The following is a 54,558-nucleotide window of genomic DNA, read 5'->3' as shown; positions in this document are numbered from 1 at the left end:
CGAATAATCGAAAGAAATCGCCCCATCTGCCGAAGCCAAGCGGCAAGCCGCATGGTCTTCTCCCGGGGGGAACAATCAAAACGACGGATGTCATGGTGCCAGTCTTCGGTCGTGCTGGCGTACTCGGACACGCTGACAGTCCCAAAGAACGACTCGAGCTTGGAAAGCTCAGGATGAGCGGTCCATTTGATAGGTGGCGTGGGTGGCGAATGGACAAATAAGACCAAGACTGGTAGCAGGCGCTCTCTGATTAATCACGATCACGAAATGAACGAGCCGTCCTCGCCACAGCAGTCGCAGCCGATACCAAGACCGCGATCACGGCTGCCAACGTCAGCAACAGCCCTCCAACGACTGAGAATATGGTGATGCTCCCGCCCGAAAACGAAATGACCCCGAGGCTTGCCAGCAACGTGGCGAGCAACCATGCGAAAGTGGACAGGCGCTGACCCGGGGCGCGAAATCCGTAGACAAGGCATGCAAGGCTCAGCACGCCAAGAGGCGCAAACAGCACGACGATTTCAGATCCCATGCGCCACTTCGGTTTGGGTTGCAACAGGCCTGATCATTGAAGTCGGCGTTGCCGAAATGGAATCCGCACTTCGACCTGCCCTATGTGCTTCACGCTCGCTCATCCAATGAATTCCAAGCATGGTCAGCAAGCACTATGACTACAGCGCCTTCTTCATGTACGCCACGTAGAAACCCTGGATGTAGTCATCGATCCGCCCGAACTCTTCATAGCCCTGCTTGAGATAAAACTCACGCGCCTGCCATTCGAAGGTGTTCAACGTCGCATTGCGGGCACCCAGCTCGCGGGCTTTCTCTTCCGCCGTCGCGAGCAGCCTTCCGCCCAGGCCTCGATCCCGAGCCGCGTCATCCACGAACAGCAGCTCCACGTTCAGCCATTGGAGAAAAACGAATCCGCGCAACCCACCCACGAGCCCACCCGCGTCGTCCTTGGCACTGACCCAGACCGGCTGCACCTGCCCGTACTCACCGACAAAGCGGTAGTTGAACTGGCGCATGCGGCGTCCCAACTCGCCCGAGTGGACTTCTTCGGCCGTGGGGGTGTAGATCTCGAAGTTGCTCATGGGCCGACAACCAGCTTCCGACCGGCGACCCCGATCAAAGCCACCGCGAAGCGGCGTCCGATGCGTCCGTACCGGCCGGCGCACGCGACGCGATGAGCGTCGCGGCGAAGTAGGCCCCGACAACCGCCACCAAGGGCCGGACCACTTCCGCGCCTCCTGGCACTAGATGCCAGGGCAGGTTGAACACAGCGATGGCCCCCAGACCGGTGACCAATCCGAGTCGTGAGCCTTGCCGATACAGCGTCAAGGTTCGGCCGAGGCACGGTATCGTGAATGCGGGTTCTCCGCGCAGGCGTTGCAGCAGTGGCATGGGTGGTCTCCTCGTGTTCATGCTTCCCTGCGCGCATCGTGCCACATGGCCGCCAAGGCGACACCTCGAAACTTCATGCGCCCAAAAGCAACAAGGCGCCCCGTTCGCACGGAGCGCCTTGTTGCCGGCGTAGTCCCAACTACCTCGGTGTCAACCCGCATCCGACCGAACGCATGGCGGGGAGAACACGAGGACGCTGGCCCGCATCAAGCGGCGTTCATCAGCCCTTCATGGCCTTGATGTCGACCTTGGCCTTGTCGTGATCGGCCTTGGCCTGGTTCACGCAAGCGCTCTTGGCATCGCCCGACTGGTCATCGCACTTTTCCTTGGCGACTTCGTAGGTGGCCGTGGCCTTCTCTTCCGCGACCTTCTTGGCGTGGCCGGCGGTGGGCTTGTATTGCTGTTCGAGTTCGGCCTTGGCCACGTTCTCCGTGCCCTTGGCCTGCTTCTCGCAAACGTCCTTGGCGTTGTCCTTCATCGTGTCGCACTGGGCCTTGGCGACCTTGTAGTCGGCCTCGATCTTTTCCTTGGCGACCTTGTACTGGTCCTTGGTCATGCCGTCGGCCGCGTTGGCTGCGCCCATGGCGAAGAAGGACGATGCGATGGCGAGAACGAGAAGATGTTTTTTCATGAGAGGCCCCTGTCTGGTTGAGTGTCTTTGTCACCGAGCCGCCCTGTGCGGCTGCAGTGAATGCACTCTAGGAAAACAGGGGTGGCGAGCAGGTAGGACGACGGCGCTCGGGCGGCTAGGCAGAGGCCACGGCTGCGCGCAAGCGCAGAGAGGGCGCGATCAGTTCTGCACCGTGACCCACACGGCCTGCGGGTCGCATTGCCGCGCGCATGCGAACACGTAGACCTCGTTGCCCAGAAAGAGCACATAGCCTCGGGCCGAAGAACCGTCGGGCTGCTCGGGTGCATCGGGCAGCTTGAGAAACTGGAAGCTGTCGCTGACCTGGCACACGAATTCCATCGGCGAACCGCACGAACAGGTGAAGCGTTCTTCGTCCTGCACCCATTCGGGCTCGCCACCCACCGCGATGCGGTAGTACTCGTCGTCGGGCGCATCGGCCACCACGAGCTCGGCGGTCTGCAGAACGGGGGGACTGGGCACACGATGCATGACCCGCGGCTTCTCGAGCGATGCGAACCAGTGGCCTTCGCCCTGGTCCCAATAGGCCGGCGGCAGCGCCTCGAAGGACTCGAAGCTCGGGATCTCGTTGTGCTCGGGGCACATCAGCACCGACAGCCGGCTTCCCTCGACAAACGGCAGCTCGGCCGCGCGAGGGAGCGTGAACTGGAGGAAGGGAATCATCTGCCGATCGCACTGGGTGCAACACGGCAGCCCCTGGCCCTCGGGCGCCAGATAGGCACCGCCCACGGAGTCCTGAGGAGATTCGCTGTCGAAGCGCAGGTTGAAGAATTTCTTCGGCACGTTTTCTTTCCTTGGGTCGGGTCGTCAGGGCTGCTGCACGATCTGGATCTCGTTGCCCGCCGGGTCGCGCAGCGTCGCGAGAATCCCGCCCCATTGCTGCCGCTCGGGAAGTCCGCTGAACGCGACGCCGAGCGACGAGAGTTCCTTGTACTTCGCGTCGATGTCCGTCACGTCGAAGGACAACCCCGTGAAGCGTCCCACGAGCACCTGGTCTTCCGTCGGGGCGTCCGCGTCGACGCGTTCGACCACCAGGCTCAACGGCCCCGCGCCGAACACGCAGTAGCCATGTTCGCGCCCATCGGCCTTCAGTGGCAGGCCCAGCGTCTGTTCGTAGAAACGGGCGGCATCGCCGAGGTTCTGGACGAAGATTCGCGCGGTGTGAAGTTCCATGGTGCCTCCCCCAGGGCTGTGTGGTGCGGTCGAACGGCATCCTAAACGCGTGCCTCGATCAAGGACAAGCAACATCGTCAGCGGCGACCGCGCACCGCTCCCTTCACGGAATCAACAACACCGACCCCACCGTCCTCCCCTGCTCCACGTCCGCATGCGCCAGCGCCGCATCGGCCAGCGCATAGGTCCGGCTCACCTCGACCTTCAGCGCGCCGCTGCGCACCAGGTCGAACAGCTCTCCGCAGGCCTGGGCCCGAGTCTCCGGCGTGATGGCATGAAAACCGAAGCCCGGCCGGTGCAGCGCGAGGCAGCCCTTCTGCGCCAGCAGCATCAGGTCGAAGGGCGGCACGGGGCCCGAGGCGTTGCCGTAGTTCACGACGGCGCCGAAGGGGCGCATGCAGTCGAAGGAAGGAATGAAAGTGTCCTTGCCGACGCCGTCGAAGACGGCCGCCAGGCCCTGCGGCGCGAGCTGCTTGGTGGCGGCCACGAAATCCTCCTGGCGGTAGAGGATGGTGTGGTCGCAGCCGTGCGCGCGCGCGAACTCGGCCTTGGCCTGCGAGCCGACGGTGCCGATCACGGTGGCGCCCAGGTGATGGCTCCATTGCGCGAGCAGGCTGCCAACGCCGCTCGCGGCGGCATGCACGAGGATGGTGTCGCCGGGCTGCGGCCGGTGGCAGCGGTGGATGACCACCGAGGCGGTCAGCCCCTTGAGCAGCATGGCGGCGGCCTGGCGGTCGTCAATGTCGTCGGGCAGGCGCACCAGGCAGTCGGCCGGCAGGTTGCGCGCCTCGGCGTAGGCGCCCGTGTCCTGGAAGAACAGGCCGCCGGTGCCGGCATAGGCCACGCGGTCGCCCGCGCGCCATTCGGTGACCTCGGCGCCCACGGCCTCCACCACGCCGGCGGCCTCGTTGCCGAGGATGACGGGGAAGCGCGGTCCGCGGCCGAGGTAGAAACCGCCGTTGCGCACGTTGATGTCGGAGAAGTTGAGGCCGATGGCGGTGTGGCGCACGCGCACTTGGCGCGGCGCGGGCGGAGGGAGTTCGAGGTCAAGGGCTTCGAGGACCTCGGGCCCGCCGTGGCGATGGATGGCGATGGATTGCATGCCGCCGAGTGTGCGCACGCGGCGCCCGTCGCGCCCGTCCCCTCCGAGGGGACTGACACCAGGACGAGCGCGCCCGACAGTGGCGCCATGACCAAGGCCACCTTCATCTGCGCCGACGGCGCCCGCCGCGACGTCGACGTTCCCGTCGGCACCAACCTCATGCGCGCCGCCTGCGACCACGGCATCGACGAGATCGTCGGCGACTGCGGCGGCTCGCTCAGTTGCGCCACCTGCCATGTCTTCGTGGAAGACGGCCCCGCGGACGCACTGCCCGCCATGGCCTCGACCGAGGACCAGATGCTCGACTACACGGCCGCGCCGCGCCAGGCCACGAGCCGGCTCTCGTGCCAGCTCGTGATGAGCGCGGCGCTCGACGGCCTGGTGCTGCGCATCGCCAACCCGCAGGTCTGACGCCATGACCGCGAACTGGCTGCAACTGGAAGACAAGGTCTGCGTGGTCACCGGCGCGGCCGGCGGCATCGGCATCGAGATCGCGCGCGAACTCGCGTCGGTGGGCGCCAGGGTGGCGCTGCTCGACCGCGACGAGGCGGGCGCGGCCCGCGCCGCGGCCGACATCGCGGAAAGCGGCGCGCGCGCGATCGCGCTGGGCTGCGACATCACCGACAAGGCCGACGTGGAACGCGCCGCGGCCGCGGTCGAGCGCGAGCTCGGGCGCTGCGACGTGCTGGTGAACAACGCGGCCACGATCTACGCCGCGGCGCTGATGGACATCGACATCGAGCGCTGGCACCGGCTGATGGCGGTGAACCTCGACGGCTTCCTGCTGTGCGCGCAGGCCTTCGGCCGCCAGATGATCGCCGCGGGCGGCGGCAGTATGGTGCACGTGGCCTCGATCTCGGGGCGCGTGCCGCAGCCCTACAGCGGCCCCTACAGCATCAGCAAGGCGGGCGTGAAGATGCTGTCGCAGCTGCTGGCGGTGGAGCTCGGCGAGCACCGCATCCGCAGCAACGTGGTGAGCCCGGCGATGGTGCGCACGCCGCTCACCGAGGGCATCTACACCCAGCCCGAGGTGCTCGCGAAGCGCGAGGCGATCGTGCCGGCCGGACGCATCAGCGGACCGAAGGACATCGCCGAGGTGGTGGCCTTCCTGGCCAGCCCGCGCTCGGGCTACGTGAACGGGCAGGACCTGCTGGTCGACGGCGGCCTCAGCACCGCCTGGCTGTCGCTGATTCCCCGCCCCGGCTTCGAGAAGCAGGACGCGCAGGCCCGATGACCCGCGTGCGGCCCGGTGGCCTGGCGGCGTTGGCCACGGTGCATTGCTGCAGCAGCGCGATGATGCGCGTCTGCGACCCGATGCTGCCCGCGCTGGCGCAGACCTTCGGCGTCACCACCGGCCGCGCGGCGCTCACGGTGTCGGTCTACGCGGTGGCCTATGGGCTGCTGCAGCTGCTGTTCGGCCCGCTCGGCGACCGCTTCGGCAAGCGCCGCACCATCGGCTTCGCGGCGCTGGGCTGCGTGGCCGGCAACCTGCTCGCGCTGGCGGCGATGAGCCTCGAGATGCTCGTGGTGGCGCGCTTCCTCGCCGGTGCCGCTGCGGCCGGCATCATCGCGCTGGTGCTGGCCTGGGTCGGCGACACCGTGCCCTACGCCGAGCGGCAGCCGGTGCTGGCGCGCTTCCTGATGCTGTCGCTGGGCGGGATGATCGCCGGACAGTGGGTGTCGGGCGTGCTCACCGAATGGCTGGGCTGGCGCGCGGTGTTCGCGCTGCTGGCCGTGGTGTTCTGCGTCGGCGGGCTCGCGATCAGCCTGAACCGCGAGGTGCGCGCCGAGCCGGTGCGCGCGCCCTCCGGCCATGGCCATGGGCATCTGCGCGACATCCTGCGCGTGCTGGCCGAGCCCTGGGCGCGCTGGATGCTGCTGGTGGTGATGGCCGAGGGCGCCTTCGCCTTCTCGGGCCTGGCCTTCCTGCCGGCCTTCCTGGTGCGCGAATACGGCCTCGGGCTCTCGAGCGCGGCGGGCGTGGTGGTGCTCTATGGCGTGGGCGGCTTCTTCTATGCCTTCGCGGCGCGCCGGTTGCTGGCGGTGTTCGGCGAAGGCGGGCTGGTGCTGGGCGGCGGCATCGCGCTGGGGCTGGGCTGGCTGGTGCTCGCGCTCGGCCAGCACTGGGCGCTGGCGCTGCCGGCCTGCCTGGTGGCGGGCCTGGGCTTCTACGCGCTGCACGGCACCTTGCAGACCCATGCCACGCAGATGGTGCCCGCGCTGCGCGGCACCGCGGTCAGCCTGTTCGCCTCCACCATGTTCCTCGGCATCGCGCTCGGGGTGGCCGTGGCCTCGGCGGCGGTGGACCGCATCGGCACGCGGCCGGTGTTCCTGGCCTGCGCGGCCGCGTTGCTGGCGATCGGCGTGGGCTTCGCGCTGAGCCTGCGGCAGCGGGCGGCGGCGAATCCGCGCCCGGCCGGCTGAGCACTCACACGCTGTCCCGGCGCACCGTGCGTTGCCCGCCGTCGCGCCCGATCTCCTCGCGCACGCGCAGCCAGCCCGCGCGCCAGTCCTCGAAGTCGACCACGATTGCGCGCGCATCCTCCGACACGTGGTCGCGCCACAGCAGTCGCGCCGCGCCGCCCTCCAGGCGCACGAGGTAGGCTTCCTCGCCATCGAAGAGTTCGGTTGCCTCGGGCAGCGCGGAATAAGGGCGCGAATCGGTGCCGGCGACGGCGAATGCGAGGTGCACTTCTCCACGGTGCCAGGCGGCGAGATCGGCGAACAGGTCTTCGGCCGGCGCTTGCGCCACGCCGGGCAGCAAGGCCTGCCGCGCCGTTCTCTCGAGCATGTCGTCGATCGCCGCCTGGACCAGCCCGACGACCGACCAGACATCGGGGTCGCCGATCTCGCCGGCTCCGGTGTCGAGGCGGACCTGGCAGAAGCGATGCGTGCCGTCGGACGAGGCGCGCACATCGACGTGCCAGGCCAAGGGGACGGTGTTTTTCTCGGTCATCACCCGCAGGGTACTTCCATGTGCGCCGTTCCCGGTGGCGAGCACCGCCACGCGCCGTCTTTCGCGTTCGCCGCGTCCCTATGCAGAATGCGTTCCTCGCCCACGCGCGGCCATCGCGAAGGGCAACGACAAGAACCAGGAGCAGCACGAATGACGAAGCCGGATTCGAAGACGGACCTCCCGATCTCGGAGCAGATCGACCGCAAGATCGCCGAGCTCGGCGACTGGCGCACCCAGACGCTGGGCCGCATGCGGCAGCTGATCAAGGAGGCCGATCCGGAGATCGTCGAGGAACTCAAGTGGATGGGCACGCCGACCTGGTCGCACGACGGCATCGTCTGCACCGGCGAGTCGTACAAGGGGAAGGTGAAGCTGACCTTCGCCAAGGGCGCCTCGCTCGCGGATGCGGCCGGCCTGTTCAACGCGAGCCTCGAGGGCAATGCGCGGCGCGCGATCGACATCGGCGAAGGCGAGACGGTCGATGCGCAGGCCTTCAAGGCGCTGTTCCAGGAAGCGGTGGCGTTCAACGTGACGAAGAAGGCGGCGAAGGCGAAGCGCCCGGCATAGCCCGCCGCGGACGAAAGCTCAGTCGCCGATGCCCACCAGCTGCCGCGGATACCGCCGGGCCTCGAGCTCGTCGACCAGCGCGCAGGCGAAGTCCGCATACGAGATACCGCTGCGGCCGTGCACATCGCTGACCAGCGCCCCGACCGCGCAACGGTAGCGGCCGCTGCGCTCGCCCGGCGCGATGCGCGCGGCGGACGCCAGGCAGGTCCAGTCGAGCCCCGAGGCGGCGAGCAGGGCCACCGCTTCCTCGTGCGCCCTCACCTTCGGCAGCAGTTCGGCCGGGAAGTCCGCCGTGTCGGCCAGCCGCCGGCCCGGCGCCACCGCAAGGCCGCCCGCACCGCCCACGGTGACGATGCGCGCGACGCCCGCGGTGCGCACCGCCTGCAGCATCGAGGCCGTGGCGCGCACCAGCAGCGGCGCCACCTCGGCCGGCGCGCCATAGGCGCTGACCAACACGTCCTGCCCCTGCAAGCCTCGCGCGAGCGCCTCCGCATCGAACACGTCGAACTCGGCGCGCGGCAAGGGCCGCAGCAGGTGGCCGCGGCGCGCGGCCTCGAGCGCCACATGCCGTCCCACGCGCCCGGTGCCGCCCACCAGCGCGATCTTCAGCGGCGCCATCAGGCGATGCGGCCCAGCCCGGCGCGGATGGTCGCGCCCGGCGCGGGCTCGAGCAGGTTGACCTCGGCGCGCTGGAACAGCGCCGTGCCATGGCGCGCGCGCTGCGCTCCGAACTCGGCCTGCAGCGCGGCATCGCGATCCAGCCGCTGGCGGCCCGCATGCCAGGCCGCGGCGTCGGGCCAGGCGTAGAGCAGCACGACCTTCTGCATGCCGGCGCCGGCCGCCATGTCCCACACGGCGAGCACGCGCGCGCCGGCCTCGCGCACGCGCGGCAGCCAGGTCTCGTGCAGGAACACATTGGCGTTGGCGTTCTGCCCGGGCGCGATCTGCTGCTGCACCAGCTCGTGCAGGCCGCCCACCGGCACGGCGGCGTCGGCTCCCGCGAGCGCCGGCCAGGCGACGTTCGGCTTCAGGAAGAACAGGTCGTGGCGTTCCACCATCTCGTGGCCCGCGTTGGTCTCGGCGCGCACGCGCCACCACTCGGCGTCGGCATAGAAGCTGGCCCACACGGCCTCGCGGTGCGCGTAGTCGCGGTAGGCCATCAGGTAGACGAAGCGCGGTGCGTCGGGGCCGGCCACGGCCTGCCAGCGCGCGACGCAGTCGACGCCGTGCTTCTCGAACAGGGCCGGGAAATGGTGGTTGAAGCGGTCGTGCACGTCGGCCATGCGGCCCGGTGCCACCGAGTAAAGACGCAGTTCGTGGATCATGGCCGCCACCATAGCCATGGCACGGCGGCTGTCTGTCCCGCCGCAGGGGGGCATACCGCGCGCGGGGCGCTGCCTATGCTGGCCGGCGGCGGGCACCGCGCCCGCAACTACTACAACAACCCGACCCGCGCACCATGGCCAAGCTCACCATCGTCTACTACAGCAGCACCGGCCACACCTGGCGCATCGCCCAGGCCATCGAGGAAGGCGCGCGCGCCATGGGCGCCGAAACGCGCCTGCGCAAGGTGCGCGAACTCGCGGGCGCCGAGGCCATCGATGCCAAGCCGGCCTGGAAGGAACACCTGGAGGCCACGCGCGAGGTGCCCGAGGCCACGCCCGACGACCTCTCCTGGGCCGACGGCTTCGTGTTCGGCACGCCCACGCGCTTCGGCCTGCCGGCCGCGCAGCTCAAGCAGTTCATCGACACGCTGGGCCCGCTGTGGGCCGCGGGCGGACTGCAGGACAAGGTGGCGGGCGCCTTCACGGGGGCCGGCAACCTGCACGGCGGGCAGGAATCGACGCTGCTCGCGCTGCACAACATCTTCTATCACTGGGGTTCGGTCATCGTGCCGGTGGGCTACACCGACAAGCGGATCCCGGCGGCCGGCGGCAACCCCTACGGCAGCAGCTTCAGCGACGGCCGCGGCCAGGGCCTGCCCGCGGAGAAGCTCGACGCCGCGCGCTACCAGGGCGAGCGGCTCGCGCGCTTCGCGGGCGTGCTGGCGGCGGCCCGCGCACAGGCCGCCGGCTGAGGCAGGCGGTTCCGATGCCCGTGCTAGTCTCGTGCGGATGGTCCCGCCCTCCCCCATGAAAGATGCGAAGTCCGGCCATGGCGCCGACGAGACGAACGGCACGGGCCCTGGCGCCGGCGACGAGGACGCGGGCGGCGTGCAGGCGGTCGACACCGCGGTGCGCGTGCTGTCCGCGCTGATCGACACCGGCGCGCCGCTGATGCTCAAGACCGTGGCCGAGCGCGCCGAGATGCAGCCGCCGAAGGCGCACCGTTACCTCGTGAGCTTCTGCCGCAGCGGGCTGGCCGAGCGCGACGCCGCCAGCGGCGGCTACCGGCTCGGGCCGCTGGCGGTGCGGCTGGGCCTCGCGGCACTGCGCCGGCTCAACGTGGTGCAGGTGGCCTCGCCCACGCTGGGCGAGCTGCGCGACGAACTCGGCTTCACCGTCGGCCTCGCGGTCTGGGGCGCGGCCGGGCCGACCTTCGTGCGCTTCGAGGAGACCAACGACGCGCTGATCATCAGCGGCCGCCCCGGCTCGGTGATGCCGATGCTGACCTCCTCCACCGGCCGCATCTTCGGAGCCTACCTGCCGGCCTCGGTGACGGCGCCGCTGATCGACCGCGAGCTGTCGGGCGTGCCGCATCCGGGCGCGACGCCGAACCCGGCCGCCGGGAAGATGACGCGCGCCGATGTCGAGACGCTGTTCGAGTCGGTGCGCAAGCGCAAGCTCGCGCGCATCCAGGGCGACCTCAATCCGGGGCTGCACGGCGTGTCGGCACCGATCTTCGACCACGCGGGCGCGGTGGCCGGCGTGATGACCGTGATGGGCTCGGCCGGCCTGATCGACACCCGGCTCGACGGCCATGTGGCGACCGTGCTGTCGGCGCGCGCCGAGGACGTTTCGCGCCGCATGGGCTGGGGCTGAAACCGCCTGCCGCAGCGCAGCGGAGGGTTTCTCCTCACACAGTCAGGATTTCGATGAGCGTAATCTGATTACGGAATTTGAAACCTGCCCGGAACACAGAAGTCCGGGCAGTTGGCGCCCCGAAGGCGCCTGGCGGTACCCCAGGAGACAACGATGATGACGGTGATGATCCAGGACCGGCCCGCGGCCGCCTCCTCCTCGGAAGCGCAGCTCGCGCGCCTGGTCGACGGCATGGGCAGCGAGCGTTTCGCGCCCGCGCTCGCGAACTACCTGCATGCGCTGTGCGGCGCCGATCACTTCGCGGCCTTCCGCCTCGGCCAGGACGAGCTGCGCGAAGTGGCGGCCTGCTGCGTGCAGCCCGAGCGCACCGCGCGCGACCGCGTCGAGAGCTACGTCAAGCAGGGCCTGTGGAAGCACGACCCGGCGATGACCGAGGCGCAGCGCCGCGTCGACGGCGCGGCCGCGACCATCATCCACGTCGACTTCAGCGACCACGAGTACGACGATCTGCGCCCGCGCGTCTACCCGCACGTGCGCGACCGCATCCTGCTGTGCGGCCGCGGCACCAACGGCGCCTTCGGCCTCAGCGTGCTGCGCGCCGACCCGCACACGCCGTTCGCGCACGACGGCATCGAGCGCCTCGCGCAGGCGGCCGAGCTGCTGCTGGCGATGCTCTCGAAGCATGCCGACGTCTGCCAGAGCCGGCCCGACGTGGCGCAAGCGCTGACCACGCTCGACGAGATCGAGAACTGCATCGTGGCGACCAGCCCGCTGCCGCGCCGCGAGGCCGAGGTCTGCGCGCGCATCCTCTACGGGCTGTCGTCGGTCGGCATCGCGCTCGACCTCGCGGTGAGCGAGGAGACCGTGAAGACCTACCGCAAGCGCGCCTACCAGCGGCTGGTGATCGGCAGCGAACGCGAGCTGCTGACTTGGTATCTCGCGCGCTGGGGCCGCTGGAGCGCGGAGCGCTTCCAGACCATGGCCTCGCGCGCGCTGCACTAGCCCCGTCGAGCGTCCCCTGCAGCGGGACTGACCCCGGCGCCCGGCTGTGCCCCAATGAGGCCATGCCCGAGTCGCACCGATGCCGCCCCTGCTCCAACCCTCCGCCGTCCAGCTGATCCTCGAGGATCACCAGGCCCTCGCGACGGTGCTGCGGGCACTGGGCGACAGCGTCGAGCAGGCGCGCCGCTCGGCCCGCCGGCCCGATTTCGACGAGCTGCGCGCCATGCTGTTCTACCTCGACGAGATGCCCGCGCGCATGCACCACGCGAGCGAGAGCGAGCTGCTGTTCCCGAAGATCCGCGAACGCTGCCCGGCGCTGCGCCCGGTGCTGGCGCGGCTCGAGGCCGAGCACGAGCGCGGCGAATCCTCGGTGCGCGAGCTCGAGCATGCGCTGACCGCCTGGGAGCTGATGGGCGAGGTGCACCGCGAATCCTTCCAGCTGCTGCTGCACACGCACTCGACCGTCTACCTCGGCCACATGGAGGTCGAGGAAAGCTATGTGCTGCCCGTGGCCGCCGACTACCTCTCGCCCGCCGACTGGCGCGAACTCGCCGAGGCGCTGGCACGCCAGCGCGGCGACACCGATGCCGCGATGACGCAGGGCCACCGCGCGCTGTTCGCGCGCATCACCGCCCGCACCTCCTGCCCCGATCCCACGCTCCAGAAATGACCATGCAAGACATCGACGTTCCCGTTCTCATCGTCGGCGGCGGAGGCTGCGGCCTCGCGGCCTCGCTGTTCCTCTCGCGCCAGGGCATCGCCAGCCTGCTGATCGAACGCCATCCGGCGCCGGGCCGGCTGCCCAAGGCGCGCTACATCAGCCAGCGCACCATGGAGCTGCTGCGCCAGTTCGAGGTGGCCGAGCGCGTCTACGAACGCTCGATGCCGCTGGCCCACATCTCGCACATCCGCTGGTGCACCACGCTGGCCGGCGACGGCGAGCTCGACCGCCGCACCTTCTACCGCATCGAATCCTTCGGCGGCGGCTCGCTCGCGCAGGACTATGCGAAGGACAGCCCCTGCGAATCCACGCTCTACCCGCAGGTGCGCATGGAGCCGCTGCTGCGCGAGCTGGCCTCGGCCGAGGCGAACGCGCAGGTGCGCTATCACCACCAGCTGCAGTCCTTCGAGCAGGACGAGAACGGCGTGACCGCGCGCGTGCTCGACCGCGACAGCGGCGAGGAGTACCGCGTGCGCGCGAAGTACCTGATCGGCGCCGACGGCGGCAAGACCGTGGGCCCGACGCTGGGCGCGGTGATGAGCGGTGCGACCGACCTCGCGCACATGGTCACGGTCTACTTCCGCGCCGACCTCTCGAAGTACTGGGACGACGACCACTCGATGACCACCTGGTTCGTCAACCCCGAGGGCGGCTCCTGGGCCAGCGGCGTGCTGGGCCAGCTCGGGCCCACGCGCTTCGGCCGGCATTCCGAGGAATGGATGTTCCACTTCAGCTTCCGGCCCGACGACCCGTCCCGCTTCGAGGAGTCGTCGCTGCTGCCGCGCATGCGCGAGCTGCTCAAGATCCCGGACCTGCATCCCGACATCATCGGCATCGGCCACTGGACGGTCGAGGGCGTGCTGGTCGACCGCTACCGCTGGGGCCGCGCGCTGCTCGCGGGCGATGCCGCGCACCGCCATCCGCCGACCACCGGCCTGGGCCTGAACTCGGCGATCCAGGACGCGCACAACCTGGCCTGGAAGATCGCGGCGGTGCTCAAGGGCGAGGCGCACGACAGCCTGCTCGACAGCTACGAAGCCGAGCGCCGCCCGGTGGCCGCGTTCAACATCCAGTGGGCGCTGATGACCTTCCAGAACCACCAGCTCACCGATGCCGGCATCGGCCTGGTGCGCGGCAACGCCGAGCTGAGCCAGGCGAACTTTCGCCGCTACTTCGCCGACGACGCCGAGGGCCGCACGCGGCGCGCGCGGCTGGCACAGATCATGGAAGTGCAGCGCATGGAATGGCAGGCGCACGACATCGAACTCGGCTACCACTACGACCTCGGCGCCGTCATGCCCGACGGCACGCCCACGCCCGAGCGCGATCCGCTGGGCCAGACCTACGTGCCCACCACCCGGCCCGGCCACCGGCTGCCGCATGCCTGGCTAGAGCGCGACGGCCAGAAGATCTCCACGCTCGACCTGGTGCGCCCGGGCCGCTTCACGCTGCTGACCGGCCGCCAGGGCTCGGCCTGGGCCGATGCCGCGGCCACGCTGGCGCATGGCGCCGGCCTGCCGGTGGACATCGTCGAGATCCACGACACGGCCGCGGTGCGCGACATCGAGGGCACCTGGCGCTGCCTGCGCGGCGTCTCGTCGGACGGCGCGATCCTGGTGCGGCCCGACCAGCACGTGGCCTGGCGCGCCATGGGCCGCGGCAACAACGCGCACGGCCAGCTCGCAGCGGCCTTCGCGAAGATCCTGCAACGCGATCTCGCGGCCTGATATTCCAACGAACGAGGAGACAGCCACCATGCAACGACGCACCCTGCTTTCGCTCCTGGCCACCGGCGCCCTGGCCCCCGCGGCCTTCGGCGCCGCCGCCCAAGGCAACTGGCCCAGCCAGCCGATCCGCCTGATCGTGCCCTACCCGGCCGGCGGCGGCACCGACTTCTTCGCGCGCCTGGTCGCGCCCGGCATGGGCGAGGTGCTGGGCCAGCCGGTGATCGTGGACAACCGCCCCGGCGCCTCCGGCATCATCGGCGCGACCGCCGTGGCCAAGCAGCTCGCGCCCGACGGCCACACCTTCCTGCTCGGCGACATGACCACCTACGCGGTCAACCCGGCGATGTTCGACAAGCTGTCGTACGACCCGCTCAAGGACCTGCGCACCGTGACCATGACGGCGAAGTTCGACTTCCTGCTGGTCGTCAACCCGAACACCCTGCCGGTGCGCAACCTGCAGGAACTGATCGCGCTGGCCGCGCGCACCCCCGAGGGCCTGAACTACGCCTCGCCGAGCGTGGGCACCACGCACCACCTCGCCACCGAGTTGCTGGCGCGCGAGACCGGCATGAAGCTGGTCGCCATCACCTACAAGGGCGGCGGGCCCGCGGTGCAGGACCTGCTGGGCGGCCAGGTGGGCCTGATGTTCCTCGACCGCGCCACCGCGCGGCCGCATATCGAGTCGGGCCGGTTGCGCCCGATCGCCGCGGCCGGCGCCAAGCGCATCGCGGCTTATCCCGAGGTGCCGACCGTGGCAGAGCAGGGCGTGAAGGGTTTCGAGGTCGAGGGCTGGCAGGGCTTCAGCGTGCGCACCGGCACGCCCGATGCCGTGGTGCAGGCACTGCAGGCGGCCTATCTCAAGGCCATCGCGCCGGCCGAGATCCGGCGCAAGCTCGGCGAGGCGGGCATCGACCCGGTGGGCGGCACGCCCGAGCAGTTCACCCAGTACATCCAGTCGGAGACCGTGAAGTGGGGCCGCGTGGTGCGGGAGCGGGGCATCAAGGCCGAATGACGGCGGCCTGACCGACTACTTGAGGCAGGCCTTGGTGAAGACGCCGTCGTGCGCGGCCGTGGCCTCGCAGGCCGGCGCGGCGGTCTGGATCACCGTCTCGGTGGCGGCATCGTCCTTCTCCACCGCCCACGCCATGGGCGCGAGGATCGCGAGGAAGAACGATCCCAGCAGGGCAGCACCGGCTGCCAGCGATCCTATTTTTTTCGTCATGTGCGGCTCCTGGTGCTTGCCGGGCAACAGGCCCGGCGCATGGGGACCGATGGTAGGGGCCGGCCGTGCGGGCACCCGTCAGTGCCGAAGCCCGGCGCTTGTAGGCGGCCGCTGTATTCAGGACTGCAGGGCCGCGCCCGCCGCCGCGCGAATCCGCTCGGCCGACTGGCGCGCGCGGCGCATGAGGGCCGGGGTGTCGTAGGCCACCAGACGACCTCCGCGCTTGACGATGCGGCCATCGACCATCACGGTCTCGACGTTGGCGGCGCTGCCGCTCTGCACGATCGCGGTCTCGGCGTTGCCCACCGGGCCGATGTTCAGGTCATCGGCGCGCACCAGGATGATGTCGGCGCGCTTGCCCTCGACGATCGAGCCCGTGACATCGCCGAGCCCCAGCGCGATGGCGCCGTTGATCGTCGCCATCTCGATCACCTCGTGCACGCCCACCGGCTTCGCGCCCGCGCTCGGCGTGCCGGCCCAGGGCACGCCGAGGTTCCAGGTGAAGCGCATCGCCTCGAACATGTCTGGCGGCGCGATCGAGGTGGCGTCGCTCGACAGCGAGACCGCGAGGCCCGCCGCGCGCATCGCGAACAGCGCGGCGCGCGCGTCGCCGGTGCCGCTCAGGCGCAGCTCGGAATGGGTGGCGAAGCTCAGCGGCGTCCTGGTGCGCGCGAGCGCCGCGAGGTCGGCCGGGCTCGCGGGCACGTAGTGGGCGATCATGAAATCGGGCCCGAGGTAGCCGCGCCGCTCGTAGTCGAGCGCGTCGACGTTGTTGGGCGCCTCCTGCGGCGCATGGATCGCGACCGGCAGCCCGCTGGCCTTGGCGAACTTCATCTCCTCGTGGAAGACGGCCTCGGTGCTCTGCTGCGGGCCGCGCAGGTTCAGCCCCAGGTGCACCAGGCCGGCCAGCGGCGAACGTTCGCCGAACCAGTCGCGCCGCACGCGCGCCAGGTCCTCGTAGCGGTTGAGTTCGTCGGCCGGCATCTGGTCGACGTGGCCGTAGGAATAGCGCGCACGCAGCAGCGACTGCCGGTGCGCGCGCAACTCGGCGTCGGCATGGGCCGGCGAGCGCGTGTTGTGCGACCAGTTGTGCACGGTCGTGGTCCCGCCATGGGCCAACTCGGCGCAGCCCAGCAGCACGCTGTTGTAGAAGTCCTCGGGCGTGTAGAGCGTGGAGGTCGCGCCCTTGGCCGGGTAGTAGGAGAAGCCCTCGCGCGCCGTGAAGCTGCGGCCGATCGCGCTCCACAGGTGGTAGTGGGAATTGACGAAGCCCGGCATCACGATGCGGTCGGTGGCGTCGATCACCTCGACGCCCGGTGCGCGCAGGCCGCGGCCCACCTTCTCGATGGTGCCGTCGCGCACCAGCACGTCGGCGCGCGGCAGGGTGCCGGTGGCGCGGTCGACCGTGATCACCGCGCCGTTGCGGATCAGGTAGCTGCCGCGGCTGGCCCGGGCCGGAGTGGCGAGCGCTGGCGCGCCGGTGGCGGCCACCGCCAGGGCGCCGGCCAGGTGAATGAAGTCTCTCTTGCTGGTTTGCATGGGCTGTCCCGGTGAGGAAGTGAGGAAAAGGATCGCGCGCCTCAGCGCGCATTGAGAAAGAAGGCCCCCGTCATCGCGAGCCCCGTCAGCACCACGAACCCACGCACCAGCTCCGGCCGCAGCCGCCGCGCGGCCGTGCCGCCCGCATAGCCGCCGGCCGTGGCGCCGAGCGCCATCCACAGCGCATGGGTCCAGACGATCGCGCCGCTGGCCGCGTAGATCGCGACCGCCATCAGCGTGAGGATGGCCGAGACGAAGTTCTTGATGCCGTTCATGCGGCCCATGTCCGCATGCCCGAGCGCGCCGAGCACCGCGAGCAGCAGGATGCCGAGGCCGCCGTTGAAGTAGCCACCGTAGACCGCGACCGCCACGATGCCCAGGTCGGCGAGCCAGGCGCGCCCCGGTGCGGCGACCTCGGCCCGGCGTCGCACCAGCGCGGGCCCGATCGCGAACAGCAGCGTCGCGGCCAGCAGCAGCCAGGGCACGATGCGGCCGAAGGCCTGGTTCGAGGTCGACAGCAGCAATGCCGCACCGGCCGCGCCGCCGAACACCGAGAGCACGCCCAGCCGAAGCAGCGAGGGCGACATCGGCCCCGCGAGCTCGCGCCGCAGCGCCCACGCTCCCGCCAGGTAGCCCGGCAGCAGCGCGGCGGTGCCGGTGGCATTGGCCGACACCAGCGGCACGCCGACCAGCGCCAGTGCCGGCAGGGTGAGGAAGCTGCCGCCGCCCGCCACGGCGTTGAGCGCCCCGGCCAGCGCCGCGGCACCGCCGAGCAGCGCCCATTCGAACGCCGTGCTCACGGCTTGCGCGCCGGCAGCGACATGCGGTCGGTGCGCAGCAGCGCCGTCAGCACCACGCCCAGCGCCGCCAGCAGCGTGATCTGCAGCAGCCCGGCCGAGCCCCAGCCCAGGCGCGCGGCGATGGCGCCGATGATGTAGCCCGCGAAGGCGCCCGCGCCGTACAGCGTGGTCACGAACACGCCGGTGGCGCGGTTGGTGAGCGAGGCGCGCACCGCCTTGATGTGATAGCCGGCCAGGTTCACGTAGAGCACGCCGCTGACCACCAGGCCCCAGGCGAAGGACAGCGCGGACTGCACCCAGATGCCGGCGGGACCCGAGAACAGCAGGAAGCCCAGCAGCCCGGTGCCGACGAAGCTCAGCGACAGCACCAGCTTGGGATGGAAGCGGTCGCCGAGCCAGCCGCCGAAGATGGAGGCGAACACGCCGAAGCCGAAGATGCTCATGACGCGGCCGGTATCGGCCGGCGTGTAGTGCAGGTGCTCGCGCAGGAAGGTCGGGTACATGCCGAGGTAGCCGTAGATGCACAGGCCGCCGATCACGCTCATCGCGGTCAGCAGCACGGTGTTGCGGTTCCACATGCGCTCGGCGCCGCGCTGGTCGGCGCGCGTGTCGGCCGCGGCCACGTTCTCGGTCATGCGACGGCCCACGGTGAGCGCGATCAGCGCCATGGCCGCGAAGCCCGCCACGCCGAACACCACCAGCGGCAGCCGCCAGTCGCGCTCGGCGCCGATCAGGTGGCCGCCGAGCAGCGGCCCCACGATCGCGCCGATGCCGAACGAGAAATTGATCGCGCCCACGGCCGTGGCGCGGTAGCGCGCGAAGTGGCTGGCCGCGATCGCGATCACCACCGTGAGCTGCATCGCCTCGCCGATGCCGGTGGCCGCGCGGTAGGCGATCATGTCGGCGAAGCCGTGCGAGTAGGCCGTGAGCAGCGTGCCCAGCGAGAAGATGGCGATGCCGATCTGCAGCACGGTCTTGCGCGACAGCCGCGCCAGCAGGTAGCCGGTGGGCACGCCGGCCACCGCCATGCCGAGCGTGAAGATGGTCGACAGCAGTCCGGTGTCGGCCAGCCCGAAGCCGAACTCGCGGCGCACGTCGGCCGCGATCAGCGGAAAGATCTGCCGGTCCATCGCATTGAGCGCGTAGGACGCGAGCAGCACCAGGAACATGGCGATCTCGAGGCCGCTGATGGGCGCCTCGCGGCGCGCGTCGCCGGCCAGCGGCAGGGCCGAGGTGGTGGAATGCACGATCTGTCTCCTTCTCGCCGGGGCGAGACTCTTGTTCTGGGGAAAAGGCAGCCCCGGCGGCGCGCGCCGGGGCGGGTCTCAAGCGGCGTCGCGCGTCGCGAGATGCCAGTCGAGGATCTGCTCGCCGGTGAAGAAGCCGACGTCCTCGCGCTCGCGGATGTGCGCCAGCGCCTCGCGGAAATAGCGCAGCCGGTGCGGCGCGCCCATGATGTACGGATGCACCACCAGCGCCATCACGCGCGCCGAGTCCCGGGCGTCGGCGTACAGCTGCTCGAACTGGTCGATGGCGCGGTCGCGGTACTCGCTGGCCTTGTGGTGCTGGATCAGCATCATCGCCACGTCGTTGCATTCCTGCGTGTAGGGCACGTTGACGATGTGGCCGCCGTTGCGCGTCTTCAGCTCCACCGGCTGGTCGTCGAGCACCCAGTCGCAGACGTACTCGTAGCCCTGCTCGGCCAGGATGTCGGGCGTGTGCCAGGTCTCGGTGAGGCCCGGGCCGAGCCAGCCGCGCGGGCGCTTGCCGGTGTAGGCGCGGATCGCCTCGGTGGTCTTGGCGATGTCCTCGGCCTCGTCGGGCACCTTCTGCATGTTGCGCTGGCCGAAGCCGTGGCCGATGAATTCCCAATCGCGCGCCTTCGCCGCCCGGGCGATCGGCTCGTAGGCCCCGATGGCCGAACCGTTGATGGCCAGCGTGGCGGGAATGCCGAGCGCGTCGATCGCCTCGAGCATGCGCCAGAAGCCGACGCGGTTGCCGTACTCGTGCCAGGCCCAGTTCGGGATGTCGGGCATGGGCGAGCCACCGGCCGGCGGCGTGAGCACGGTGCGCGGCATGGTCTCGTCGATGTTCCATTCCTCGACGTTGACGATGACCCAGACGGCGAGCCGCTTGCCGCCGGGCAGCCGGCGGGCGGGACGGTCGGCGATGGCCGAATAGGCGATGCGTTCGAGCGGTTTCATGCGGTGTCTCCTTGGCCTTGTGCGTTCAGACGATCTCGACCTGCAGCGGCTCGAGGCCCTCGATGCGGCCCGTGAGCCGGTCGCCGCGCTGCACCGGGCCCACGCCCTCGGGCGTGCCGGTGAAGATCAGGTCGCCGGGCAGCAGGCGGTACTGCTTCGACAGCTCGCTGACGATCTCGTGCACGTTCCAGATCATCTTCTCGAGCACCGAATCCTGCCGCACGCTGCCGTTGACCGCGAGGTTCAGCGCGCCCGAGCGGATGTGGCCGACGCGCGCCACCGGATGGATCGGGCCGCAGGGCGCCGAATGGTCGAAGGACTTGCCCTGCTCCCACGGCAGGCCGCGCTTGTTGCACTCGCGCTGGCGGTCGCGGCGCGTCATGTCGAGGCCGGCCGCGTAGCCGAATACATGGTCGAGCGCGGTGTCGGGCGAGACATTGGAGGCCTCGCTGCCGATCGCCACCACCAGCTCGAACTCGAACTGGAAGTCCTCGGTCAGCGTCGGATAGGGCACGCGGCCGTCGGTCACCACCGCGTCGGCCGGCTTCTGGAAGAAGAACGGCGGATCGCGCTCGTCGCCCTCCTTCATCTCGCGGATGTGGGCCAGGTAGTTGCGGCCCACGCAGTAGACGCGGCGCACGGGGAACTGCTGGTCGCTACCGACGATGTCGATGGAGATGGGGGCGACCTGGAGGGCGTCGGCGGCGCCGGGCGCGGGGCTGGTGGGCATTGCGTGTTGTCTCTCTGGAAGGGTTGTGAAGGAGTGGCTAGAGTCTAGGAACGAGGCCTCCCCGCCTCAACGCACAGGCTTGCGCAAAGATATGCAATCCTTGCGATTCCTCGTGCCAGGCCCGCCATGCAACCAGCGCCCTCCCTCATCGACCCGCCCCTGCCGCGCTCCGGCGCCGCACGCCCCGCCATCGGCAACTACACCATGGCCACGCGGGCGCAGCGCGCCTACTTCGGCATCCACGACCAGACCAACATCCTGCCGAACCCGGTGCCGCACCGGCACGAGTACTTCCAGATCTACGTCAACACGCGCGGCGAGACCACGCACTACATCGGCGGCGGCCAGCGCCCGATCGGGCCGGGCACGGTGAGCTTCGTGCTGCCCTTCCTGGTCCACTACATCCCGAACGCGGCCGACGGCGTGTTCCACATCATCAACATCAGCAAGGACTACCTGCTGCCCTCGCTCGATCTCGACGTGTTCGAGCTGTCGGAGGTGCCGCTGGCGCGCGCGCCCGAGCTCGCGCCGTTCCGCTTCCAGCACTGCCTGGACTTCCGCTTCGACGCGGCCGAGACCGAACAGCTGCAGGCGCTGTGCGAGCGCATGACGCAGGAGGCGCAGCGGCCCTCGGGCGAGGACACGGCCAGCCACCTGCTGATCCGCGGCCACCTGCTGAACCTGATCGGCATGGTGTGGCGGCGCTACGGCGAGGACTTCCGCCATTGCGAGGCCCAGGGCCTGGTGCTGCAGTCGTACAAGCAGGCGGTGCTGCGCTGCATCCGCTACATCACGCAGAACCTGGCGCAGGAGCTGACCCTGGGCGACGCGGCGCAGGCCAGCCACGTGTCGGCCACCCACCTGGCGCACCTGCTCAAGAGCGAGACCGGCAAGACCTTCCTCGAGATCGTGACCGAGCGGCGCATCGACCGCGCCAAGACGCTGCTGGTCTTCACCTCGGCCTCGGCGGCCGAGATCGGCGAGAGCACGGGCTTCGCCGAGCCGGCCCATTTCGCGCGCCGGTTCCGGCAGGTGGTGGGCACCACGCCCTCGGCCTACCGGCGCCAGTACCAGGGCGTGGGCGCGCGAACCTGGATCGAATAGCGGCGCCACTTCGATGGACTCCCTGATCGCCGCCGCCGCGCGCGCGCTGGCCGCGGGCGACGCGCTCGGCGCGCTCAAGCGGGTCGCGCTGCGCGACGATCCGCCGGCACTGGCGCTGCGCGGCATCGCCATGGCCCAGCTCGGCGACCATGCGCGCGCCCGCGAGCTGCTGCGCCGCGCCGCGCGCGGCTTCGGCGCGCACGAGGCACTGGCACGCGCGCGCTGCGTGGTCGCCGAGGCCGAGGTGGCGCTGGCAATGCGCGACTTCGGCGGCTCGCCGCGCGCGCTGCTGGCGGCAGCCGCCACGCTCGAGGCGCACGGCGATCCCACCAATGCGCTGCAGGCCTGGCTGATCGCGGCGCGGCGATCGCTGCTGCTCGGGCGGCTCGACGAGGCGCGCGACGCGCTGGCCCATCTCGACGGCCAGGGCCTGCCGGCCTCGCTCGCGGCCGTGGCCGAGCTCGCCACCGCCGAACTGGCGCTGCGTTCCCTGCGCACTGCGCCGGCACGCGACGCCCTGGCCCGTGCGCGCATCGCCGCCGAGCATGCGGGCGTGCCGGCCCTGCTGGCCGAAGTGGTCGACACGCGCGCCGCGCTCGACCGCCCCGCGGCGCGGCAATACTTTCCCGGCGGCGAACGGATGCTGCGGCTCGACGAGGTCGAGGCGCTGCTCGATTCGGGCACGCTGGTGGTCGATGCCTGCCGCCGCGCCGTGGGCGCGGGCACGACATGGCGCGCGCTGGCACGCCGCCCGGTGCTGTTCGCGCTCGCCCTCGCGCTGGCCGAGGCTTGGCCCGGCGACGTCGAACGCGAGGCGCTGATCGCGCAGGTGTTCCGCACCCGCGACCCCGACGAGACCCACCGCGCGCGCCTGCGCGTCGAGATCGGCCGGCTGCGCGCGCTGGTCAAGCCGCTGGCGCGCATCGAGGCCAGCGCGCGCGGCTTCGTGCTACGGCCGCACGACGAGCGGCCGGTCTCGGTGCTGGCGCCGCCGATCGCCGGCGACCAGGCCGCGCTGCTGGCGCTGCTGTCCGACGGCGCCGCCTGGTCGACCTCTGCGCTGGCGCTCGCGCTCGACGCCAGCCAGCGCACCGTGCAGCGCGCGCTGGCAGATCTCGAGGCCGAGGGCCGCGTGCGCGCCATCGGCCAGACCCGCGCGCGGCGCTGGCTGGCGCCGCCGCTGGCCGGTTTCACGACGATCTTGTTACTCCCCTCCACGCTCGCGATTGCATAGAGTTGCCTCCAAGGCGCCGACGTTCCGGTGCCTCCCAAGGAGCCAACCATGACAGCCAAGACCATCCACGACAGTTCCAGGGCCCGGGCGGCCGAGATCGTGCGCGAGTACGGGCCCTTCGCGGGCGCCACCCAGGTGCACGGCGTGACCCACGACGGCCAGCGCGTCTGGGCCGCCACCGGCGAGAAGCTGGTGGCCTTCGACCCCGACAGCGGCGAGACCACGAAGGCGCTGGACCGCGCCTGCGATGCCGGCACGGCCTTCGACGGCACCCATCTCTACCAGATCGCCGAGGCCCGCATCGACAAGATCGATCCCGCCACCGGCCGGGTGCTGGCCTCGATACCCGCGCCCGGCCAGGGCAGCGACTCGGGCCTCACCTGGGCCGAGGGCAGCCTGTGGGTGGGCCAGTACCGCGACCGCAAGATCCACGAGATCGATCCCGCGACCGGCGCCGTGCGCCGCACCATCGAGTGCAACCGCTTCGTGACCGGCGTGACCTGGGTCGACGGCGAGCTGTGGCACGGCACCTGGGAGGCCGAGGAGAGCGACATCCGCCGCATCGACCCGCGCAGCGGCGAGGTGCTCGAGCGGCTCGAAATGCCGCGCGGCACGGGCGTCAGCGGGCTCGAGTCCGATGGTGCAGGCCTCTTCTACTGCGGCGGCGGCCCGAGCGGCAAGGTCCGCGCGGTGCGCCGGCCCGCGCACTGACCCACCGAACCTCACGCAAGGAGCATCCGATGAATGCAACGACCACCGAAGCAGGCACGGCGCACCACGCCGTCGTCTCCAGGGCGCAATGGACCGAGGCGCGTCGCGCCCTGCTGGAACGCGAGAAGGAACTCACGCGACTGGGCTACCAGATTGCGGCCGAACGCCGCGCCCTGCCCTGGGTACGTGTCGAGAAAGACTACGTCTTCGACACGCCCGACGGCCCGCGCGCGCTGGCCGATCTGTTCGAGGGCCGCAGCCAGCTGCTGGTGCAGCACTTCATGTTCGCGCCCGGCTGGGAACAGGGCTGCCCGAGCTGCTCGTACATGGCCGACCACCACGACGGCGCCGCCCCGCACCTGGCCGCGCGCGACGTCACGCTGCTCGTGGTCTCGCGCAATGCGCTGCCCGAGATCGAGCGCTTTCGCGAGCGCATGGGCTGGAAGTTCAAGTGGGTTTCGTCGGCGCGCAACGACTTCAACCACGACTTCCACGTCAGCTTCACGCCCGAGGAATTCGCGAGCGGCTCGGTCTACTACAACTTCGCCATGCAACCCTTTCCGCAGGCCGAGGCGCCGGGCATCAGCGTGTTCTTCAAGGACGCGGCGGGCCAGGTGTTCCACACCTACTCGCGCTACGGCCGTGGCGTGGAAGTGATGATGGGCGCCTATCCGCTGATCGACCTCGTGCCCAAGGGGCGCGACGAGGAAGGGCTCGAGCACACGATGGCGTGGGTGCGTCATCACGACCGCTACGAGACGCGGCCCGCGGCGCATGCGTGCTGCTCGTCGCGCGGCTGAGACCTCCCATGACCGCGCTATGGCCCTGGCTGGCGGTCGCGGGACTCGGCGCCTTGCATGGACTGAGTCCGGCCAACGGCTGGATGTTTGCCGCGGCCTGGGGCGTGCAGGCGCGCGACGATGGAAGGGCACGGCGCGCGCTGCTGCCGATCGCCGTCGGGCATTTCGCATCGGTCGCGATCGTGGCCTTGGTCGTCGCGCAGGGGCTGTGGCTGGACCGTGCGCTGGTGCAGGTACTGGCTGGTGCGCTGCTTCTCTTCGCAGCGGCCTACCGGTTGCTGCGCGGTGGCCGCTCCACCATCGGATGGCGCGCGGGCCATGCAGGCCTCGCGGGCTGGTCCTTCGTGATGGCGACCGCGCATGGCGCCGGGCTCATGCTGGTGCCCGCGCTCGTGCCGCTGTGCCTCGGCGGCGATCCCGCGCGGGCCAGCACCGCATCGGGCTCGATGGCGCTGGCGCTCGCCGCGGTCGCGGTGCACACGGCGGCGATGCTGCTGGCCACCGGGCTGATCGCCACCGGCGTGTGCCGCGGCATCGCGCGGCATCCGCGGTGGCTCGAAGGGCAGGCACTGAAGCGCGGCTGGACCGCGGCGCTGGCGGCTACAGGCTTGCTGCTGATCGCGCTGCGCTGACCGGCGAAAACCCCTCGGCCCCACGGGTGCACGATTGCAACCGCGATGCGTCGACGTTCGAATAGCCCGATGACCGCATTGCTCCCCATCGACATCGCACCGCAACTCTCGCTCTCCCGTGTCGTGCTCGAACGCCACCTGTCCGACACCCTCGAATCCCTGCACCTGTTCGGCTCCGCCGTCGATGGCGGCCTCCAGCCCGGGAGCGACATCGACCTGCTGGTCTGCGTGACCGCGCCGCTGGCGCCCGCGACCCGGCAGGCGCTGATGACCGACCTGCTCTCGGTGTCGGCCGCGCCCGGCACCGACGCGGCCCTGCGCCCGTTGGAGGTGACGATCGTCGTGCGCGACGAGGTGCTGCCCTGGCGCTACCCGGCGCGGCGCGAACTGCAGTTCGGCGAATGGCTGCGCGACGAGTTGAAGGCCGGCGTCTTCGACGCGCCCGAGATCGACCGCGACCTCGCGATCCTGCTGACCAAGGCCAGGCAACACAGCGTCCCGCTGATCGGCCCCGCCGCCGAGACCCAGTTCGACCCGGTGCCCGCGAGCGACTTCGCACAGGCGCTGCGCGACACCATCGGCATCTGGAGCGAACCTCCGGACTGGGAGGGCGACGAGCGCAACGTGGTGCTCGCGCTGGCGCGCATCTGGTTCAGTGCCGCGACCGGGGGCATTGCTTCGAAGGATGCGGCGGCGGCTTGGGTGATCGAACGGCTGCCCGGTGAGTTGCGGCCGTTGATGGCGCGGGCGAGGGAGGCTTATCTGGGGCAGGCGGAAGATGATCTGGCGGCGCGGCAGGGCGAGGTGGCGGGGTTCGTGGCGTATGCCAAGCCGGCTGTGGAACGGGCGTTGGCATCGCAAAGGGACGGGCCGAACTGAACATTCGGCCCGTCATCGACTTCCCGTCCATGGGGCCGTCCACGACGCTCCGACCGTGCGGGTTCGGCTGGCCTGCGTAGACATGGCCAGCGGCTGCACCGCCAGTCGCAGCCCCAACGCCCTGAGGATGGCCGACAGGCTGCTGAGCGCAGGATTGCCCTTCGGCGACAGCGTGCGATAGAGCTGGGTCGGATTCAGCTGCGCCTGCTCGGCCACGGACTGCACCCCGCCGAATGCCTGCGTCATCTGGCGCAGCACGATCAGCAGTTCGGCCTGGTCGCCGTCGGCCAGGATGCCATTGATGACGTCCATCGCCAGGGCCGGATCGCTGCGGTACAGCTCGGCCATTGCATCGTCATGCGGCTTGCCTTTCGGCATCTGCTCTCCGCTGCCAGTGGTTGCCATCTTTTATCTTCCTTCGCGCCACGCCTGCGCCGACCAGCCGAAGGCTACCTCGACACGCTGATCCGAATCAACGTCCGCTCGACCTTGCCGCGCCACCTGCGCGCTTTGCTTTCGCCCTCCCTGCCCCGACGCTTCGTTTCTCCTCACCCGCCCGAAGCTCATGCACCAAATCCACCAACGCCCGCAACGCCGCAGGCAGATGCCGATGCCCCGCGTAATAAATGCACAACCCCGGCACCGGCACCGTCCACTCGTCGAGCACGCGCACCAGCCGCCCGCTAGCGAGGTCTTCGGCCACGTACCACTCGGCCAGTTGCGCCACCCCCACCCCTTGCCGCACCGCCTCCAGCATCAGCATCGGCGCATCGAGCACGAGCGGCCCTGGCACATCCACAGTGAACGGCTCGCCGCCCTGCGCGAACTCCCACGGTGAGGGCACGCCGCTCGGCAGTCGCGCGCGGATGCAGGCGTGTTGCATCAGGTCGGCCGGCACCTCGGGCCGGGGGCGGTTCGCGAAGTACTCGGCCGACGCCACCACGGCCATGCGCAGGCTGCCGCCGAGCGGCACGCGCACCATGTCGCGCGGCACCAGCGGCGCGAGGCGCAGGCCGGCATCGAAGCCCTCGGCGACGATGTCGACCATGCGGCCCTCGGTGACGATGTCGACGGTCACGCCCGGATGGCGACGCAGGAACTCTGCCACGAGCGGGCGGAACACCATGAGCGCCGCGCCCAGCGCGCTGTTGATGCGCAGAGTGCCGCCCAGCGTGGCCCGGCGCTCGCCGACGCTGTCCATCGCATCGCGGATGTTCGTGACGGCCGGGCCGATCTGCGCGACGAACTGCCGGCCGGCCTCGGTCAGCGAGACGCTGCGCGTGGTCCGATGGAACAGCCGCGCGCCAAGCCGGGCCTCGAGGCTGGACACCGCATTGCTGACGGCGGTGGTCGACATCTCCAGTTCCACCGCCGCGGCGCGAAAGCCCTGCCGCCGCGCAACGGCCAGCACCACCTCGAGTTCGATCAGGCCGCTCTTGTGCATTGTTCCGATTTTCTGGATGAGTCATCTCATTTTGATCGGATTCTCAAAACGATGCTGGATTCCTAGACTGCCTTCAACCCCGCCAACCGGCGGCAATAAACCAGGAGTCAGCACCATGTGGAACATCGACAAGGCCTACATCGACGGCGCCTTCGTGCCCGTGCAGGGCACCGAGGTCGTGGAGATCGCCAACCCCGCGACCGAACAGCGCATCGGCAGCGCGACGCTCGCCAACCGCGACGACGCGAAGCGCGCCATCGCGGCCGCGCAGCGCGCCCAGCCCGCGCTGGCCGCCACCGGCAAGGCCGAGCGCATCGAAATGCTCGAGCGCTTGCGCACCGCCGTGCTCGCGCGCACCGACGCGATCCGCGACGCGACCATCGAGGAGTACGGCGGCCCGCTCGCGCGCGCCCAGTGGGTCAGCGACTACGCCTCGCAATGCTTCGCCAACGCGGCGCGCACGCTCGAGGCCTTCGAGTTCACGCGCCGCGTGGGCGATTCGACGGTGACGATGGCACCGGTCGGCGTGGCCGGGCTGATCGCGCCCTGGAACAGCGTCGCGGGCTCGGTCTGCAGCAAGCTCGCCTCGGCGATCGCGGCCGGCTGCGCCTCGGTCATCAAGCCCAGCGAACTCGGGCCTATCCAAGCCCGGGTGGTGACCGAGGCATTGCACGAAGCGGGCTTGCCCGCGGGCGCGTTCAATGTGCTGCTCGGCCGCGGCGCCGACGTGGGCGACGAGATCGCCACCCATCCCGGCATCGCGAAGCTCTCGTTCACGGGCTCGACACCCACCGGCAAGCTGATCGCGCGCGCCGCGCTCGACACCATGAAGCGCGTGAGCCTCGCGCTCACCGGCAAGTCGGCCTCGATCGTGCTCGACGACGCCGACTTCGCGAGCGCGCTGCCGCTGGCGCTCAACGCGGCCTTCATGAACAACGGTCAGGCCTGCGTCGCGGGCACGCGGCTCCTGATCCCGCGTGCGCGCATGCCGGAAGCGATCGAGCGCATCGCCGCCATCGCGACAGCGCTGCGCGTGGGCGATCCGCGCGATCCGGCCACGGCGATCGGTCCGCTGTTGAACGCGGCCCAGTTCGAGCGCATCCAGCGCTTCATCCGGCGCGGCAAGGAACAGGGCGCGACGCTCGTGGCCGGTGGTGAGGGCCGGCCCGAGGGACTGTCGCGCGGCTGGTACGTCAGGCCCACAGTGTTCGCCGATGTGCGCAACGACATGAACATCGCGCGCGAGGAGATCTTCGGGCCGGTGCTGTCGGTGCTCGGCTACGAAGGCGAGGACGAGGCCGTCGCGATCGCAAACGACTCGCCCTACGGACTGCAGGCCTACGTGTTCTCGTCCGATGCGCAACGCGCCGGCCGCGTCGCCACGCGCCTCGAGGCCGGCACGGTGCTCGTCAACCGCATCGCGCCCGACCTGCTTGCGCCCTTCGGCGGCGTCAAGCAGTCGGGCCTCGGTCGGGAGTTCGGGGTGTTCGGGCTCGAAGCCTTCCTCGAGCCGAAGACGATCACCACCGCCTGACCCCGAGCGTGCCGATCAGGCGATCAATCCCGCGCGCCCGAAATAGTGGTCCGCAATCACCGGATCGTTCGCCAGGTCACTCGCCATGCCCTCGTGCACGATGCGCCCCTGCTCGAGCACCGCGGCGCGGTGCGCGGTCTGCAGCGCGAGGCGCGCGTTCTGCTCCACCAGCAGGATGGTCATGCCCTCGCGGTTGAGCTGCACCAGCGCGCGGAACACCTCCTTGATGATCACGGGCGCGAGCCCGAGGCTGGGCTCGTCGAGCATCAGCACGCGCGGGCGTGCCATCAGCGCGCGGCCGATCGCGAGCATCTGCTGCTGGCCGCCCGACAGCGAGCCCGAGAGCTGCTGGCGCCGGTCTTTCAGCACAGGGAACAGCGCGTGCACGCGCTCCAGGTCCTTCGCGTCGCTGCCGCGCACGCCGGCAGCCTGGCGGCCGAGCTCGAGGTTCTCGGCCACCGACAGGGGCGCGATCACGCGCCGGCCCTCGGGCACCTGGATGATGCCGGCGCGCGAACGCAGGTGCGCGGGCATGCGGCCCAGCGCCTGGCCTTCGAAGCGGATCTCGCCGCCCGTGGGCACGAGGCCCGAGAGCGCGTTCACCAGACTCGACTTGCCGGCGCCGTTGGGGCCGATCAGCGCGAAGATCTCGCCCTGCTTCACATGGAGGTTCACGCCGCGCAGCGCCTGGATGCCGCGGTAGTGGACGTCGAGGTTTCGAATCTCGAGCATGGTTCAGGCTCCCAGATAGGCTTCGACGACCTTCGGGTCGCGCCCCACCGCCTCGGGCAGACCGTCGGCGATCAGCCGGCCCGAGGCCAGCACGTACAGGTGCGAGCACAGCGACATGACGAAGCGCATGTTGTGCTCGATCAGCAGCACCGCCACGCCGCTGGCGGCGACGTTGCGGAAGATGCCCGCGAGGCTCTCGGCCTCGGCGTCGTTCATGCCGGCCACGGGCTCGTCGAGCAGCAGCAGCTTCGGGCTCGTGGCCAGCGCGCGCATCATCTCGATGCGCCGCTGGTGGCCGTACGAGAGGCTGCCCGCGCGGTGCTCGGCCAGCGCGGCCATGCCGAAGCGCTCGAGCAGTTCCATCGCGCGCGCATCGAGCTCGCGCGCCTCGGCGCGCGCCGACGGCAGGCCCAGCAGGTTGGCCCATAGGCCGGACTTCTCGTGACGATGGAAGCCCGCCACCACGTTCTCGCGCACGCTCGCATCGGGCACCAGCCGGATGTTCTGGAAGGTGCGCGCCACGCCGGCGCGCGCGAGCGCGGGCGCCTCGTCGCGCGATACGTCGCGGCCCTCGAGCAGCACCCGGCCCGCCGTCAGGTGCAGCAGCCCGGTGATCAGGTTGACCACCGTGGTCTTGCCCGCGCCGTTGGGGCCGATCAGGCCGGTGATCTGCCCGGCCGGCACCTGCAGGCTCAGGCCGTCGACCGCCGGCACGCCGCCGAAATGGCGGGCCACGCCTTCGAGAACCAAGGTCGCGGTCATGAGCGCACGCCTCCTTCGATCGATGTCTTGACGATGGGTGCCTTGGGCACCGCCGGTGCCGCGGGCGCGCGCGCCGCGTGGCCCGCCTGGCGCCGCAGCCGGCGGTCGTGCAGCAGCGCGATCGCGGTGTCGGCCACGCCGCGCGGCAGGTAGACGATCACCAGCATCAGCAGGATGCCCTGCACCACGTTGCGGTAGTCGGCGAACACGCGGAACAGCTCGGGCAGCGTGGTGAGGATGGCCGCGCCCACGAGCGCGCCCCACACCGAGGTGCGCCCGCCTAGCACCACCATCGCGAGCACCGCCACCAGCATGCCGAAGCCGAACTCGCCGGGCGTGATGGCGTAGCTGCTCGAGGCCTGCAGCGCGCCGCCCAGGCCCGCGAGCAGGCCCGAGAGGATGAAGGCGATGCGCTGGTGGTAGGGCACCGAGATGCCGAGCGACACGGCCACGGTCTCGTCCTCGCGGATCACGTCCATCGCGCGGCCGATGCTGTGGCGGCCCATCGCGGCCAGCAGCACCACCACCGCGACCACGATCAGCAGCAGCTCGCCGGTGCCGGCCACCTTCGGAATGCCGCTGATGCCGATCGCGCCGTTGGTCACGCTGGTCCAGTTCTGCGTGGCCGACAGCACGATCTGCACCATGGCCAGGGTGGCGACCGCCTGGAACACGCCGCGCAGCCGCGACAGCGGAAAGGCCAGCACGGCGCTCGCCGCGCCGCCGAGCGCGGTGCCCGCGGCGATCGCCGCCAGCGGCGGCCAGCCGGCCTTGACCACGAGCAGCGCGCAGCCATAGGCGCCGATGGCGGCGAAGCCCGCGCTGCCGAGCGAGAACACGCCCGCGCGCAGCACCACGTACTGGCTCATCGCGAGCATCGCGTAGACCAGGATGTGGTCGAACAGCGACTGGTAGGTGTAGAAGAAGTTCATCATGCGCGTTGCACCCGCATGGCGGCGGACGATTGACCGAACAGCCCGGTGGGCCGGACCAGGATGACGACGAACAGCGCGGTGAAGACGATCGCCTCCGCCACGCCCGAGGAGACGTAGGCCACCGCGAGCGTCTGCACGATGCCGATCGCGAGCCCCGCGATCAGCGCGCCCGGAATGCTGCCGAGCCCGCCGAGGATGATGATCACGAAGGCGCGCAGCAGCAGCGGCTCGCCCATCGCGAAGTGCACCGAGTTGAAGACCAGCCCGATCAGCACGCCGGCCATGCCCGCGAGCGCGCCCGAGATCAGGAACACCTGCATGTTCACCGGCCCGGGGTTGATGCCCAGCAGCCGCGAGGTCTGCTCCGAATAGGCCACGCAGCGGATGCGCTGGCCGAATCCGGTGCGGTAGAGGTACCAGACCAGGCCGAACACCATCGCCACCACCAGCGCCACGATCACCAGTTGCAGCAGCTGCACGCGCACGCCGCCGATGGTGTAGATGACCACCGGGAAGGCATCGAAGGGAAAGCGCATCACGGCCGTGTTCGACAGCTTCTGCGCCAGCGCCAGCAGCACCAGGTCGGCGCCGATCGACGAGACGATGGCCGAGAACTCCGGCGCGCCACGGCGGCGCAGCGGCCGGAACGCGAACAGGTCGAGCGCCACCGACACCAGCCCGCCCGCGAGCATGCCGATCAGCAAGGCGACGTAGATCGGCGCGTCGAGCACCGTGACCGCGTACAGGCCCGCGAACGCGCCCCACATGAACACCGAGCCGTGGGCCATGTTCATGATGTGGTTGACCCCGAACAGAAGGGTAAACCCGAGCGCGAACAGCGCGTAGACGCTGCCCACGACCACGCCATTGAGTAGTTGTTGCATCAGCATGGCGGCGATCATCGGAATGCGGCCCTTGGTTGTATGTCCCCTTGCGGTGGTACGGGTGCGCCCGGGGCCGCCGTCCCCCGCATGGGGACAGACGCGCGCGGCGGGCCTGCGGACACTGGGCGAAGCACTGTGCCGACCCTGGAGACCCCATGCGCTTTCCGCAACTGCCCGTCGAGGACGAGCTCGAGATCCGTTCCCTGTTCGCCCGCTACGGCCACCTGGCCGACGCCGGCGATCCCGACTTCGCCCAGCTGTTCACCGAGGACGCGAGCTGGACCCGCGCCAACTCGCCACCCGCCTCGCAGGGCGGCAGCGGCCTGCCGCCCGAAACCATCCACGGCCGCGACCATCTGCTCGCGCTGATGGAAGATGTGATGAAGAAGAAGTTCAGGCAGCGCATGCACCACCAGATGACCGACTTCTACGCCGTGCCCGGCGAAGGCGCCGACGAGGCCCACGGCCATGCGCGCGCGCTCATCACCGACTGGCGCGACGGCCCCGGCAAGATCGCGATGTTCGGCAAGTACGAGCTGCGCTTCCGGCGCACCGGCGAGGGCTGGCGCATCGCCGACATGACCGTGCGCGTGCTGCCGAGCGCGGATTGAGGAGCACCGACCCATGAACGCCACCGCCACCCTGTCCGTTCCCGACGCACCGGTCCTCGACGAGGACCCGTTCTCCGACGCGAACATCGCCGATCCCTATCCGCTGTTCGACCGCATGCGCGAGATGGCGCCCGCGGTCTACGTCGCGCCGCACGGCTACTACGCCGTCACGCGCCATGCCGAGGCCGGCATCGTCGCGAGCGACTTCGAGCGCTTCACGGTCGAGGGCGGCGTGGGCATGAGCGACATCCGCAAGCCCGGCGCCTGGCGCACGCGCAGCCCGATCTCGGAGATCGACCCGCCCGAGCACACGCGCGTGCGCGCCGCGCTGCAGCGCATCCTGTCGCCGCTGGTCGTGAAGAGCTGGAAGGAGAAGTTCGCGCAGCGCGCCGAGGAGATCGCCGAGGCCGCGGTGGCGCGCGGCCGCGTCGACGGCGTGGCCGACATCACCGAAGCCTACGTGCTCGAAGTGTTCCCGGCCGTGCTCGGCATCGCGGTGCCGCCCGAGCGCATCAAGCTCACGGGCGAGCTCAACTTCAACCAGCTCGGGCCGAACAACGAGCGCGTGGCGCAGGCGCTCGAGCGCGCCGCGCCGATCATGGACTGGTACCAGCAGGTGCTGCAGCGCGAGCACACGCTGCCCGGCGGCTTCGCCGAGAAGATCTACGAGGCCGAGGACGCGGGCCATTTCGACAAGGGGACGGCGCCGCTGCATGTGCGCTCCTTCTTCCGCGCCGGCGTCGACACCACCATCGCCGGCATCGGATCGACGCTCAAGCTGCTGGCCGAACACCCCGACCAGTTCGCGCTCGTGAAGGCCAACCCGGCGCTCATCAAGGGCGCGTTCGAGGAGGCGCTGCGCCTGGAATCGCCGGCACAGGTGATGTTCCGCACCACCACGGGCGAGGTCGAGCTCGGCGGCGTGCGGCTGCGCGCCGACACCAAGGTCGGCTACCACATGGGTGCCGCCAACCGCGACCCGCGCCAGTGGCCCGATCCGGCGCGTTTCGACGTCACGCGCCAGACCGCGGGCGTGCACCGCGCCTTCGGCGTGGGCGCGCACGTGTGCATCGGCCAGATGATCTCGCGGCTCGAGGCCGAGAGCATCCTCGGCGCGCTGGTGCGTCGCGTGCAACGCATCGAGCCCGCGGGCGCATCGCGCTGGCGGCCGGTGAACACGCTGCGCACGCTCGACGTGCTGCCGCTGCAGCTGGTGGCCGAATAGCTTCGGCACCGCTTCGGGTCGGTCCGTCCCCTGCGATGGGGACTGACGCAACCCGGATGCATGAAGACACTGCCATGGCCCCCTGAGAAAAACCGCGCACCTTCGCGCGCCCTTGGAGACACACCATGACCATGCATCGCAGAGCCGCCGTCGCCGGCGCGCTGCTTCTCGCCTTCAGCGGCCTCGCCTTCGGGCAGGGCAAGGAGATTCCCGTCGGCGTGTTCAACGCCATGACCGGCACCTACGCCTTCGGCGGCGTGCCGATCCAGAACGCCATGAAGCTGGCGCTGGAGGAAGCCAACGCGCAGGGGCTGCCCGGCGGCAACAAGTTCAGGATCGTCGAGGGCGACACCGCCGGCGACAAGGGCCAGGTCATCAACCTCGTCAACCAGTTCGGCAAGCGCGACAACGTGATGCTGATCCTCGGCCCCACGGTCAGCGCCGAGGCCCTGGCCGGCGCGCCGGTGGCCAACGACCTCAAGCTGCCGATCCTCGCCATCGGCAGCTCGCCCGGCATCCTCGCCACCGGCCCCTGGGCCTTCAAGATCCAGGCCACGCCGACCGACATCATGGGCTTCCTCGGCAAGCTGGCTTCCGAGAAGCTCGGCGTGAAGCGCGTGGTGCTGCTGCACGACCAGAGCAGCGACGGCTACATCGGCCAGAAAAACGCGCTGGCCGACTACTTCACCAAGGCCGGCGTCACCATCGCGGCCGACGAGAAGTTCATCTCCTCCGACTCCAACTTCCTCGCGCTCGCGACCAAGATCGCGACCACGCCCACCGACGCCATCTTCATCGCCGCGCCGGCCGAGGTCTCGGCCAACCTGATCCTGCAGATCCGCCAGGCCGGGCTCGAGTCGAAGGTCAAGTTCATCGGCCCGTCGACGCTGGGCTCGGCCGGCTTCATCAAGGCCGGCGGCAAGGCGGTCGAGGGCACCTACTTCGTGTCGGACTATTCGCCCAGCAATCCCTCGCCGATGAACCAGGCCTTCGTGAAGGCCTACCAGGCCAGGTACAAGGCCGCGCCCGACAACTGGGCCGGCATGGGCTACGCGCTGGGCCAGGTCGCGGTGCAGGCGGTGAAGAACGCCGGCCCGAACCCCGACCGCACGAAGATCCGCGACGAGCTCGCGAAGCTCAACAAGGTGCCGATGGTGCTGGGCAACGGCACCTGGAGCGTGGACGCGGGGCGCAACCCCAGCTATGGCGGCGTGCTGCTGCAGGTGAAGGGCGGGGAGTTCGTGGCGGTGCAGTGATCGCCTGAGCGGGGGTGGCAAGCGCGGACGCCGGGCTTGCCGCACAATGCGCCGTCCTTTCGACGCCCCCGGCCATGCCCCTTCCCAAGACCGGCCTGCTCGCGCAGGTCTCCGCCGCCCACCTCGTCAGCCACCTGCACATCATGGCGCTGCCCGCGCTGCTGCCGGTGTTGCCCGGCGCGTGGGGCCTGAGCTTCGTCGAGCTCGGCCTCGCGCTCAGCGTGTTCAACGTGGTGTCGGCGCTGGTGCAGGCGCCGCTGGGCTTCGCGGTCGACCGCTTCGGCGCGCGGCGCCTGCTGATGGCCGGCCTGCTGCTGGGCAGCGCGGCCTTCGGCTCGCTCGCGTTCTCGGGCCACTACGCCTGGCTGCTCGTCGCGATGGCGCTGGCGGGCATCGCCAACGGCGTCTACCACCCGGCCGACTACGCGATGCTCTCGGCCGGCATCGACGGCGCGCGCATGGGCAAGGCCTTCTCGGTCCACACCTTCGCGGGCTTCGTCGGTGGTGCCATCGCGCCGGCCCTGCTGATGGGCATCGCCAGCACGCTGGGGGTGCGCTGGGCCTTCGCCGCCACCGGCCTCGCGGGGCTGCTGGCCTGGGCCTTCCTGTTCGCGGGCGAGAAGCCGGCGCTCGCCGCGCGACCCGCGAGCAAGCCGAAGACCGCTGGCGGTAATGGGGCTGGCGTGCGCATCCTCACGCCCGCGATCCTCACGCTCACGTTGCTCTACGTGCTGCTGAGCCTCAGCACCAACTCGATCGGCAGCTTCTCGGTGTCGGCGCTGGTCGGCGGCTACGGCGTGAACCTCACCTGGGCCAATGCGGCGGTCACGGCCTTCCTGTTCGCCAGCGCCTTCGGCGTGCTGGCCGGCGGCGCGCTGGCCGACCGCACGCGCCGCCATGGCCTGGTGGCGGCCGTCGCGTTCGCGGGCGCGGCCGTGCTCGCGGCGCTCGCCGCCTGGGGCCGGCTGCCCGATCTCGCGCTCGTGCTGTGCCTGGGTGCCACCGGCTTCCTGACCGGCGTGATCACGCCCTCGCGCGACATGCTGGTGCGCGCCGCCGCACCGCCCGGCGCCGAGGGCCGTGCCTTCGGCATCGTCTCCACGGGCTTCAACATCGGCGGCGCGGTCGGCCCGATGCTGTTCGGCTGGCTGCTCGACCGCGGGCATTTCAGCGGCATCTTCTGGGCCGCGGTGGTCTTCATGGGGCTGACCGTGATGCTGACCCTGCTGCAGGAGCACCGCGCGGCGCGCGCGCCGCGGCCGCTGTCCCGCCCAGCCGCGGGCTGAGGAAGACGGGGCGGCGACCGACACGCCCTTGCCGCGCGGCTGGGCACACTCGGTCATCGACATCACCCGGGCGCACCGCGCGCTCCCACCGCATGCTGAGCTACGCAATCCAGAAGGTCGGCGACGACTTCCAGCAGACCCACCCGCAGGGCGAGACCACCCTCCTCGGTTTCATGGCCGCGATCGATGCCCATCCTTGGGAGCAGCAGCACAGCGAATGGAACGAACAGCAGGATGGCCCGCTGCCCGCGCTGGTGCTGCGTCACGAGGCCGACCAGCGCGAACTGTGGGTCACGCTGCTGGGCGACGGCACCGACCGGCGCGGCGAGTACCAGCTGCAGTCGGTGGCGATGCGCCCGCGCAAGGGTTTCTTCGGCAAGGGCAAGCTCGAGCAGGACGTGGCGGTGTTCGAGACCCGCGACCGCGGCGAGCTCGATCGGCTGTGCGAGCTGTTCTGCGACGGGCAGTACGAGGCCCTCGACCGCGAAGCGGGGCGGATGGCGGCGCGCGAGGACGACAGCGATTGATTCGCCGCGCCCCCGGGCGCTCTATCGGCCGGCGGGATTCGCGAGATTGACGGCCTTGCTGCCGGACAGCAGCTTCTTCGCTTCCGCCTCGTCGGCTCCCCTGACCGCCGCGCAAGTCATGCTGGGGCTGACGACGAAGTAGTTCGACGATGCCTTCGCGGCGTCGAACTTCAGCGAGTCCTCCTTCCACGTCGGCGTGAAGCCGCCGAAGCATTTCACCCCCAGGTAGTGCTCGCCGGGCGACACCTGGAATTCGGCGTGCTCTCCGGAGCCGATGCCGAAGATGTCCTTGCCATCCATCGCCACCGTGTAGCCATTGGCCGCGCCGACGATGCTGCTGATGCGGACCACCACCACCTTGGCGGCGACCGAAGCATCCGGGACCTCGGGCAACGGGCCGAGCCTGCCGGAGGTCGTGCCACAACCGGCGAGCAATGCGGCCGTGGCCGCCAACACGAGCGTCTTCATCATCCTGTCTCCCTCCTGGTGATTGAATGGATCGAGCAACACAGTTGCATCGATGCGCTTGCGAGCGCGCGAGATCATATCGCCGGGATGGCGCACCACGGCCCGCGCGCAGATTCACCGTTTTCCGTTATCCTCCGCCCCGCCCGGACACCAAGATCCGGCCCGTGCAAGAAGGGGCGTTCACCGCCCGGAGACGGAGAGAGACAGATGAATTCGATGGCGTTCTGGCGTCCGCTGCTCGCGGCCGCCACGATGGCGGCTGCGGTGCTGCCGGCTGCGGCGGTGCAGGTGGTGGTCGGGCAGGTGGCCCCGATGTCGGGGCTAGAGGCGCGGCAGGGACGGGCCTTCGGGGTCGGCCTCAAGCTGAGCTTCGACGCGATCAACAAGGCCGGCGGCATCAACGGCCACACGCTGGGCCTGGTGCGCAAGGACGACCTGGGCCAGCCCGAGCAGACCGTGGCGCTGACCAGGGCCCTGGTCGCGGAGAGCCGGCCGATGGTGCTCGCGGGCTACTTCGGCACGCGCAACATCGCGGCGCTCGTGGCCTCGGGCACGCTCGAGAAGGAGAAGCTCGCGCTGGTGGGCTATCGCTCGTCGGAGCTGCGCGCGCCGCCGCCGCTGCTGTTCAACATGCATGCCGACCTGCGCGAGGAGCTGACCAAGATCACGCGCCACCTCGCCACCATCGGCATCAACCGGCTCGGCGTCTTCTACGAGGACGTGCCCGCGTCCGGCGAACTGCTCAAGCTGATGGACGAGCTGGCCGCGGCCTCGTCGTCGCGCATCGTGGTGCGGGCCTCGTACCCGGCGGGCACCACCAAGGTGGGCGACGCCGCCGAGGCCTTCCTCAAGGAGCCGCCGCAGGCCATCGTGATGCTGACCAGCACCGGCGCCGCCGCGGCCTTCATCGAACGCTACCGCATGGCGCCCAAGGGCACGGCGCAATTGGTCGCGCATTCGGGCGTCGACGTGGAGCAGCTCTCGCAGCGGCTGTCGGAACAGCACATGCAGGGCATCGTGATCGCGCAGGTCACGCCGAGCCCGTTCCGCATCTCGAGCAAGCTGACGCGCGAGTTCATCGAGGCCACGGCCGGGCAGACGCTGGAGGTGCCGGTCAGCTACTCGATGTTCGAGGGCTACATCACGGGCCGCGTGATCGCCGAGGCCGTGCGCCGGCAGGGACGCACGCCCACGCGCGAAGGCATGGCGGCGGCGCTGGCCTCGCTGGTGAACTTCGACTTCGGTGGCTACGTGGTCGACCTCGGCCCCAATGCCGGCGGCAACGGCACGCGCTTCGTGGAGCTCACGATCCTCAGCAACGCGGGCAAGATCCGGCAGTAGCGAAACGGCGATGCGTCCGAAGACGGGAGCGGACTTCCGGACGCAGAGGACGCGAAGGTTCCGCGAAGGACGCAAAAGGAATGCAAGAAAAATTCTGAATTTCTCTTTCGCGCTCTTCGCGAAACCTTCGCGTCCTCTGCGTCCGGCTGTTCGTGCTTCATCTCAGGAGCCCGAACGATGGTGGTTCATTTCTTCGGGCCGAACAACGCGCCCAGCGCCCGTGCCGCCTTGACCAGCGGCGACGGCCGCAGCTGCTGATACTCCACGCGCAGCTCGGCGCGCAAGCCCTCGTCGATCTTTCCGGCGGGCAAGGCCAGCAGCAGTTCCAGCGTCTCGACCTGCCGCTCCACCTGCCCCACGTGGCCATAGCTGCGCGCGAGCCCGATGCGCGCCTTCACGACCTGGGCCGCGATGCCCTTGTCGGCCTCTTCGCCGCAGGCCTCCACCAGCGCCTCGCAGCAGGCCACGGCCTCCTCGTAGCGGCCGGCCTTGCGCAGGCGCACGCCGCGGTTGACGCTGGACTTCGCGGCATAGGTGCGCAGCGCGACCTCGGGCGCCTGCAGGCAGGTGTCGATCACATGGCCATAGAGCGCCAGCGCGGCATCCAGGTCGGTGTCGGCGATGGTGATCGCCTTGCAGAAGCGCGCATTGGCCACGCGCTCGCGCAGGTAGGCGACGTCGGAGCGGGCCCAGCGCACGATGATCGCGTCGTAGGTCTGCAGCTCCTCGGCGCGGCGGCCGAGCTTGTCGAGCTGCACCGCTCGGTTCGACATCGCGAGCGCGACGTCCTTCTCGGCCGAGGTCGAGAGTTCGTTGCCATAGCGCGCGATGACCTCGTCGTTGACCGCCAGCGCGGCCTCGCGCTGCGACAGGCAGCCCAGGCTGTAGCCCTTGCGCACCATCGCGTCGAGGCAATGGCGCCGCAGCTCGGGATGCAGCGATTCGACATGGGCCTGCAGCACCTCGTCGTAGCAGGCGATGGCCTCGCGGTGCTTGCCCTCCACGGCCAGCACGCGCCCGCGCTCGATGGTGGCGTCGATCTCGTCGCGCTGCGCCAGCGTCAGGTCCTCGTACTGGTCGCCATAGCTCACCGCCGCGCCCTGGCGCTGCAGCCGGTTGAGGCAGGTCAGCCGACTCGCCGCGGCCTTGGCCAGCGTGTCGCGCATCGATGCGCCGGTGGCATTCGGGAAGCGCGCGAGCAGCGCGTCGTAGACCGGCAGGGCGTCGGCCTCGCGGCCCAGCAGCATCATCAGCGCATAGGCCTGGTTGAGGTAGGCGCTCGCGACCACGCCCTCGACCTCGGCGCAGGTGTCGGCCGCGAAGGCCTGCAGCAGCGCCGCATAGGCGTCGACCGCGCGCTGGAACTGCAGGCGGCCGCGCCAGTGGGCCGCGAGCGCGTACTGCGCCTTCACCGCGATCGTGCGCAGGTCCTCGGCCGAATCCTTCGCGAAGCGCGCGACGAGCGCGGCGACCGCCGCGGCATAGCGCTCCTCGACCTCGATCACGGCGACCTCGATCGCGCGACCCTCCTCGTCCTTGCCGTCCGGGCGCGGATGCGCGGCGGGCGCCTGGGCCTGCAGGATGTCGCAGCGCAGGTCCATGGCGCGCGCGATGGCGCGGCGCAGCGCCGTGTCCTCCGCGCCACGGGCCTCGGTCCAGCCTTCGAGCGCGCGCAGCGCGGCCTCGACATCGCCGCGGGCCCAGAGAATCCTCGCGCGCTCGATGCGGCCGTGCACGCATTGCAGGCGCGTGTAGGCATCGGCGGACTCGGCATGCAGCGCATCGAGTTCCGAGAGCGCCGACAGCGCCTCGTCGCCGCGGTCGAGCGCGCGCAGGGCCCAGGCCTCGAGCAGCCGCGTGCGCGCCAGCTGCGGCTGCAGCAGCGCGCTGCGGTCGTCGCCGAAGCGATCGAGCAGGCGGCGGTAGCCGGCCAGCTCGCGTGCCGGGTCGTCGAGCGGCACCAGCTGGTCGAGCATCGCGAGCAGCAGCTCCTTGCGGACCTGCGCATCGGGATGCCCGGCATAGCGCGACCATTGCCATTCGGCCAGTTCGTCGGCGCGGTCCTCATCGTCGGGCTCGGCATCGCGGTCGCGCAGCAGCTGTGCCTTGACGCGCAGGATGCGGTTCACGCAGCGCAACACGGTGGCATCGTCGCTGTCCGCATGCGGGTCCAGCACGGCATCGCAGGCCGCGAGCAGGCGCTCCTCGAGGTCCTCGTCCTGCGCGCCGCGCAGCAGGTCGCGCTGCAAGGCGAGCGCGAGGTCGGTGCGCGCCAGTGCGAGGGTCTGGCGCCGCTCGGGCTCGGCGGCATCGGCGTGCGCGGCGATCAGGGTGTGCAGCAGCGTACGGGCTTCCTCGTTGCGGCCCAGCGTCTCGAGCAGGCGTGCATGGGCATGCTGCGCGTCGGCGGCTCGTGCCTTCAGCGCGGGTTCCGTGGCGGCTTGCAGGTCCTCATGCAGGGCCGCGTATTTCTTCAGCGCCTCGTCGTGGTAGTCGAGCTCCGCCAGCATCCGGGCCTGCACGGCGCGCACGCGGGCCACGAGCACGCGCGTCGCGGGCCAGTCGTCGCCGCCGAAGCGCCGCGCCAGGTCCTCGCAATGCCGCACCATGTCGACCCGCGCGAAGGTCGCGCCGCCGGCGGCGCGCAGCCTCGCCTCTTCGAGCCCCGCCGCGACGATCCATTCGCGCAGCGCCGGCGACTGCGCCTGCTCGAAGCGGCGCTGCACCTCCCGCAGCAGGCCCAGCGCGGCCTCGGCGTGGCCGGTCGCAGCCAGCGCGCGAGCCTTCTCGCATTGCGCACGCGCGATCCACGGCCAGGCCGCGACCGGCGCGAACACCGGCGCCAGCACATCGCGCGCACCGGGCTCGAAATGCGCGCACAGCGCATCGGCCACCGCCACCACCTCGGCCGTGCGCCCGAGCGCACCCAGTGCCTCGACCTGCCGGAACCAGGCCGAGGCCAGGTGCTCCTGCAGGTCGGGCGAGGCACTGTCGGCGGGCGTGCTCAGCGGCAGCAGCCGCGCGACAAGCGCTTCGGCCTCCGCGAGGGCCGATGCGGCGGTGGCAAGGTTGGCGAAGCGAGGCGAAGGGTCCGGGCGATCGATGTCGTGCAATCTCGTGTCCTGGCTGGGGCTCTGCGCTTCATTCTCGCCGCCGGCCGGCAGGCTTGCAGTTCACCAGAACGAATCGTCCTCGCGTGCCTTCACCACGCGCAGCCGGTGCTCGGCGATGCGGCGGATCAAGTCCTCGGGCAGCGGCTCGTCATAGCGCACCTTGAGCAGTTCCTTGGTGGTCTGGTGCCCCGCCAGCTCCTTGCGGAACGCCTCGAGCGCCGCGGCCGAGGGCGCGAAGCCCAGGTGGGCCTTGTGCGCCGAGAAGGCGAACAGGAAGCGCGGCTCGATGAAAAAGGGCGTGCCCCACTTGATGGCCTCCTGGGCCTCGGGTGCCACGCGCCGCAGCAGCGCGCGCAGGCGCCGCAGGTGCGCATGGGCCTCGGGCGGGGCGGCGGCGATGTAGTCGTCGATCGTGGCGGGCGCCTTGGTGGCCATCTCGTTCATCTCCTTCGCGTTCATCCGCCCCTGCCCTGCACGTCCTTCGGCGAGCGGCCGAACCTCGCCTTGAAGGCACGGCTGAAATGGCTGAGGTCGGTGAAGCCGAACTCGAGCGCGGCCTGCGACACCTGTCGCACGCGCCCTTCGGCGAGCGCGCGGTAGCTGGCCTCGAGCCGCTGCTGCCAGAGCCAACGGCCGGGCGTGGTGCCCTCGGCGGCGAACAGCCGCATCAGCGTGCGCAGCGACAGGTGGCAGTCGCGCGCGATGGTCTCGCCGTCGAGCGTCGGGTCGCCGAGCCGGGCACGGAGGTAGCGCTTCACGGCCGCCAGGCGCCCGTCGCGCGCGCCGGCCTCGACCTGCGAGGGCGCGAGCTCCGCCTCGAGCGCCGTCGACCAGATGTCCATCGCGGCCTGCGCGAGCGCCGGTGGCGCATCGTCGTGCAGCGCCATCAGCTGCTGCAGCACCGACCCCGCGAGCGCGGCCAGCTTGGCGTCGCGGCCGACCGGCCGGGCCACGAACTCGTCGGCCGCGCCGATGCGGCTGGTCAGCAGCGCGCGCGGGATCGCGACCATGACCGCATGCGACCACTCGCCGAACTCGAGACTGAAGGGGCGCGACTGGTCGTGCAGCACCATGTCGCCTGGGCGCATGCTCACGCGCCGCTCGTCCTGGCTGAAGCGCGTGTTGCCGCCGAGCGCGAACCAGAGAAAGAAGTCGTCGCGCGGATCGCGCCGGATGTCGGTGGCGCCGCGCGTGACGCGGATCGTCGCCGCGCCGGGCAGCTTCGATTCGATCTCGTTGAGCGCGAGCGCGCCCAGCCCGCGCTGCGACACCCTGGCGCGAAACGCCGCGCCGCCCGGCGCGTTCGCGCACTGCGTGACCGAGTAGCTGCGGCACGTGACCTGGTGCCACTTCTCGAAGCTGTCGCCGGGTTCGACCAGGGTTTTCATGGAACGGATGGCAGGTGGAGAACAAAGCTTGGCAAGCCGGGGCCAGCGCGGACGGCCGGCGCGACCCAAGATCGCCGCACCCGCCACCATCCGACTCAACCACCGAGGGGCCAATATGCCTTATCAGATCGATCGCATCAATCCGGCGACCACCGCCGTCATCGTCGTCGACATGCAGAACGACTTCGTCGCCGAGGGCGCCCAGCTGCGCTCGGCCCAGGCCGCGGCCATGGTGCCGACCTTGGCGCGCACCCTGGCCACCTGCCGCGAGCGCGGCATCCGCGTGATCTACACCGCGCACGTGCACCGGCGCGACGGCTGCGACATGGGCCTGTACGACGACCTCTACGGCCCGATCGCCGACCGCAGCGCGCTGGTCGACGAGACACCCGGCAGCGAGATCTTCGCGGCGCTCGCGCCGGCCGCGGGCGAGCACGTGGTCAAGAAGCACCGCTACAGCGGCTTCTTCGCGACCGACCTCGACCTGATCCTGCGCGAATGGGGCATCGACACCGTGGCGATCACCGGCACCACCACCGAGAACTGCTGCCATGCGACGGCGCGCGACGCGATGTTCCGCAACTACAAGGTGGCCTTCCTGTCGGATGCGACCGGCACCTTCGACTACCCCGACGTGGGCCAGGGCGCGATGCCGGCCGAGGCGGTGCACGAGGCCACGCTGACCATCCTGGCCTTCTCGACCGCGCATGTGATGACGAGCGAGGAGTTCGTCGCGCGGATCGATCGCTGAGCAGGCGCGACGGACCGAGCCGGACTGGATCTCAGGGCTTGAGCACGACGAGCAGCGCGATGGCGCCGAACGCGGCGATGCACAACGCCGGACCGATCCGGATCCACGCGCGCTCGCGGACGTTCGTGCCTTCGAGCTGCCTTCGGAGGCAGGCCGACAGCACGCCGTGCAGCCCCGACAGCGCGAACACCAGCACCAGCTTCGCGTAAAGCCAGCCCGCGCCGAACCAGCCGCCCAGGCTCGCGAGCGCGATCCCCAGGCCCCACGCCGCCACCATCGCCGGCACGGTGACGCGGCGGTCCCAGCGCAGGAAGGCCTGCCCCATGCGCTTCTCGTGCGGCAGCAGCACGCCGCCCGAACGGCCGAGCGCGGCGATCGCCACGCCGAGCAGCAGCAGGCCGCCGGTCCAGGCGAGCACCGCGGCCAGGTGCAGGGCCTTGAGCCACAGGTAGATCATGGAGAAGCCGGCGCGCGATCGAGCAGCTTCCAGCTGTAGAAGCCACCGCCCGGCAGGCAGGCGAAGAGCACGAGCTTGAAGCCCATGCGCGCGGAGACGTCCTCGAGCGTCGCCGCGTTCGCGACCTTCCAGCAGAAGCCCAGGAAGACGAGGCCATGCAGCGGCCCCATGAGGCTCACGGCCCATGGCAGGCCGGCGAGGTGTTTCATCGGCACCGCGACCAGCAGCAGGACCAGCAGCGTGGCGGCTTCGAGCAGGCAGAAAAGCCGGAGACGGGAAAGGCGCAGGGCTCGGGACGGCAAGAGCAACTCCATGGCGGGAACCTCCATAGTCTCCCGGTGCATGGCCCGAAGCGAAAGTGGCCGGATTGACAAGCTTCGACTGTTTTCCGCCAACCATGGAAGAATCCGCCGCCATGACACCCCGTGCCCCGACCAACACGCCGCACCGGCTCGCGGTGCTCGCCCTGCCCGGCCTCATCGCCTTCGATCTCGCGAGCGCCTGCGAGGTCTTCGGCCATGCGGAGCTCGGGCCCGGCCAGCCCTGCTACCGCATCGCGGTCTGCGGCGAACGGAAGTCCTTCGACAACGGCAGCTTCACGCTCACGGTCCGGCACGGGCTCTCGGTGCTCGATGAGGCGCAGACCATCGTCGTGCCCGGCATCGCCGATCCCGCGGCACCGATCGGCCGCGCCGTGCTGCAGGCACTGCGCGCGGCCTCGGCACGCGGCGCGCGCATCGCCTCCATCTGCTCGGGCGCCTTCGTGCTGGCGCAGGCCGGCCTGCTCGACGGACTGAGCGCCACCACGCACTGGGTCGCGGCGCCGCTGCTCGCCGAGCTCCATCCGCGGGTGGAGGTCGATGCCAAGGTGCTCTACATCGACCACGGCCGGATCCTGACCTCCGCGGGCGCGGCGGCGGGCCTGGACCTGTGCCTGCACATGGTGCGCAAGGACTTCGGCGCGGCCGTCGCGGCGCGGGTGGCGCGGCTGTCGGTGGTGCCGCTGCATCGCGAGGGCGGCCAGGCCCAGTTCATCCAGCCGCTCGACCTGCCCGCCGACCGCGACCTGCAGCCGCTGCTCGCATGGGTGGAGCGCAACCTGCACCGGCCGCTGTCGCTCGACGATCTCGCGCGCCAGGCCTGCAGCAGCCAGCGAACCTTGAACCGGCGCTTCCAGGACCAGTTCGGCGTCTCGCCCGCGCAATGGCTGATCCGCGCGCGCGTGCGCCGCGCGCAGGAGCTGCTGGAACGCACGCGCCTGGGCGTCGAGCAGATCGTCGCCAAGGTCGGGCTGGGATCGGCGGCGAACTTCAGGGCGCAGTTCCAGCGCGTGGCGGGCGTGAGTCCGAGCGCATACCGCCGCAGCTTCGGCGCGAGGTCGAGGGCCTGAACTCCGCGGCGCCGCGCGACTACGAATCCTTGTAGTCGCGTGCTCCCGCGGCAAAAACGGCAGTAGAGTCTTCCCGAAAAGAAAACGTTTGCCCCATCGGCTCGACGCTGCTGCACCGACGAACGCCAAGCTTCATACCTTCGACTGATATTCGTTGTCGAAGGTAGTGGAATGGATGTATCGCCATTGCAATTTGGTTGCAGCTTATTACCGCCGATCGACACGAGCTTCTCTACAGTGCTCGGTTTTTCGCCTTCACGCTTCGTTGCAGGGAGTTTCATGCCCACGCCCGCCTCCAGCCGGGGCCGCAAGATCACCGCGACCTCCGACGCCATGCCCGTGCTCGACGGGATGGCCGCGCTCGAACCCGTCCTGATCGAGGGCGAGGAAGCACTGAGCCGCCCCTATCGCTACACGCTCACGCTGACCACGCCGGAGTCGTCCACCATCGATGCGCGCTCGGCCGCGAACATCAAGCTCAAGCCGCTGATCGGCGAGGAGTTCGGCGTCCACATCCTGCTCGACGGCCGCCCCGGCGGCGCGCAGCAGCAGCGCCATCTCTCGGGGCTCGTGACGCGGGCGCGCTTCCTGCGCCTGGAGGGCCGGCGCGCGCTCCATGAAGTGGTCATCGAATCGTGGCTGAGCCTGGCCCAGCGCACGCAGGACTTCCGCATCTTCCAGAACAGGAACGTGCTCGACATCGTCGGCGAGGTGCTCGGCGCCTACGGCTTCGCGCTCTCGATCCGGGCCACGGGCAGCTACCCGCCGCGCGAGTTCGTGGTGCAGTACGGCGAGACCGACTACGACTTCGCGAGCCGCCTGCTGCACGAGTGGGGCCTCTACTACTACTTCGAGCACGCGGCCAACAGCCACACGCTGGTGATCGTCGACGACATGCAGGCGCACGGCCCCTTTCCCGCCGGCGGCTACGAGCGCATTCCCTTCAGCGCCGCCGAGGCCTCGTCCAACGAGGAACACTGCCACCACTTCCAGCTCGCCGAAGCCTTGCAGAGCGGCCAGTGGGTCACGGGCGACTTCGACTTCACGCGGCCCAAGGCCGACCTGCTGCGCACCAAGGCGATGCCGCGCCGCACCCGGCATGCGGCGCGCGAGGTGTTCGCCTGGCCTGGCAACTACGCGGCCGAGGCCGATGGCGAGCAGATCGCGCGCGCACGGATGGAGGAGACCGGCGCGCCCGGCCAGGTCGCCAGCGGCGCGGGCAACCTGCGCGGCCTGGCGGCCGGCTACCGCTTCACGCTGACCGACCACCCGCAGGACAGCGCGAATGCCGACTATCTCGTGACCGCCACGCGGCTGTCGCTGCAGGAAGCGGGCGACGCGACGGGGCAGGAGGAGTTCCGCTGCCGGGTCGAGTTCGAGGTGCTGCCGGCGAACAACATCTTCCGCCCCACGCCCGACGCGATCAAGCCGCGCACCACGGGCCCGCAGACGGCGGTGGTCACCGGCCCCGCGGGGCGCGAGATCTGGACCGACCATTACGGGCGCGTGAAGCTCAGCTTCCACTGGAACCGCTACTGCAGCAAGGACGAGAGCAGCTCGTGCTGGGTGCGCGTGTCCTCGCCCTGGGCCGGCAGCAACTTCGGCGGCATGCAGATCCCGCGCGTGGGCCAGGAGGTGGTGGTCGACTTCGAGTACGGCGACCCCGACCGCCCGCTGATCACGGGCCGGGTCTACAACGCGGACAACATGCCGCCCTGGGACCTGCCCGCCAACGCCACGCAGAGCGGCCTGCTCTCGCGCAGCTCCGAGGGCGGCAACGCCGCGAACGCGAACGCGCTGCGCTTCGAGGACAAGCTCGGCGAGGAGCAGCTGTGGCTGCACGCGGAGCGCGACCAGTTGCTCGAGGTCGAGAACGACGAGGTCCACACCGTGGGCCGCGACCGCAGCAAGACCGTCGAGCGCGACGAGACCCACCATGTCAAGAACGACCGCACCCGAACCGTCGACCGCAACGAGACGGTCACGATCCACGGCCAGCGCGCCGAGACCGTGGACGGCGACGAGGCGGTCAGCGTCAAGTCGAACCGCAGCCATGCCGTCACCGGCACCGAGACCCTGACGGTCACGGGCGACCAGACGCACATCGCCAAGGCCCACCGCACCGCCAGCGTCACGGGCAACCAGTCCACCTCGGTCACGGGCACGGATTCGCTGACGGTCACCAAGGCCCGCACCGTCACGGCGCAGGACAACGACCTGTGGAACGTCACGCTGGCCCAGACCACCACCATCGGGCAGGCCTACCAGGTCTCGGCCCGCTCGCACACCGCGACCTACAACGACGCGATGACGCTCAACGTGCCGGCCGGCCCGGCCTCGGCCACCGCGCAGGGCGACGTCTCGCTGACCAGCTCGGCCGCCAACCTGTTCGGAACGGCCGCCCTCAACATGGGCCTGCTGGCGCAGGGCGGCGACTTCTCGGCCGTGGCCTCGGGCAGCGTGGGCGTGAGCGCCGAGGGCGGCACGCTCGACACCTTCGCCTCGGGCGCCATGACGCATGCGAGCCCAACCAGCGTGGTGCTCAACGTCGACGGCACGGCGGTGGAGGTGACGCCGGGGCGCATCGTGCTGCGCGCGGGCAGCGCCACGCTGATGCTCGACGAATCGGGTGTCACGGTGAACGGCACCAAGATCTTCCTGAACTGCTGAGGGCCGCATCGATGTCCTCCGCGGCACCGGTGCGCAACCCGGTCGAAAAACGCATGGCCCGGCTCCACGACCTGTGGTGGGAGCGCACCGACGATGCCTCGCTGCGCGCGGTCGTGCTGCGGCTGCCGCCCGACTCGCAGCGCATGCTCGACGCCTTCTTCGCGCTGCAGATGGTGGACAGCGACTACGCCACGCCCGACCTGTTCCTGCGGCTGGACGCGGCCTACGAGACCGGCTACCGCTACAGCCGCGAGCTGCGGCAGGCCATGATCGAGACCGTCGCGCACAACCGACCGCAGCTCGCGAAGCAGGGCGTGGCCGGCCCCTGGGAAGAGGAACACGCGAGCGGCCGCGACAGTGCCGCCGGCTTCGTCGACACCGGCCTGTCGCTGGCGCGCCACCTGCGCCGCCAGCGGCTGTCGGTCGTGCTGCAACCGGGTGGCGTGAGCGACGTCGCCTGCTTCGAGCGCTGGCTCGACGCGGCCATGCAGGCGCCCGTGCCGCCGCAGGATGCCGGGCTGCTACGGCTGGTGCTGGTGGACGACAGCGACTCGCGCGCCTGGCAGCCGCTGGTGGAGCGGCACGCGGGCGTCGTGCGCGTGGTCGATGCGCCGCTCGACATCCTGGAAGCCGCGCGCGAGATCGCCGCGCAGGCCGGCGGCGGCGCCGGGGGGGCCGCGCTGTTCCGGCAGCTCCATGCCGACATGCTGATGCTGCTGCGTCGCGGCGACGCGGCCGCCGTGGAAGCGACCGCCGAGCGCGCCGCGCGGCTGGCCACGCGCAACGGCTGGTCCGACCAGCGGGCCGTGCTCGACGTGATGGTGGGCGGCGCCTGGCTGCAGGCGCGCGACTTCGCGCGCTCGGTGGCGCGCTACCGCCAGGCCCGTGCCGCGGCGGCGGAGGCCACGCAGGCCGGCAACCCGATGGGCCCGATGCTGCTGATGCAGGGCTGGATGGCCGAGGGCGGCGCATGGGCCGCGGCCGGCGACATGAAGCAGTCGGCCCAGGCCTTCGAGCAGGCGGGCGAAACGGCCCGCCGCATCCCCAACAGCCTGTTCGCGGTCGAGGGCCGGCGCGCCGCGGCCCAGGCCTGGCTCGGCGCCGGCGAACGCGACCGGGCCTGGGCCTCGGCGCTGGCCGGCGTGCGCGAGGCGCGCGCCATGGCCGACGCCGACCGGCCGAACAGCACGGTGCCGCAGCTGCTGCAGGACATGCTCGCGATGCAGGATCCCCGACGCTGCGAGCGCATCGCGCAGTGCGCCGCGGCCTACGAGCGCGAGGCGCGCGCGGCCCTGGTCGAGGCCGATCTCGCGGGCCACCGGCTCGGCCCCCACCCGCCGCCGGCCGCGATCGCGGCGATCGAAGCGCAACTGGTGCAGCGCTACGAGCTGCTGTTCCAGGGCCAGCTGCGCGAGCGCGAGCAACTGGTGCAGGGTGGCGAGGAGGTGTTTCGCACCGTCGTCGCCATGGGCCGCGAGTGGCTCGACCCGGCCTGGAGCGGACTGCCGCACGTGAAGCATCCGCTGGACCTTTCGCCCGGCGAATGGCGCGAGCCGCCCGCGTTCTCGCGCCTGCCCGATCCGCAACCCTTCGTCGAGGCCGCCTGAGGCGCGCCGGCTCCTTCACGCCCCAAGGAAAGCACTTGTTCTTCGCGGCCAAGCATTTCGATCCGCAGCTGGGCATCGACGCCCACACCTACCTGGCGCCGCCCGGCGTGTGGCCCACGGTGCACATCGGCATCGTGATGGACCCGTTCGACTACCTGCCGACCATCCGGGTGTCGCCCGACAACCCGATCGTCAAGGGACTGGGCGCGCTCGGCACCGCGACCGAGGCCGCCAAGAACGCCATCGGCGAAGGCACGGCGTCGCCTCGGATACCGGCGCCGCCCGGCGCGCCGCCGGACGATGGTGCGATGCCCGAGAGCATCCCGCTGCCGCTTGGCGCCACGGTCGAGGTGGCCGGCGTGCGGCGCGCCAATGCCGGCACCGGCGGCGTGGACTTTCACATCCTGGTCGGCGCGCCGATGCCGATCGTCAAGGGACCGGGCGGCCCGCAGTTCGATGACGAGCTGTTCATGGGCAGCCGCACCGTGCTGGCCGACGGCGACCCGTTCTCGCGCATCACGATGCCGGTGCTCGGCTGCAACATCGTCGGCCTGGTGCCGCCGTTTCGCCCGCGCAAGCTGGTCAAGCCCGTGCGCCTGAGCCTGATGCTGCCGACCACCTTCAACGTGGCGATCCCGCCGCAGGTGTTCGTCGGCGGGCCGCCCACCATCTCCTGGGGCGCGATGATCCAGCGCGGCCTGTTCAAGGCGCTGGGCCGCGCCTACACGCGCATCGCGCGGCGCGTGTTCAAGAACATGCCGCCGGGCTTCCTCAAGTGCCGGGTGCTGCGCGCCGAGCCCGTGGACATCCGCGACGGCAGCGTCTCGGTGACGCACGAGGACTTCCACGTTCCCGGGCGCCTGCCGCTGACCTGGAGCCGCGCCTACGCATCGCGCGACCACGACTTCGCGGGCCACTGCGGCCAGGGCTGGCAGACGCCGGCCGACCTGCGCCTCGTGGCCGAACCCGACGGCCTGCTGAGCCTGCACGGGCCGGACAGCTGCGCGCTCTTCCCCGCCCTGCCCCGGTCCGAGCGCGAACCGGTGCGCGACCTGGTGGACGGCGCACGCCTCGAGCGGCAGGGCGTGCGCCTGACGGTGCGGTTCAAGGACGGACTGCGCCTTCACTTTGACGATGCCCTCTCGCCGGCGGGCGAACTGCAGGCGGCGGCGCTACCGATCGCATGCATCGAGGATGCCTGCGGCAACGGCTGGCGCTTCGTGCGCGACGAGGACGGCGCGCTGGTGCGCATCGTCGAGAGCGGCGCGCACGGGCAGCCGGGACGCAGCATCGAAGTGCGCTCCAGTGGCGGCCGCATCGAGGCGATGGCGCTGCGCGACCCGCTCACCGGCCTGGAACATCCGCTGGTGAGCTATCGCCATGCCGGCGGCGATCTCGTGGCGGCCGTCGATGCGCTCGGCGCGGCACGGGAGTTCGCCTACCTGCAGCACCGCATGGTCCGCCACACGGATCGCCTGGGCCTGAGCTTTCACTACGCCTACGACGACCGGTGGCGGGTGGCGCATGCCTGGGGCGACGGCGGCCTGCAGGACTGCCGCTTCGCCTACGACGAGGCATTGCGGCAGACGCAGGCGACCGACTCGCTCGGTCATCTCACGGTGGTCAAGTTCGACGAATCCGGGTTGCCGCTCGCGGAGATCGACCCGCTCGACGGCGTGACCACCTTCGAATACGACGACGCGGGCCGCACCGTGGCCGTGACACGGCCCGAGGGGCTGCGCACCGCGTTCGTCTACGACGCGCACGGCAACCTGCAAAGCACGCGCTGGCCCGACGGCAGCACGATCCGCAACGAATTCGACGATGAGGACCGCGTGCTCGCGGTCGTCGACCCGAACGGGCAGCGCTGGTCGCAGGGCTACGACGAACGCGGCCTGCTGGCGAACCAGCGCGATCCTCGCGGCGCGGTCACGCGCTTCGAGCACGACGCGCACGGACAGCTCGTGCGCCATGTCGATGCGCGCGGCGCCGTCACGCAGCTCCAGTACGACCGACATGGACGGCTTCTCGTGCTGACCCATCCGCTGGGCGCGCGCACCCGCTTCGAGCACGACGTGCTGGGCCGGCTGAAGGCGCGGCAGGACGCGCTCGGGCGAACGACGCGCTACCACCACGATGCCAAGGGGCGCACGCTGCGCATCGAGCGCCCCGGGGGCGGCCATGCCGCCTGCGCCTACGACGCCGAGGATCAGTTGCTGCTCTACGTCGACGAAGCAGGCGCGCGCACGCGGATGCAGTACTTCGGGACCGGCAGCCTCGCCGCTCGCGTGCAGCCCGACGGCCAGGCGGTGCGCTACCACTACGACACCGAGGAACGGCTGGTCGGGCTGACCAACCAGCGCGGCGAGCGCTATGCGCTGCGGCGCGACGCGCTCGGCCGGATCGTCGAGGAGGTGGACTACTGGAACCAGTCGCGCCGCTATATCTACGACGGTGCGGGCCGCCTGAGCGCCACCGTCGACGCGCTGGGACAGCGCGTGGCCTTCGCGTGCGACGCGATGGGCCGCATCACGCGCAAGACCTTCGACGATCCGCTGCAGGCGGGGCGCCAGCGCCACGAGCACTTCGTCTACGACCGCCTCGGCCAGCTGGTGGAGATGCGCAACGACGCGATGCACGTGCGGCGGCGCTTCGATGCCGTTGGCAACCTGCTCGAGGAGCGCCAGGGCGGCTTCCGCGCGAACTACCGCTACGACGAGGTCGGCCATCGGATCCTGCGCGAGACGAGCGCGGGCCATCGCCTGCGCTACGCGTTCGACCTGGGCAACCAGCTGCAGGGCATGGCGATCGACGACGACCCGCTGATCGCCATGACGCGCGACGCGCTGGGCCGCACGCTGAGCGAGCGGCTGGGAACGGGGCTGGAGCGCCGCTTCGCCTACGACGAGCGCGACCTGCTGACCGCGCAGCGCCTGCTTGAGGATGCGGGCCCGGTGTTCGAGACGCGCTACGACTACGACGGCGCCGGCAACCTCGAGTGCCGCGCCGACAGCCGGCAGGGGATCGATCTCTACCGCTACGACGCGCTCGGCCAGCTGCTCGAGCATGCGGACCCGCAAGGCCGGATTCAGCGCTTCCTGCACGATCCGGCCGGCGACCGGCTGCACACACGCGTGCGGCAGACGCCGCGGGCCCGCGTGGCCGGCGGCGAGAACGATGCCGAGGCCGTGCACTGGACGCGCGAGGGCAGCCTCGACGGCACCCACTACGTGTTCGACCGCGCGGGCGACCTCGTGCAGATGCACGATGCCATGCCGGCCGGGGACGCGCTGCAGCTCGTCTGGGATGCCAACCACCGGCTGGTCGAGAGCCGCAGGGGAACGGCCGTCACCCGCTATGGCTACGACCCGGTCGGCCGGCGCGTCTTCAAGCGCGGTCCGCAGCGCACCACGTGGTTCTTCTGGGACGGGAACACCTTGCTGGGCGAACTGACCGAGGACAACGACGTGCCGCGGCCGCCGCCGGCCCTGCCGTCGAACCCCGTGTTGCAACTGGCGGGCGCGCGCCGTTCCTCGGCGCCCCCCGGAACGAACGACGCGCGCTACCTGAAGGCGCGCGAGTACGTGCACTATCCGTCCACCTTCGTGCCGCTCGCGCTCGTCGAGCGCGATGGCGACCGGAGCGCGGTCCTCCACTACCACGTCGATCCGAACGGCTGCCCGACCCGCCTCACGGACGGGCAAGGCCGCACGGTCTGGTCGGCGAGCCATGCGGCCTGGGGCGCGATCCGCGCGCTGCAGTGCGAGGAGGTCGGCAATCCGCTGCGCTTCCAAGGCCAGTACTTCGACGAGGAGACCGGGCTTCACTACAACCGCCACCGCTACTTCGATCCCCGCAGCGGCCAGTTCGTCTCGCTCGATCCGCTGCGCCTGGGCGCGGGCGAGAACCTCGTGCGCTATGCCGAGAACCCGCTGCTGGGCATCGATCCGCTGGGGCTGGTGGCCGGCGAAAGAATCCCCTATTGGGAGATCGGCGAAACGGGCCAGCACGGGCGCCCCATCCTCGCGCGCGTCACCGGC

56 protein-coding genes (1 of these 56 running past the window's edge) are annotated in these 54,558 nt (G+C 70.6%); 28 read left to right on the top strand and 28 right to left on the bottom strand.

Going from position 1 to position 54,558, the window contains the following annotated elements; all coding sequences use genetic code 11:
- Positions 1–250: 250 nt before the first annotated feature.
- The 7 genes from AC1HIL_RS39805 to AC1HIL_RS39775 all read right to left on the bottom strand — a co-directional run bounded on the left by AC1HIL_RS39805 (position 251) and on the right by AC1HIL_RS39775 (position 4,328).
- A complete protein-coding gene (locus AC1HIL_RS39805; RefSeq protein WP_479669432.1) occupies positions 251–532 on the bottom strand; it encodes a hypothetical protein in 282 nt (93 codons plus the stop codon).
- Between the two features lie 139 nt (positions 533–671).
- Complete coding sequence (locus AC1HIL_RS39800; RefSeq protein WP_479669433.1) at positions 672–1,094, bottom strand: GNAT family N-acetyltransferase; 423 nt, start codon at positions 1,092–1,094, stop codon at positions 672–674.
- A gap of 34 nt (positions 1,095–1,128) precedes the next feature.
- Positions 1,129–1,404 (bottom strand): hypothetical protein, encoded by a 276-nt coding sequence (locus AC1HIL_RS39795; protein ID WP_479669434.1) that lies wholly within the window; start codon positions 1,402–1,404, stop codon positions 1,129–1,131.
- A gap of 220 nt (positions 1,405–1,624) precedes the next feature.
- Positions 1,625–2,035 carry a hypothetical protein gene (locus tag AC1HIL_RS39790; protein ID WP_479669436.1) on the bottom strand — a complete coding sequence of 137 codons (411 nt, stop codon included), beginning with the start codon at positions 2,033–2,035 and terminating at the stop codon, positions 1,625–1,627.
- Positions 2,036–2,194: 159 nt separating this feature from the next.
- Positions 2,195–2,836, bottom strand: coding sequence for a hypothetical protein (locus AC1HIL_RS39785; RefSeq protein WP_479669437.1), 642 nt, complete (start codon positions 2,834–2,836; stop codon positions 2,195–2,197).
- Between the two features lie 24 nt (positions 2,837–2,860).
- Positions 2,861–3,226, bottom strand: a complete 366-nt coding sequence (locus tag AC1HIL_RS39780; protein ID WP_479669438.1) for a VOC family protein — start codon at positions 3,224–3,226, stop codon at positions 2,861–2,863.
- Between the two features lie 103 nt (positions 3,227–3,329).
- Positions 3,330–4,328 carry a quinone oxidoreductase family protein gene (locus AC1HIL_RS39775; protein WP_479669439.1) on the bottom strand — a complete coding sequence of 333 codons (999 nt, stop codon included), beginning with the start codon at positions 4,326–4,328 and terminating at the stop codon, positions 3,330–3,332.
- Between the two features lie 87 nt (positions 4,329–4,415).
- On the opposite strand from AC1HIL_RS39775, the gene AC1HIL_RS39770 reads away from it, so the two are divergent.
- The 3 genes from AC1HIL_RS39770 to AC1HIL_RS39760 are packed head-to-tail and all read left to right on the top strand — an operon-like array spanning position 4,416 to position 6,752.
- Entirely contained in the window at positions 4,416–4,739 is a 324-nt protein-coding gene (locus tag AC1HIL_RS39770) for a 2Fe-2S iron-sulfur cluster-binding protein (RefSeq protein ID WP_057594183.1), read from the top strand.
- Between the two features lie 4 nt (positions 4,740–4,743).
- Entirely contained in the window at positions 4,744–5,562 is an 819-nt protein-coding gene (locus AC1HIL_RS39765; RefSeq protein ID WP_203206908.1) for an SDR family NAD(P)-dependent oxidoreductase, read from the top strand.
- Positions 5,559–6,752: an MFS transporter gene (locus AC1HIL_RS39760; RefSeq protein ID WP_479669440.1), complete on the top strand. Its 1,194-nt coding sequence runs from the start codon at positions 5,559–5,561 to the stop codon at positions 6,750–6,752. Before AC1HIL_RS39765 ends, AC1HIL_RS39760 begins: the two co-directional genes overlap by 4 nt.
- 4 nt (positions 6,753–6,756) lie before the next feature.
- Here AC1HIL_RS39760 and AC1HIL_RS39755 read toward each other — a convergent pair whose 3' ends face one another.
- Positions 6,757–7,335, bottom strand: a complete 579-nt coding sequence (locus tag AC1HIL_RS39755) for a hypothetical protein (protein WP_479669441.1) — start codon at positions 7,333–7,335, stop codon at positions 6,757–6,759.
- 99 nt (positions 7,336–7,434) lie between these two features.
- Between AC1HIL_RS39755 and AC1HIL_RS39750 the strand changes: the two genes are divergently transcribed.
- A complete protein-coding gene (locus AC1HIL_RS39750; protein WP_296726866.1) occupies positions 7,435–7,851 on the top strand; it encodes a DUF1801 domain-containing protein in 417 nt (138 codons plus the stop codon).
- An 18-nt stretch (positions 7,852–7,869) separates the two neighbouring features.
- Here the strand turns inward: AC1HIL_RS39750 and AC1HIL_RS39745 are convergent, their stop codons facing one another.
- Both AC1HIL_RS39745 and AC1HIL_RS39740 read right to left on the bottom strand, forming a co-directional pair.
- On the bottom strand, positions 7,870–8,469 hold the full coding sequence (locus AC1HIL_RS39745) for an NAD(P)-dependent oxidoreductase (RefSeq protein ID WP_479669443.1): 600 nt from the start codon (positions 8,467–8,469) through the stop codon (positions 7,870–7,872).
- Positions 8,469–9,176, bottom strand: coding sequence for an NIPSNAP family protein (locus AC1HIL_RS39740; RefSeq protein ID WP_479669444.1), 708 nt, complete (start codon positions 9,174–9,176; stop codon positions 8,469–8,471). Before AC1HIL_RS39740 ends, AC1HIL_RS39745 begins: the two co-directional genes overlap by 1 nt.
- Before the next feature lie 134 nt (positions 9,177–9,310).
- Here AC1HIL_RS39740 and wrbA point away from each other — a divergent pair, with 134 nt between their 5' ends.
- The 6 genes from wrbA (at position 9,311) to AC1HIL_RS39710 (ending at position 15,294) form a co-directional block, all read left to right on the top strand.
- Entirely contained in the window at positions 9,311–9,928 is a 618-nt protein-coding gene (gene wrbA, locus AC1HIL_RS39735; protein ID WP_057594190.1) for an NAD(P)H:quinone oxidoreductase, read from the top strand.
- A gap of 55 nt (positions 9,929–9,983) precedes the next feature.
- Complete coding sequence (locus AC1HIL_RS39730) at positions 9,984–10,832, top strand: IclR family transcriptional regulator (RefSeq protein WP_057594191.1); 849 nt, start codon at positions 9,984–9,986, stop codon at positions 10,830–10,832.
- Between the two features lie 156 nt (positions 10,833–10,988).
- A complete protein-coding gene (locus AC1HIL_RS39725; protein ID WP_479672814.1) occupies positions 10,989–11,834 on the top strand; it encodes a helix-turn-helix transcriptional regulator in 846 nt (281 codons plus the stop codon).
- Positions 11,835–11,913: 79 nt separating this feature from the next.
- Entirely contained in the window at positions 11,914–12,504 is a 591-nt protein-coding gene (locus AC1HIL_RS39720; RefSeq protein WP_057594193.1) for a hemerythrin domain-containing protein, read from the top strand.
- A gap of 2 nt (positions 12,505–12,506) precedes the next feature.
- Positions 12,507–14,282: an FAD-dependent monooxygenase gene (locus AC1HIL_RS39715; RefSeq protein ID WP_479672813.1), complete on the top strand. Its 1,776-nt coding sequence runs from the start codon at positions 12,507–12,509 to the stop codon at positions 14,280–14,282.
- Positions 14,283–14,310: 28 nt separating this feature from the next.
- Positions 14,311–15,294, top strand: a complete 984-nt coding sequence (locus AC1HIL_RS39710; protein WP_413765611.1) for a Bug family tripartite tricarboxylate transporter substrate binding protein — start codon at positions 14,311–14,313, stop codon at positions 15,292–15,294.
- 15 nt (positions 15,295–15,309) lie between these two features.
- Here the strand turns inward: AC1HIL_RS39710 and AC1HIL_RS39705 are convergent, their stop codons facing one another.
- The 6 genes from AC1HIL_RS39705 to AC1HIL_RS39680 all read right to left on the bottom strand — a co-directional run bounded on the left by AC1HIL_RS39705 (position 15,310) and on the right by AC1HIL_RS39680 (position 20,777).
- Positions 15,310–15,504 (bottom strand): hypothetical protein, encoded by a 195-nt coding sequence (locus tag AC1HIL_RS39705; protein WP_413765612.1) that lies wholly within the window; start codon positions 15,502–15,504, stop codon positions 15,310–15,312.
- Between the two features lie 117 nt (positions 15,505–15,621).
- Positions 15,622–17,043: an amidohydrolase family protein gene (locus tag AC1HIL_RS39700; RefSeq protein ID WP_479669447.1), complete on the bottom strand. Its 1,422-nt coding sequence runs from the start codon at positions 17,041–17,043 to the stop codon at positions 15,622–15,624.
- Positions 17,044–17,084: 41 nt separating this feature from the next.
- Positions 17,085–17,843: a sulfite exporter TauE/SafE family protein gene (locus AC1HIL_RS39695; RefSeq protein WP_057594196.1), complete on the bottom strand. Its 759-nt coding sequence runs from the start codon at positions 17,841–17,843 to the stop codon at positions 17,085–17,087.
- Positions 17,840–19,090 (bottom strand): MFS transporter, encoded by a 1,251-nt coding sequence (locus tag AC1HIL_RS39690; RefSeq protein WP_057594197.1) that lies wholly within the window; start codon positions 19,088–19,090, stop codon positions 17,840–17,842. The genes AC1HIL_RS39695 and AC1HIL_RS39690 overlap by 4 nt, the downstream gene beginning before the upstream one ends.
- A 78-nt stretch (positions 19,091–19,168) precedes the next feature.
- Entirely contained in the window at positions 19,169–20,047 is an 879-nt protein-coding gene (locus tag AC1HIL_RS39685) for a polysaccharide deacetylase family protein (RefSeq protein WP_057594198.1), read from the bottom strand.
- Positions 20,048–20,072: 25 nt separating this feature from the next.
- Complete coding sequence (locus AC1HIL_RS39680) at positions 20,073–20,777, bottom strand: fumarylacetoacetate hydrolase family protein (protein ID WP_479669448.1); 705 nt, start codon at positions 20,775–20,777, stop codon at positions 20,073–20,075.
- 126 nt (positions 20,778–20,903) lie between these two features.
- Here AC1HIL_RS39680 and AC1HIL_RS39675 point away from each other — a divergent pair, with 126 nt between their 5' ends.
- The 6 genes from AC1HIL_RS39675 to AC1HIL_RS39650 all read left to right on the top strand — a co-directional run bounded on the left by AC1HIL_RS39675 (position 20,904) and on the right by AC1HIL_RS39650 (position 26,137).
- Entirely contained in the window at positions 20,904–21,881 is a 978-nt protein-coding gene (locus tag AC1HIL_RS39675) for a helix-turn-helix transcriptional regulator (protein ID WP_479669449.1), read from the top strand.
- 13 nt (positions 21,882–21,894) lie between these two features.
- The gene (locus AC1HIL_RS39670) at positions 21,895–23,115 is read left to right on the top strand and encodes a helix-turn-helix domain-containing protein (protein ID WP_479669450.1); all 1,221 of its coding nucleotides are present in this window, start codon (positions 21,895–21,897) and stop codon (positions 23,113–23,115) included.
- A gap of 48 nt (positions 23,116–23,163) precedes the next feature.
- The gene (locus tag AC1HIL_RS39665) at positions 23,164–23,826 is read left to right on the top strand and encodes a Vgb family protein (protein ID WP_261211044.1); all 663 of its coding nucleotides are present in this window, start codon (positions 23,164–23,166) and stop codon (positions 23,824–23,826) included.
- 29 nt (positions 23,827–23,855) lie between these two features.
- Positions 23,856–24,626, top strand: a complete 771-nt coding sequence (locus AC1HIL_RS39660) for a DUF899 domain-containing protein (RefSeq protein ID WP_479669451.1) — start codon at positions 23,856–23,858, stop codon at positions 24,624–24,626.
- Positions 24,627–24,634: 8 nt separating this feature from the next.
- Positions 24,635–25,258 carry a hypothetical protein gene (locus AC1HIL_RS39655; protein WP_479669452.1) on the top strand — a complete coding sequence of 208 codons (624 nt, stop codon included), beginning with the start codon at positions 24,635–24,637 and terminating at the stop codon, positions 25,256–25,258.
- 69 nt (positions 25,259–25,327) lie between these two features.
- Complete coding sequence (locus AC1HIL_RS39650; RefSeq protein WP_479669453.1) at positions 25,328–26,137, top strand: AadA family aminoglycoside 3''-O-nucleotidyltransferase; 810 nt, start codon at positions 25,328–25,330, stop codon at positions 26,135–26,137.
- Between the two features lie 12 nt (positions 26,138–26,149).
- On the opposite strand, the gene AC1HIL_RS39645 is transcribed toward AC1HIL_RS39650, so the two are convergent.
- Together AC1HIL_RS39645 and AC1HIL_RS39640 are read right to left on the bottom strand one after the other, a co-directional pair.
- Positions 26,150–26,515, bottom strand: a complete 366-nt coding sequence (locus AC1HIL_RS39645; RefSeq protein ID WP_479669664.1) for a helix-turn-helix domain-containing transcriptional regulator — start codon at positions 26,513–26,515, stop codon at positions 26,150–26,152.
- Positions 26,516–26,609: 94 nt separating this feature from the next.
- A complete protein-coding gene (locus AC1HIL_RS39640; RefSeq protein WP_479669454.1) occupies positions 26,610–27,581 on the bottom strand; it encodes a LysR family transcriptional regulator in 972 nt (323 codons plus the stop codon).
- 115 nt (positions 27,582–27,696) lie between these two features.
- Between AC1HIL_RS39640 and AC1HIL_RS39635 the strand changes: the two genes are divergently transcribed.
- Positions 27,697–29,115 carry an aldehyde dehydrogenase family protein gene (locus AC1HIL_RS39635; protein ID WP_479669455.1) on the top strand — a complete coding sequence of 473 codons (1,419 nt, stop codon included), beginning with the start codon at positions 27,697–27,699 and terminating at the stop codon, positions 29,113–29,115.
- A 15-nt stretch (positions 29,116–29,130) separates the two neighbouring features.
- On the opposite strand, the gene AC1HIL_RS39630 is transcribed toward AC1HIL_RS39635, so the two are convergent.
- From AC1HIL_RS39630 to AC1HIL_RS39615, 4 genes are read right to left on the bottom strand one after another with little or no spacing between them, the layout of a single operon-like run.
- Positions 29,131–29,847 (bottom strand): ABC transporter ATP-binding protein, encoded by a 717-nt coding sequence (locus tag AC1HIL_RS39630; protein ID WP_479669456.1) that lies wholly within the window; start codon positions 29,845–29,847, stop codon positions 29,131–29,133.
- Positions 29,848–29,850: 3 nt separating this feature from the next.
- Positions 29,851–30,609: an ABC transporter ATP-binding protein gene (locus tag AC1HIL_RS39625; RefSeq protein WP_057594135.1), complete on the bottom strand. Its 759-nt coding sequence runs from the start codon at positions 30,607–30,609 to the stop codon at positions 29,851–29,853.
- The gene (locus tag AC1HIL_RS39620) at positions 30,606–31,544 is read right to left on the bottom strand and encodes a branched-chain amino acid ABC transporter permease (protein ID WP_479669457.1); all 939 of its coding nucleotides are present in this window, start codon (positions 31,542–31,544) and stop codon (positions 30,606–30,608) included. The genes AC1HIL_RS39625 and AC1HIL_RS39620 overlap by 4 nt, the downstream gene beginning before the upstream one ends.
- Entirely contained in the window at positions 31,541–32,446 is a 906-nt protein-coding gene (locus AC1HIL_RS39615; RefSeq protein ID WP_256222704.1) for a branched-chain amino acid ABC transporter permease, read from the bottom strand. The genes AC1HIL_RS39620 and AC1HIL_RS39615 overlap by 4 nt, the downstream gene beginning before the upstream one ends.
- A 137-nt stretch (positions 32,447–32,583) precedes the next feature.
- On the opposite strand from AC1HIL_RS39615, the gene AC1HIL_RS39610 reads away from it, so the two are divergent.
- The 5 genes from AC1HIL_RS39610 (at position 32,584) to AC1HIL_RS39590 (ending at position 37,333) form a co-directional block, all read left to right on the top strand.
- A complete protein-coding gene (locus AC1HIL_RS39610; RefSeq protein ID WP_057594134.1) occupies positions 32,584–33,039 on the top strand; it encodes a nuclear transport factor 2 family protein in 456 nt (151 codons plus the stop codon).
- Positions 33,040–33,052: 13 nt separating this feature from the next.
- Positions 33,053–34,264, top strand: coding sequence for a cytochrome P450 (locus AC1HIL_RS39605; RefSeq protein WP_479669458.1), 1,212 nt, complete (start codon positions 33,053–33,055; stop codon positions 34,262–34,264).
- Between the two features lie 125 nt (positions 34,265–34,389).
- Positions 34,390–35,520 carry an ABC transporter substrate-binding protein gene (locus AC1HIL_RS39600; protein WP_479669459.1) on the top strand — a complete coding sequence of 377 codons (1,131 nt, stop codon included), beginning with the start codon at positions 34,390–34,392 and terminating at the stop codon, positions 35,518–35,520.
- 74 nt (positions 35,521–35,594) lie between these two features.
- A complete protein-coding gene (locus AC1HIL_RS39595) occupies positions 35,595–36,806 on the top strand; it encodes an MFS transporter (RefSeq protein WP_479669460.1) in 1,212 nt (403 codons plus the stop codon).
- Positions 36,807–36,898: 92 nt separating this feature from the next.
- The gene (locus tag AC1HIL_RS39590; protein WP_479669461.1) at positions 36,899–37,333 is read left to right on the top strand and encodes a hypothetical protein; all 435 of its coding nucleotides are present in this window, start codon (positions 36,899–36,901) and stop codon (positions 37,331–37,333) included.
- A 21-nt stretch (positions 37,334–37,354) separates the two neighbouring features.
- Here the strand turns inward: AC1HIL_RS39590 and AC1HIL_RS39585 are convergent, their stop codons facing one another.
- Positions 37,355–37,804 (bottom strand): hypothetical protein, encoded by a 450-nt coding sequence (locus tag AC1HIL_RS39585; protein ID WP_143129232.1) that lies wholly within the window; start codon positions 37,802–37,804, stop codon positions 37,355–37,357.
- 204 nt (positions 37,805–38,008) lie between these two features.
- Here AC1HIL_RS39585 and AC1HIL_RS39580 point away from each other — a divergent pair, with 204 nt between their 5' ends.
- A complete protein-coding gene (locus AC1HIL_RS39580; RefSeq protein ID WP_413765629.1) occupies positions 38,009–39,142 on the top strand; it encodes an ABC transporter substrate-binding protein in 1,134 nt (377 codons plus the stop codon).
- Positions 39,143–39,327: 185 nt separating this feature from the next.
- On the opposite strand, the gene AC1HIL_RS39575 is transcribed toward AC1HIL_RS39580, so the two are convergent.
- Genes AC1HIL_RS39575 through AC1HIL_RS39565 form a run of 3 tightly spaced genes read right to left on the bottom strand, consistent with a single transcriptional unit; the run spans position 39,328 to position 43,643 of the window.
- Positions 39,328–42,255, bottom strand: a complete 2,928-nt coding sequence (locus tag AC1HIL_RS39575) for a hypothetical protein (protein WP_479669462.1) — start codon at positions 42,253–42,255, stop codon at positions 39,328–39,330.
- A gap of 60 nt (positions 42,256–42,315) precedes the next feature.
- Positions 42,316–42,690: an iron chaperone gene (locus tag AC1HIL_RS39570; RefSeq protein ID WP_479669463.1), complete on the bottom strand. Its 375-nt coding sequence runs from the start codon at positions 42,688–42,690 to the stop codon at positions 42,316–42,318.
- A 20-nt stretch (positions 42,691–42,710) separates the two neighbouring features.
- Positions 42,711–43,643 (bottom strand): helix-turn-helix domain-containing protein, encoded by a 933-nt coding sequence (locus AC1HIL_RS39565; protein WP_479669464.1) that lies wholly within the window; start codon positions 43,641–43,643, stop codon positions 42,711–42,713.
- A 115-nt stretch (positions 43,644–43,758) separates the two neighbouring features.
- On the opposite strand from AC1HIL_RS39565, the gene AC1HIL_RS39560 reads away from it, so the two are divergent.
- Positions 43,759–44,394, top strand: a complete 636-nt coding sequence (locus AC1HIL_RS39560) for a cysteine hydrolase family protein (RefSeq protein WP_057594126.1) — start codon at positions 43,759–43,761, stop codon at positions 44,392–44,394.
- A gap of 31 nt (positions 44,395–44,425) precedes the next feature.
- On the opposite strand, the gene AC1HIL_RS39555 is transcribed toward AC1HIL_RS39560, so the two are convergent.
- Both AC1HIL_RS39555 and AC1HIL_RS39550 read right to left on the bottom strand, forming a co-directional pair.
- Positions 44,426–44,851 carry a CopD family protein gene (locus AC1HIL_RS39555; RefSeq protein ID WP_413765633.1) on the bottom strand — a complete coding sequence of 142 codons (426 nt, stop codon included), beginning with the start codon at positions 44,849–44,851 and terminating at the stop codon, positions 44,426–44,428.
- Positions 44,848–45,165, bottom strand: a complete 318-nt coding sequence (locus AC1HIL_RS39550; protein ID WP_479669465.1) for a DUF3817 domain-containing protein — start codon at positions 45,163–45,165, stop codon at positions 44,848–44,850. Before AC1HIL_RS39550 ends, AC1HIL_RS39555 begins: the two co-directional genes overlap by 4 nt.
- A 101-nt stretch (positions 45,166–45,266) precedes the next feature.
- Between AC1HIL_RS39550 and AC1HIL_RS39545 the strand changes: the two genes are divergently transcribed.
- The 4 genes from AC1HIL_RS39545 to AC1HIL_RS39530 form a co-directional block, all read left to right on the top strand.
- A complete protein-coding gene (locus AC1HIL_RS39545; protein ID WP_479669466.1) occupies positions 45,267–46,241 on the top strand; it encodes a GlxA family transcriptional regulator in 975 nt (324 codons plus the stop codon).
- Positions 46,242–46,520: 279 nt separating this feature from the next.
- Complete coding sequence (locus AC1HIL_RS39540; RefSeq protein WP_479669467.1) at positions 46,521–48,911, top strand: type VI secretion system Vgr family protein; 2,391 nt, start codon at positions 46,521–46,523, stop codon at positions 48,909–48,911.
- Positions 48,912–48,922: 11 nt separating this feature from the next.
- On the top strand, positions 48,923–50,518 hold the full coding sequence (locus AC1HIL_RS39535; protein WP_479669468.1) for a hypothetical protein: 1,596 nt from the start codon (positions 48,923–48,925) through the stop codon (positions 50,516–50,518).
- Between the two features lie 35 nt (positions 50,519–50,553).
- Positions 50,554–54,558: the 5' portion of an RHS repeat-associated core domain-containing protein gene (locus tag AC1HIL_RS39530; RefSeq protein ID WP_479669469.1), read on the top strand. 339 nt of this gene lie beyond the right edge of the window; 4,005 of the gene's 4,344 nt are visible here — the first part of the coding sequence; it begins with the start codon at positions 50,554–50,556; its stop codon lies beyond the right edge, outside the window.

It is taken from the genome of Variovorax sp. ISS6 (genome assembly GCF_056523145.1).
This window is presented reverse-complemented; position numbering and strand designations above follow the sequence as displayed.

Coding starts and splice junctions, on each gene's coding strand:
- AC1HIL_RS39805 (WP_479669432.1), bottom strand. CDS start 532: ATGGGATCTGAAATCGTCGTGCTGTTTGCGCCTCTTGGCGTGCTGAGC.
- AC1HIL_RS39800 (WP_479669433.1), bottom strand. CDS start 1,094: ATGAGCAACTTCGAGATCTACACCCCCACGGCCGAAGAAGTCCACTCG.
- AC1HIL_RS39795 (WP_479669434.1), bottom strand. CDS start 1,404: ATGCCACTGCTGCAACGCCTGCGCGGAGAACCCGCATTCACGATACCG.
- AC1HIL_RS39790 (WP_479669436.1), bottom strand. CDS start 2,035: ATGAAAAAACATCTTCTCGTTCTCGCCATCGCATCGTCCTTCTTCGCC.
- AC1HIL_RS39780 (WP_479669438.1), bottom strand. CDS start 3,226: ATGGAACTTCACACCGCGCGAATCTTCGTCCAGAACCTCGGCGATGCC.
- AC1HIL_RS39775 (WP_479669439.1), bottom strand. CDS start 4,328: ATGCAATCCATCGCCATCCATCGCCACGGCGGGCCCGAGGTCCTCGAA.
- AC1HIL_RS39770 (WP_057594183.1), top strand. CDS start 4,416: ATGACCAAGGCCACCTTCATCTGCGCCGACGGCGCCCGCCGCGACGTC.
- AC1HIL_RS39765 (WP_203206908.1), top strand. CDS start 4,744: ATGACCGCGAACTGGCTGCAACTGGAAGACAAGGTCTGCGTGGTCACC.
- AC1HIL_RS39760 (WP_479669440.1), top strand. CDS start 5,559: ATGACCCGCGTGCGGCCCGGTGGCCTGGCGGCGTTGGCCACGGTGCAT.
- AC1HIL_RS39750 (WP_296726866.1), top strand. CDS start 7,435: ATGACGAAGCCGGATTCGAAGACGGACCTCCCGATCTCGGAGCAGATC.
- AC1HIL_RS39745 (WP_479669443.1), bottom strand. CDS start 8,469: ATGGCGCCGCTGAAGATCGCGCTGGTGGGCGGCACCGGGCGCGTGGGA.
- AC1HIL_RS39740 (WP_479669444.1), bottom strand. CDS start 9,176: ATGATCCACGAACTGCGTCTTTACTCGGTGGCACCGGGCCGCATGGCC.
- wrbA (WP_057594190.1), top strand. CDS start 9,311: ATGGCCAAGCTCACCATCGTCTACTACAGCAGCACCGGCCACACCTGG.
- AC1HIL_RS39730 (WP_057594191.1), top strand. CDS start 9,984: ATGAAAGATGCGAAGTCCGGCCATGGCGCCGACGAGACGAACGGCACG.
- AC1HIL_RS39725 (WP_479672814.1), top strand. CDS start 10,989: ATGACGGTGATGATCCAGGACCGGCCCGCGGCCGCCTCCTCCTCGGAA.
- AC1HIL_RS39720 (WP_057594193.1), top strand. CDS start 11,914: ATGCCGCCCCTGCTCCAACCCTCCGCCGTCCAGCTGATCCTCGAGGAT.
- AC1HIL_RS39715 (WP_479672813.1), top strand. CDS start 12,507: ATGCAAGACATCGACGTTCCCGTTCTCATCGTCGGCGGCGGAGGCTGC.
- AC1HIL_RS39710 (WP_413765611.1), top strand. CDS start 14,311: ATGCAACGACGCACCCTGCTTTCGCTCCTGGCCACCGGCGCCCTGGCC.
- AC1HIL_RS39705 (WP_413765612.1), bottom strand. CDS start 15,504: ATGACGAAAAAAATAGGATCGCTGGCAGCCGGTGCTGCCCTGCTGGGA.
- AC1HIL_RS39700 (WP_479669447.1), bottom strand. CDS start 17,043: ATGCAAACCAGCAAGAGAGACTTCATTCACCTGGCCGGCGCCCTGGCG.
- AC1HIL_RS39685 (WP_057594198.1), bottom strand. CDS start 20,047: ATGAAACCGCTCGAACGCATCGCCTATTCGGCCATCGCCGACCGTCCC.
- AC1HIL_RS39680 (WP_479669448.1), bottom strand. CDS start 20,777: ATGCCCACCAGCCCCGCGCCCGGCGCCGCCGACGCCCTCCAGGTCGCC.
- AC1HIL_RS39675 (WP_479669449.1), top strand. CDS start 20,904: ATGCAACCAGCGCCCTCCCTCATCGACCCGCCCCTGCCGCGCTCCGGC.
- AC1HIL_RS39670 (WP_479669450.1), top strand. CDS start 21,895: ATGGACTCCCTGATCGCCGCCGCCGCGCGCGCGCTGGCCGCGGGCGAC.
- AC1HIL_RS39665 (WP_261211044.1), top strand. CDS start 23,164: ATGACAGCCAAGACCATCCACGACAGTTCCAGGGCCCGGGCGGCCGAG.
- AC1HIL_RS39660 (WP_479669451.1), top strand. CDS start 23,856: ATGAATGCAACGACCACCGAAGCAGGCACGGCGCACCACGCCGTCGTC.
- AC1HIL_RS39655 (WP_479669452.1), top strand. CDS start 24,635: ATGACCGCGCTATGGCCCTGGCTGGCGGTCGCGGGACTCGGCGCCTTG.
- AC1HIL_RS39650 (WP_479669453.1), top strand. CDS start 25,328: ATGACCGCATTGCTCCCCATCGACATCGCACCGCAACTCTCGCTCTCC.
- AC1HIL_RS39645 (WP_479669664.1), bottom strand. CDS start 26,515: ATGCCGAAAGGCAAGCCGCATGACGATGCAATGGCCGAGCTGTACCGC.
- AC1HIL_RS39640 (WP_479669454.1), bottom strand. CDS start 27,581: ATGCACAAGAGCGGCCTGATCGAACTCGAGGTGGTGCTGGCCGTTGCG.
- AC1HIL_RS39635 (WP_479669455.1), top strand. CDS start 27,697: ATGTGGAACATCGACAAGGCCTACATCGACGGCGCCTTCGTGCCCGTG.
- AC1HIL_RS39630 (WP_479669456.1), bottom strand. CDS start 29,847: ATGCTCGAGATTCGAAACCTCGACGTCCACTACCGCGGCATCCAGGCG.
- AC1HIL_RS39625 (WP_057594135.1), bottom strand. CDS start 30,609: ATGACCGCGACCTTGGTTCTCGAAGGCGTGGCCCGCCATTTCGGCGGC.
- AC1HIL_RS39620 (WP_479669457.1), bottom strand. CDS start 31,544: ATGATGAACTTCTTCTACACCTACCAGTCGCTGTTCGACCACATCCTG.
- AC1HIL_RS39615 (WP_256222704.1), bottom strand. CDS start 32,446: ATGATCGCCGCCATGCTGATGCAACAACTACTCAATGGCGTGGTCGTG.
- AC1HIL_RS39610 (WP_057594134.1), top strand. CDS start 32,584: ATGCGCTTTCCGCAACTGCCCGTCGAGGACGAGCTCGAGATCCGTTCC.
- AC1HIL_RS39605 (WP_479669458.1), top strand. CDS start 33,053: ATGAACGCCACCGCCACCCTGTCCGTTCCCGACGCACCGGTCCTCGAC.
- AC1HIL_RS39600 (WP_479669459.1), top strand. CDS start 34,390: ATGACCATGCATCGCAGAGCCGCCGTCGCCGGCGCGCTGCTTCTCGCC.
- AC1HIL_RS39595 (WP_479669460.1), top strand. CDS start 35,595: ATGCCCCTTCCCAAGACCGGCCTGCTCGCGCAGGTCTCCGCCGCCCAC.
- AC1HIL_RS39590 (WP_479669461.1), top strand. CDS start 36,899: ATGCTGAGCTACGCAATCCAGAAGGTCGGCGACGACTTCCAGCAGACC.
- AC1HIL_RS39585 (WP_143129232.1), bottom strand. CDS start 37,804: ATGATGAAGACGCTCGTGTTGGCGGCCACGGCCGCATTGCTCGCCGGT.
- AC1HIL_RS39580 (WP_413765629.1), top strand. CDS start 38,009: ATGAATTCGATGGCGTTCTGGCGTCCGCTGCTCGCGGCCGCCACGATG.
- AC1HIL_RS39570 (WP_479669463.1), bottom strand. CDS start 42,690: ATGGCCACCAAGGCGCCCGCCACGATCGACGACTACATCGCCGCCGCC.
- AC1HIL_RS39565 (WP_479669464.1), bottom strand. CDS start 43,643: ATGAAAACCCTGGTCGAACCCGGCGACAGCTTCGAGAAGTGGCACCAG.
- AC1HIL_RS39560 (WP_057594126.1), top strand. CDS start 43,759: ATGCCTTATCAGATCGATCGCATCAATCCGGCGACCACCGCCGTCATC.
- AC1HIL_RS39555 (WP_413765633.1), bottom strand. CDS start 44,851: ATGATCTACCTGTGGCTCAAGGCCCTGCACCTGGCCGCGGTGCTCGCC.
- AC1HIL_RS39550 (WP_479669465.1), bottom strand. CDS start 45,165: ATGGAGTTGCTCTTGCCGTCCCGAGCCCTGCGCCTTTCCCGTCTCCGG.
- AC1HIL_RS39545 (WP_479669466.1), top strand. CDS start 45,267: ATGACACCCCGTGCCCCGACCAACACGCCGCACCGGCTCGCGGTGCTC.
- AC1HIL_RS39540 (WP_479669467.1), top strand. CDS start 46,521: ATGCCCACGCCCGCCTCCAGCCGGGGCCGCAAGATCACCGCGACCTCC.
- AC1HIL_RS39535 (WP_479669468.1), top strand. CDS start 48,923: ATGTCCTCCGCGGCACCGGTGCGCAACCCGGTCGAAAAACGCATGGCC.